Source organism: Kitasatospora sp. NA04385, assembly GCF_013364235.1.
Classification (GTDB): domain Bacteria; phylum Actinomycetota; class Actinomycetes; order Streptomycetales; family Streptomycetaceae; genus Kitasatospora.
Genome location: NZ_CP054919.1, coordinates 7,661,384 through 7,716,086, shown reverse-complemented (window position 1 = coordinate 7,716,086; position 54,703 = coordinate 7,661,384). Strand labels below are relative to the sequence as shown.

The following is a 54,703-nucleotide window of genomic DNA, read 5'->3' as shown; positions in this document are numbered from 1 at the left end:
CGGATGCCGGTGGCGATCGAGGCGAGCATGGGCGGCTGGAACGGGAGCAGCCCGGGGGTTGCGCCGAGGCGGCGGCGGTACTCGCCCAGGTCGATGGTGCGGTGCGGGACGCCGAGCCGGTCCGCGACCCCGGCGGCGGTGACGGGCGGGCCGACCAGGTCGAGGACCCGGCCGCGGTGCGGGGCCGGATCGGCCGCGACGGCCGCCGCGGCCTCGGCGAGGTCCGCCCGGGCGACGGCGGCCAGCGCGCCGTCGCCGAACGGGGACTCCAGGGCGTCGCCGGTCCAGGTCAGCAGGGCGCCGAAGAGTTCGGCGTACAGGCCGTTGCGGAGGATCGTCCAGGGCAGCGAACCGGTGCGCAGCAGGCGTTCGGTGGCGCGGTGGGCGGCGGCGAAGGCGAGGTGGTCGCCGGCCGTGGTGAGGCTGGTGTAGACGACGTGGCCGACGCCGTCGCGGGCGGCCGCGCCGAGGACGGCCGCGTGCCGGGCGATCACCCGGTCGTCCTCGGCGTAGCCCGCGGAGACCAGCACCAGGGTGGCGACGCCGGTGAGGTCCAGGGCGGCGGGGTCGTCGAAGTCGAGGCGGCGGGTGCCCTCCCCCGGGGTGCGGCTGCTCCCGGCCGCCGTGGTGCCGCGCTCCCGCAGGGCCGTGAGGATCGCCGAGCCGAGGTTCCCGTTCGCTCCCGTGACCAGGATCATGCCGATCGCCGCCTTCCGTCGTGCTGGTTCTCTTCGGTAACTAGGCTTGATCCTCGATCGGCAGGGCACGGGCCACAAGGAGGCAGTTCGGTGTCACTCACGCACACGGCGGTAACCACCCCCGCGGACCTCGACCCCTGCGGGCGGCACGACCACCCCGACTGCGGCATCCGGGACGTGCTGGACCGGATCGGCGACAAGTGGTCGGTGCTGGTGGTGGTCGAACTCGCCGGTGGGCCGCGGCGGTTCCGCGAGTTGCAGCGCGCCGTCGAGGGCATCTCGCAGCGGATGCTCACGCTCACCGTCCGCCGGCTCGAACGCGACGGCCTGGTGCGGCGCACCGTGTACCCGACCGTCCCGGCCCGGGTCGACTACCGGCTGACCGAGACGGGGGCCGGGCTGACCCACCTGGTCAAGGCGCTCGCGGACTGGTCGCTCGCGCACCGCGGGGCCATCGCCGAGGCCCGGGCGGCGTACGACCTGGAGCACCCGGGCCACGACGTCCGCTGACGGGCCGTCAGGGGGATCGCGGGAGGTGCCGGTGCGGCTTCCGGAGCACCGGGCGGGTGTTCCGGAAGCCGACGCGGGCCCGCCGGTGGGCGGGCCGGGCCGGTCAGCTCCGCAGGAACTCGCGGTTGAGGCGGGAGATCCCGCTCAGCGGGATGCCCTTGGGGCAGGCGGTGGCGCACTCGCCGGTGTTGGTGCAGCCGCCGAAGCCCTCGTCGTCCATGGTCTCCACCATGTTCCGCACCCGGGAGGCGCGTTCGGGCGCGCCCTGCGGGAGCACGTTGAGGTGGACGACCTTGGCGGCGGTGAACAGCATCGCGGAGCCGTTGGGGCAGGCGGCGACGCAGGCCCCGCAGCCGATGCACTCGGCGTGCTCGAAGGCGAGGTCGGCGGCCTCCTTGGGGACGGGGGTGGCGTGCGCCTCGGGGGCGGAGCCGGTGGGGGCGGTGACGTAGCCGCCGGAGCCGATGATCCGGTCGAGCGCGGAGCGGTCCACCACCAGGTCGCGGACCACGGGGAAGGCGCCGGCCCGCCAGGGTTCGACGTCGATGGTGTCGCCGTCGGTGAAGTGCCGCATGTGCAGCTGGCAGGTGGTGGTGCGTTCGGGGCCGTGGGCCTGGCCGTTGATGACCATGCCGCAGGCGCCGCAGATGCCCTCGCGGCAGTCGTGGTCGAAGGCGACGGGGCGCTCCCCGCGCAGGATGAGTTCCTCGTTGAGGGTGTCGAGCATCTCCAGGAAGGACATGTCCTCGCTGATCCCGGAGACCCGGTACTCGGTCATCTCGCCCGGGGTGTCCGGGCCTTGCTGGCGCCAGATGCGCAGGGTGAGGTTCACGCGTAGCTCCGCTGGGTGGGGTGGACGTGCTCGAAGACGAGCTCTTCCTTGTGCAGGACGGGGGCTTCGCCGGTGCCGGTGAACTCCCAGGCCGCGGCGTAGCCGAACTCCTCGTCGCGGCGGGCGGCTTCGCCCTCGGGCGTGGCGGACTCGGTGCGGAAGTGGCCGCCGCAGGACTCGGCTCGGTGCAGCGCGTCCAGGCACATGAGTTCGGCGAGTTCGAAGTAGTCGACCAGCCGGTTGGCCTTCTCCAGGGCCTGGTTGAGCTCCTCGCCGGTGCCGGGCACCTTGATCCGGCGCCAGAACTCGTCCCGGATCAGCGGGATGCGCTCCAGCGCGCGGCGCAGTCCGGCCTCGTCGCGGGCCATGCCGCACTCCTCCCAGAGGAGTTCGCCGAGTTCGCGGTGGAAGGAGTCGGGGGTGCGGTCGCCGTCGACGGCCAGGATCCGCTTCAGCCGGTCGGCGGACTCGGCCTGGACGGCGGCGAGTTCGGGGTGGTCGGCGGGGACGGCGGCGAGCTTGGTGCGGCCCAGGTAGTCGTTGAGGGTGGGCGGCAGCACGAAGTAGCCGTCGGCCAGGCCCTGCATCAGGGCGCTGGCGCCGAGCCGGTTGGCGCCGTGGTCGGAGAAGTTGGCCTCGCCGATCGCGAACAGGCCGGGGATCGTGGTCTGCAGGTCGTAGTCGACCCAGAGGCCGCCCATCGTGTAGTGGATCGCCGGGTAGATCCGCATCGGGACGGTGTACGGGTCCTCGGCGGTGATCCGCTCGTACATCTCGAACAGGTTGCCGTACTTGGCCTCGACGGCGTCCCGGCCGAGCCGGGCGACGGCGTCGGCGAAGTCCAGGTAGACGCCCTGCCCGCCGGGGCCGACGCCGCGGCCCTCGTCGCAGACCACCTTGGCGGCCCGGGAGGCGATGTCGCGGGGCACCAGGTTGCCGAACGCCGGGTAGATCCGCTCCAGGTAGTAGTCCCGCTCGTCCTCCGGGATCTGCGCCGCCGGGCGGGTGTCGCCCTTGGCCTTCGGCACCCAGATCCGGCCGTCGTTGCGCAGCGACTCGCTCATCAGGGTCAGCTTGGACTGGTGGTCGCCGGAGCGCGGGATGCAGGTGGGGTGGATCTGGGTGAAGCACGGGTTGGCGAAGTGCGCGCCGCGCCGGTGGGCCCGCCAGATCGCGGTGGCGTTGGAGTTCTTGGCGTTGGTGGAGAGGTAGAAGACGTTGCCGTAGCCGCCGGTGGCGAGCACCACGGCGTCCGCGGTGTAGGAGCGGATCTCGCCGGTGACCAGGTCGCGGGCGACGATGCCGCGGGCCCGGCCGTCGACCACCAGCAGGTCGAGCATCTCGGTGCGCGGGTGCATCTCGACGTTCCCGGCGGCGATCTGCCGGGACAGCGCCTGGTAGGCGCCGAGCAGCAGCTGCTGGCCGGTCTGGCCGCGGGCGTAGAAGGTGCGGGAGACCTGGACGCCGCCGAAGGAGCGGGTGTCGAGCAGGCCGCCGTACTCGCGGGCGAACGGGACGCCCTGGGCCACGCACTGGTCGATGATCTCCACCGAGACCTCGGCGAGCCGGTGCACGTTGGACTCGCGGGCCCGGAAGTCGCCGCCCTTGACGGTGTCGTAGAACAGCCGGCGCACCGAGTCGCCGTCGTTGCGGTAGTTCTTGGCGGCGTTGATGCCGCCCTGCGCGGCGATCGAGTGGGCCCGCCGCGGGGAGTCCTGGAAGCAGAACTGGACGACGTGGTAGCCCTGTTCGGCCAGGGTCGCGCCGGCCGCGCCGCCGGCCAGGCCGGTGCCGACCACGATGACGGTGTGCTTGCGGCGGTTGGCCGGGTTGACCAGCTTGGCCTCGAACCGCCGCTGCTCCCAGCGCTGTTCGATCGGCCCGGCCGGGGCGGCGGTGTCGGCGAGCGGCGCGCCGAGGGTGTAGTCGAGGTAGCTCATTGCCGTGCTCCCGGTGGGGTGTGGGGGGTTCATCGGACCAGTCCGGCCATCACGGCCACCGGCACCGACAGGAACCCCGCGGTCAGCAGCAGCGCCAGCCCGTTCGCCGCGAGCTTCAGCGCCCGGTCCCGGCGCGGGTTGTTGACGCCCAGGGTCTGCGCGGCGCTCCAGAAGCCGTGCCGCACGTGCAGGCCGAGCGCCAGCATCGCCAGGCAGTAGATCCCGCCCGAGTACCAGGTGGAGAACGAGGCCACGATGTTCTGGTACGGGTGGCCCTCCTCGGCGGCCGGGTTCACCGTGAGGGTGGTCAGGTCGAGGATGTGCCAGACGATGAACAGCCCGAGGATCACCCCGCCCCAGCGCATCGTCCGGGTCGCGTACGTCGCCCGCTGCCGCTGGTGGACGTACTTCACCGGGCGGGCCCGCAGGTCGCGGCGGGAGAGCTGGTAGGCGGCGGTGCCGTGGGCGACCACGGCCGCCAGCAGGGCCAGCCGGGCCAGCCAGAGGAACCAGCCGTAGTGCAGGAGGGGCTGGCCCAGGGTGCGCAGCCAGTGCGCGTAGCCGTTGATGTCCTGCGGGCCGAAGAACACCTTGAGGTTGCCGAGCATGTGGGCGACCAGGTAGGCCAGCATCACCAGGCCGCTGACCGCCATCACCGCCTTCTTGCCGACGGAGCTGCGCCACAGCGACGCCAGGGAGGACGGGTGCCGGCCGGGGGCAACGGTCCGGGTCGTCCGGTTCGCCCGGTTCGTCCGGGTAGCAGAAGCCATGACCATGACCGTAGGCCGGGCGTGTCGGGGGTGTCCAAGACATGGAAGCGCTGATCGCGATAGGCACTGCCTATGATGGCTGGTGTGCAGTTGCAGCAGCTCGCCTACTTCGTCGCGGTCGCCGACGCCCGGCACTTCACCCGGGCCGCCGAGCTGAGCCACGTCTCGCAGCCCTCGCTGTCCCAGCAGATCCGCTCGCTGGAACGGGAGTTGGGCGCCGAGCTGTTTTACCGCGCGCGCTCCGGGACGACCCTGACCGACGCCGGCGCGGCGCTGCTGCCGCTGGCCCGCCGGATCCTGGCCGACGCGGACAGCGCCCGGCGGGCCGTCGCCGAGACGGTGCAGCTGCGCCGCGGCCGGGTCCGCTTCGGGGCGCCGCCCTCGCTGTGCGCCAGCCTGGTCCCGCAGGTGCTGGGCACCTACCGGGCCCGGTACCCGGGCGTCGACCTGCGGCTGACCGAGGGCGGCTCGCGCGACCTGGTCCGCGACCTGGAGGCCGGACAGCTGGACCTCGCGCTGGTGATCACCCCCGGCTCCGCCCCGCCCGCGCCGCTCGACGTCACCCCGCTGCTGCACGAGGACCTGGTGCTGGTCTCGGCCGACCCGCTCCCCCGCCGCCGAGCCCGGATCACCGACCTGCGCGGCCGGGACCTGGTGATGTTCCGCGAGGGCTACGACGTCCGCGAGACCACCCTGGCGGCCTGCCGGGCGGCCGGGTTCGAGCCCTCGTACGCGGTCGAGGGCGGCGAGATGGACGCCGTCCTGGCCGCCGTCCGGGCCGGTCTCGGGCCCGCGGTCGTACCCGGCATGGTCGCCGCCAGCGCCGCGCTGCCCAGCACCCCCTTCGTCCCGCCGGGCCTCGGCCGCACCATCGCGCTCGCGCACGGCCGCGAACTGCCGCTCACCCGCGCCGCGGCCGCCTTCCGCGAGGCCCTGCTCGCCTACCTCCGGGAGGCCGACCGCACCGACTCGCTGCCGCCGGGCACCCGGCTGCTCCCCGCCCCCTGACCCCGGACGGGCCGCGCGTAGGGTGGGTGCACGGAACATCGGTACGCATCGCGGTACGACGAGAGGTGGTCCGGGTGACCGGGAACGTGGTGGCGGTCAGCAGCAACGGGGAGTACTCGTTCACGAAGCCGAACCGGGAGGGCATCCGGCTGGTCGAGGGCCTCGGGGTCGAGGGGGACGTGCACGCCGGGGTGACGGTGAAGCACCGCTCCCGGGTCGCGCAGGACCCGACCCAGCCGAACCTGCGGCAGGTGCACCTGATGCACGCCGAGCTGTTCGAGGAGCTGGCGGAGTCCGGTTTCACCGTCGGGCCGGGGCAGTTGGGCGAGAACGTCACCACCCGGGGCGTCGACCTGCTGGGGCTGCCCGTCGGGACGCTGCTGCGCTTCGGGGACGCGGACGGCGGCGCGGCGGTGGTCGAGGTGACCGGGCTGCGCAACCCGTGCGCGCAGATCGACGACTTCCAGCACGGGCTGCTCAAGCAGGTGGTGGAGCGGGACGGGAGCGGGGCCGTGGTCCGCAAGGCCGGGATCATGGGCGTGGTCCGCTCCGGCGGCGAGATCCGCCCCGGCGACGGCATCGCCGTCACGCTGCCGCCCGAGCCGCACCGCCCGCTCGACCGGGTCTGAGCGCCTGCGGGGCGGGCGGGGCGGGTGCGGGGGGGAACGGGGATCACCCGCCCGTCGCGTCCACCGCCCGCCCCGCGTCCACCGGGCCGTCCGCCCGGTCGTCCGCTTGGTCGTCCGCTTCCCAGCGGAGCAGGTCGCCCGGCTGGCAGTCGAGCACCTCGCAGAGCGCGGCGAGCGTGGTGAAGCGCACCGCCTTGGCCCGGCCGTTCTTGAGCACCGCCAGGTTGGCGGGCGTGATCCCCACCCGGTCGGCGAGCTCCCCCACGGACATCTTCCGCCGGGCCAGCATCACGTCGACGTCGACGACGATCGGCATCAGACCACCTCGTCCAGCTCCGCCTGCATCCGGGCCGCTTCGACGTCGCGGGCGACGGCCTGGGAGAGCAGCGCCCGCAGCACCAGCACGATGAGCGCGACGCCCAGGACGGCCACCCCGATCCCGCCCATGATCAGGGTGACGCCGGGGTCGTCCCGCTGGCCGGGCGCGTTCAGGGCGGTGACCGTGAACCAGACGAGGGCGGCCGCGACGACCGCGCCGATGATGCCGTCCACGTAGCGGAAGGCGGCGTGGGAGAAGACGGTCCCGCGCCGCACCATCGTCACCAGGCGCCACACGCAGACCAGGGCGACCTGCGCCGCTCCGATGCCCAGGATGGTGACCACCCGCAGCGGGGTGAGCGGGAGCGAACCGTCCTCCGGGTCGTTCCCGCCGACCAGCGCCCACGCCATCATCGTCTGGACGAACACGGTGCCGGTGAGCACCACCACGAGCACGGCACGCAGGGCGCGCACTGTCAGTTTTCCCATGACCCACACTTCCATCGAGAGACGATGGGAATCTATCGATTTTCGATTGATCGGGCAAGGGCTGGGCGGACGGACGGCCGCCCCCGGAGGCGCCGGCCATCGGTCGCGGTGGCGGTGGCGGCCGTCAGTCGCGGTGGCGGGCCAGTTCGGCCCGTCCCCGGACGCCGTACTGGCGGTAGAGGCGGGTCAGGTTGGCCTCGACCGCCTTGACCGAGAGGTGCAGCCGGGCGGCGATCTCGCGGTTGGTGGCGCCGGAGCGGATCAGGGCGAGGATCTGCTGCTGCATGGGCGTGGGGTCGGCCTCCAGCGCGTCGAGCGCGGCGAGGGCGGCGGTGGCGTGCTGCTGCCAGGGCAGGCAGCCAGCGGCGGTGTAGCGGGCGTGGGCCTCCTGGAGCGCGGTGCGGGCGGCGGCGCGGCGGCGGGCGCGGCGTTCCAGGGCGCCCAGCGCGAGGTGGGCGCGGGCGAGTTCGAGCGGGTAGGGGTGGGTGTCGGGGATCAGCGCGCGCAGCGTGTCGGCGGCGCGGCGGGGGTCGGCGGCGGCGGTGAGGTGGGCCTCGGCGCGGTGCAGGCCGAGGGTGAGGACGTCGCGGCCGAGCCGGGCGGCGCGGTCGCGGGCGTCGGCGAGGGTGGCGGCGGCTTCCTCCTGGCGGCCGGAGAGGGCGAGCGCCTCGGCCAGGTCGGCGTCCACCAGGAAGAGCGAGGGGTCGGTGAACTCCATGCGGCGCAGCAGGAGTCGGCACCGGGCGAGGTGGTCGGCGGCGGCCGGGTGGTTGCCGCGCAGGAGTTCGACCCGGCCGCGCAGGCCGTGGGCGTAGGCGAGCCACTCGCGGTCGTGGTCGTCCTCGGCGGCGCGGATCGCGGAGTCGAGGAGGCGGGCGGCGCGGTCGGCGGTGCCGCCGTTGAGTTCGGCGGCGCCGCCGAGGACGCGGGCCGGGCCGGGGCTGGGTTCGATGCGTTCGCGCAGGTCGTGGGCGGCGCGGCCGGCGGCGTACGCCTCGGTGCAGCGTCCGGCGCGTTCGTAGACGGAGGCGGAGATGTAGAGGACGTCGGCGAGGTCCTCGGTGCGGCCGGTGGCCTCGACCTCGGCGCGCAGGGTTTCGACCTCGGCGACGGCGCGGGGCAGGTCGCCGCTGCGCAGGGCGGCGACGGCGAGCCCTTCGCGGCAGAACACGGCGGCGGCGGTGGGGGGCCGTCCGGCGGCGAGGCGGCAGCCGCGTTCGAGTTGGGCCAGGCCCAGGGCGGGGTCGGTGAGCAGGGTCAGCGGGGCGCGCTGGGCGAGGAGTTCGACCAGCAGGTCGGGGTCGTCGGCGTGGTCGGCGTGCTTCTCGGCGGTGGCGAGTTCGGCGAGCCCCTCGGCGCGGTCGCCGCGGTGCAGGGCGCGGACGGCGCGTTCCTGGTGGACGGCTGCGGTGAGGGCGGGGTGGCCGCCGGTGTCCTCGGCGGCGGCGGCGAGCAGCGGTTCGGCGCCGGGGTGGTCGGGGCCGAGCAGGCGGGCGAGCAGCAGCCGGGCGTGCACCCGGACGTCGGCGGCGGGGGCGTTCTCCAGGCGTTCGCCGCAGGCGCGGGCGAGGTCGGGCAGTCCGGCGGCGACGGCGTTGCGGGCGGCGGCGAGCAGGCGGCGGCCCGCGGTGTCGGGGTCGGGGGTGTGGTCGGCGGCGAGGCGGAGCAGTTCGGCGGCGGTGCCGGGGGCGCCGCGGGTGAGGGCGGTGTCGGCGGCCCGGTGCAGCCGGGAGGCGAGGTGCGGGTCCGGGGCGTCGGCGGCGAGCGCCTGGTGGCGGACTTGCTCGACCGGGTCGGCGGCGAGTTCGGCGAGCAGTCGGTGGGCGGCGCGCAGGGCGTCGGGGGTGGCGTCGGCGAGGACCACTTCGGCGACCAGGGGGTGGCTGAACTGGGGTGCGCCGGTGGGGTTCTGCTGGACGATGCCGTGGCGGCGGGCGGCGGCGAGCGGTTCGGTGACGGCGGCGGGCAGGCCGGTGCCGCTGCGGGCGGCGGCCAGGACGGTGAGCGACTGCCGTGCGGCGTGCGGGAGTTCGCCGAGCCGGGCGGAGACCAGGGCGCGCAGCCGGTGCGGGACGTCGAGCGGGCGGGCGGGGTCGGCGGCGAGTGCGCTCTCGCTGCCGCCGACCAGTGCGCGGCCCAACTCCAGGGCGTAGTAGGGGTTTCCGCCGCTGACGGTGTGGACGCGGGTCAGGGTGAGACCGCTCAGCCGCAGGTCGAGCCGTTCGCGCAGCAGGGCGCCGGTGCCGCGTTCGCCGAGCGGTCCGACCGCGATCTCGCGGGCGGCGGGCGGGCAGAGCGCGCCCATCTCGGGTGCGGCGTCGGCGCGTTCGGTGCGTTCGGTGACGGCGAAGCGGACCCGGCGGTCGGCGAGCCGGCGGGCGGTGAAGGCGATGACCTGGCGGCTGGCCTCGTCGAGCCACTGGGTGTCGTCGAGCAGGACGAGGACGGGGGCGCGCTGGGCGAGCCGGCGCAGCGCTTCGAGGACGGCCACCCGGACGGCCAACGGGTCGGTGGGGGCGCCGGGTTGGGGGGCGCGGTGGAGCAGGGCGCACTCCAGGGCCTGGCGCAGGTGGTCGGGCAGGTCCTCGGCGAGGCCGGGGAGGGCTTCGCCGAGGAGGTCGATCAGGGCGAGGTGCGGCAGGTCCGCCTCGGCGGCGGTGGGGCTGCTGCGCAGCACGGTCTCGCCCGCCGGGCCGGCGTCCTGGGCGAGGGCGTCGAGCAGCGCGGTCTTCCCGATGCCGGCCGGTCCGTGCAGCAGGACGCCGCCGGTGGCGGTGAGGGCGGCGCGGATGTCGGCGAGCAGGTGGGCGCGGTCGACGAGTGGGGGCTCGGTCGGGTCCGCCGGGGTGGTGGCGGACCCGGCCGGTCCGGGGAGGATGCCGGTCATGGCGGTCAGTGTGCCGCCTCCGAACCGGCTGCGCGAGGGTGTCGCATGAACACGACACCCTCGCGACCCGCTGTTAAGTCCCTTTTAAGGCTTGATCGTTGGGGACTTCAGGAGGTCCTCCGGTCAGCCGACGCTGACGTCGTCGATCAGGAAGACCGTCGACAGGTAGGCGTCCTCCTGGCCGGCGAACTGCAGGTTGACGGTCTGGCCGCGGAAGGCGCTCAGGTCGACGGTCTTCTGCACGTAGCCGGAGGAGGCGTTGGCGTTGGAGTACGTCGCCAGGGTCTGGCCGTTGGCGCTGACCTTGAGCGTGTCGTAGGCGGTGGAGCCGGACTCCTGGGTGGTGACCTTCAGCCAGAAGGTGAGCTTCGGGCTGCCGGTGGACGGGACGGCGACGTTGTTCTGCGCGAGGGTCTCGCTGGCCGCGGAGCCGTAGCCCATCATCCAGGCGTACCAGGAACCGCCGTGCGCCTGCTGCTGGTTGGAGTTGGTGATGTCGTTGGCGCTCTGCGTCCAGCCGGTGGTGCCCTGCTCGAAGTCGCCGTTGACCAGCGCGTTGCCGCCCGGGTTGGGGTTGCCGGTGGACGAGGAGGACGGCGACGGCGACGGCGTCGGGGACTGGTTGCCGCCCGGGTCGGGCAGCGCGGTGCCGAGCGAGACGGCGGCCCAGGCCTTGGAGACGATGTACCGCTCCTGCGAGTTGGCGCCGTACAGGTCGGCGGCGGCCTGCAGGGTCGCGGTGCGCGCCGAGGAGTAGTTGGTGGTGGAGGTCATGTAGGTGGACAGGGCGCGGTACCAGATCGCCGCGGCCTTGTCCTTGCCGATGCCGCCGAAGCTGTCGCCGTTGCACGGGGTGCCGTTGTGCGGCAGGCCGCCGATGGTCTTGGCGCCGGTGCCCTCGGCGGTCAGGTAGAAGAAGTGGTTGGCGATGCCGGAGGAGTAGTGCACGTCGACCTGGCCGGCCCGGCTGCTGTAGCAGGACAGCGAGGAGCCGTCGGCGGCCGGGTTGTCCATCCGGCGCAGGTAGCCGTTGCCCATGTGGAGCTTCTCGCCGATGTAGTAGTCGCCGGGGTCGGTGCTGTTGCCCGCGTAGAACTCGACCATGGTGCCGAAGATGTCGCTGGTGGCCTCGTTGAGGCCGCCGGACTCGCCGGAGTAGTTGAGGTTGGCGGTGGCGGCGGTGACGCCGTGGCTCATCTCGTGGCCGGAGACGTCCAGGGCGGTGAGCGGGGTGTTGCCGTTCTGCGAGGAGCCGTCGCCGAAGGACATGCAGAAGCAGGAGTCGTCGTAGAAGGCGTTCAGCAGCTGGTTGTCCACGTGCACGTACGCGGGGGCGCCGCGGCCGTCGTTGCGGATGCCGCTGCGGTTGAAGGTGTTCTTGTAGAAGTCCCAGGTCTTGGCGAGGCCGTAGGAGGCGTCGACGGCGGCGCTCTCCCGGCTCGAAGTGGAGCCGTTGCCCCAGGAGTTGGACGACTTGGAGAACGTCCGGGCGTTCTGCGCGGGGTTCGACTGCGGGCTGTTGTACGAGTCGTAGACGACCGTGGAGCCGTGCAGCGCGTCGGTCAGCGTGTAGCCGCTGCCGCCCTGGCTGGTCTCGATGGTGACCTGCCCGACGTTGACGCCGTTGCCGGTGCCGGAGATGGTCTGGTTGACCTCGTACTGGTCGAGGACCGCGCCGCTGGCGGCGTCCACCAGGACGGCCTCGCGGGAGTTGGCGCCCGCCTCACCGGTGCCGGTGACGGTGTTGCGGTAGGCCAGCACCGGGACCTTGCCGACCGCCCAGACCACCAGCTGGCTGGTGTCGAGGCTGGTGGTGCGGGCCTGCTTGACGTGCTTGGCGCTGCGCACGGCGGTGGCCGAGGCGTCCTGGCCGGACAGCTTGGGCGACACGCCCGCCACCTTGATCGCGCCCTCGTGCGCCCAACTGGTCGAGGTGAGCTTGCCGTTCTTGCCGTAGTGCACCACCAGGTCGCCGCCGATCACCGGCAGCCCGCGGTAGGTGCGGTCGTACCGCACGTGCCGGGAACCGTCGTTGTCGACCATCACGTCCTTGGCCAGCAGGCGCTCGTCCGGGCCGAGGCCCAGTGACTTCGCCACCGCGCCGGCGTCCTTCCCGGCCTGCTCCATGACCGCGATGCGGCCCACGGTGGTCATCGCCTGGTACCCGGCGCCGTTCGCGGTGGTGCCGCTGGCCAGCGCGGGGGACTGAGAGCTCGCCACCATCACGGTGCCCATGGTGAGGGCGGCCGCAACAGCTGCCGCCAGAGCGGTCTTGCGGTTCATCGGGTTTCCTCCCACCGAGCCGGGGTTGATGGGGGACGGCCGACGGCGCCGGTGGGGTGTGGCGTCGCGGCCGGTTTCGGCTCGGCGGCAGGACGCTAGGACCGCGGGGCGCCCCCGCGACATGCCCTCGCGGACTCGGCAAGGGCCGGTCAAGGGTGCGTCGCGCCCTCCCCCAGGGAGCCCCTCCGGCGCGGCGCCGGGCGCTCGCCGCATGCTCTCCGGGCACTCGACGGGGGCTCGGCGGGGGCTCGGCGGGGGCTCGGCGGGGGCTCGGCGGGGGCTCGGCGGGGGCTCGGCGGGGGCTCCCCCGACGCTCGACGAGGGCTCCCCGGGTGCTCAACGGGCGACGCGGAAGCCGATGTTGCCGCTGGAGCTGTCGGGGGTGTTCGAGGAGCGGGCGGCCAGGCGGTAGCGGTTGCAGTAGGAGGCGTGGCACATGTGCGAGCCGCCGCGCATCACCCGGGCGGTGCCGGTGGGCGGGCCGAGCGGGTCCCGGCGGGTGGCGGGCGTGTCGGGGCGGTGGTGGTCGGGGCTGAAGTGGTCGGCGCACCACTCCCAGACGTTGCCGAGCACGTTGTACAGGCCGTACCCGTTGGGGCGGTAGGAGCGGACGGGAGCGGTGGAGCGGTGCCGGCCGGTGTTGCGGGTCGGGAAGTCGCCCTGCCAGATGTTGAGCACCTCCCGCCCGTCGGGGGCGAGTTCGTCGCCCCACGGGTAGCGGGTGCCGCTGCGGCCGCCGCGCGCCGCGTACTCCCACTGGGCCTCGGTGGGCAGCCGGGTGCCGGACCACGCGCAGTACGCCTGCGCGTCGTTCCAGGAGACGTGCACCACGGGGTGCTGCTGGCGGGTGGCGAAGTCGCTGCCGGGACCCTCGGGGGCGCGCCAGGTGGCGCCCTCGACGGCCCGCCACCACGGGGTGGCGGCGACCTGCGGGGAGGCCGCGCGCAGCCGGTCGGCGAGGAAGCCCTCGAAGACGAAGCTGGAGCCGAAGCGCTCGGCGTCGGTGACGTGCCCGGTCTCCCGGACGAAGGAGGCGAACTCGGCGTTGGTGACGGTGGTCGCGGCGATCGCGAACGGCGCGAGCCGCACCTCGCGGACGGGCCCCTCGCCGTCGCCGGGGATGCCGTCCGGGTCCTGTCCGCCCATCAGGAACGCCCCGCCGGGCAGCTCCAGCAGCCCGCGGACGGCCCGCAGCGCGGCGGGCGAGGGCGGCTGCGACGGCGACGGCGACGCGGCGGGCGAGGACAGCGTGACGGGCGGGGGCAGCGCGGCGGGCGGGGCCGACGGGCTCAGGGTCAGCACGGACGGACCGAGGTCGGCGGGCTCGTGCCCGGGGGTGCAGCAGGAGAGCATGGCGGCCTCTTCGGTTCGGGAGGGACGAGGTCCGGCCGGTCGCCGGGGAGACGACCGGCCGGGGCTTGCGAGCGGGGCTCGCCGGGCTCGGTCAGGCGGTGCGCTCGGCGTTGAGGGTGGCCGCGAGGGCCGGGATGCCGAGCGCCTGCTCCTGGGCCGGGGTGGCCTGGTACAGCTTGTTGACCAGCTGGTACGGGTCGGCGTCCAGGTCGTAGTACTCCCGGAAGGCGACCTCGCCGGTGCCGACGGGCAGGCCGTTCGCATCGGTGTGCAGCTTGTAGTACTCGGTGTACTGCCGGGTCTTCGACAGGTACGAGGACCAGGTGTGCGGGCTCGCCGCCTGGTGCGGGCCCTGCTCCCACCACTCGACCAGCAGGTGGTCGCGGCTGTACGAGCCGAGCAGCGAGTGGCCGTCGACCGCCCAGTCCGGGGTGATCCCGGCGGCCTGCAGGACGGTGGGGGCGATGTCGATGTTGGCAACGATCCGGTTGTCGGCGGGGCTGCCCGCGCCGAGGCCGCCGGCCGGCCAGGACACGTAGAACGGCACCTCGACCGAGGGCAGGTAGGGCACCGACTTCTTGGACCAGCCGTGGTCGGCCCAGGTGTAGCCGTTGTCGCCGAGGTAGACCACCAGGGTGTTGTTCAGCTGCCCGAGCGCGGCCAGCTTGTCGTGGATCGCCTGCACCGCGTCGTCCACCGAGAGCAGGGTGCGCAGCTGGTTGGTCCGCAGCTGGCGCCCGCTGGCCAGGGTGCCGGTGGAGTTCTGGATCCACTCGGGCTTGTCGCTGCGGTCGGCCTCGTCGACCGACGGGCGGCCGTTCCAGACCGGGACGACCGTGTCGGCGTACTTGGGCTCGGGGGTGTTCGGCGCGTGCGGGGCCTTCGGCGCGACGAACGCGAACCAGGGGCGGGTGTCGGTGGCGGCCTTGTCGAGGAAGGCCAGGGTGCGGTCGCGGATGACCGAGGTGGAGTAGCCCGCGATGGTGTGGACGGTGCCGTTGTCGTTGTACTGCCCGTTGTTGTAGACCACCGGGTCCGACAGCAGCCACTCCTCGAAGTGCGGCGGGTTGTCGGTCGGGTGCCAGGCGTTCAGGTACTTGCCGAACAGACCGGTGCGGTACCCGGCCTGGCTGAGCGCCCGCTGGATCGTGTCGTGCTGGTCGAGGTTGTACGGGTGCCCGTTGTCGCGGACGCCGTGGTGGTGCGCGTACTTCCCGCTGAAGATCGACGAGCGGGACGGCGCGCACAGCGGCGTGGTGACGTGCCCGGCGGTGAACCGCACGCCGTGCCCGACCAGCCAGTCCACCGTCTTGGGGGTGGCCCACTCGGTCTGCTTGGGCTGGTCGTCGGTGAGGATCACCAGGATGTTCGGCCGGCTGCTGCCCGCGGCGGCGGCGCTCCCGGCGCCGAGGCCCAGTGGCAGCGCGGTGGCGGCGGCCACCGAGGCGGCGCCGGCCAGGAAACCGCGACGGCCCAACTTCGGCTCGTCGCGGTGCGGTTCGGGGTTCCGACTCATGGCGTGCGTACCCTTTCGCTGGAATGGCTGCAGGAGTGGCGGCGGGCGGTGCGAGTCGGCGGGCGTCCCCGGCCGGGCGGAACGGATCGTGCGCGGCGCGCTGACGGTGAACCTACGGGCGCGCCGGAGCCCCCCGCAATTGGCAGCGGGCAGACAACGCACGCTGTTCACGGGCCCGTTGCAATGTTTCGTCCCCGGACCGCGGGGACGTCCCGCTCGCGCCGTCAGCGGCGGTTGACGGGGCTCCGGTCGTTGCGGTGGTGGCGGTGGCGGTGGCGGCGAAAACGGGTGTCCGGCACCGGACCCGTCGTCCTAGGGTGACCTTCGTGGACGGAGTGGGCGGAGTGGGTGGAGTGGAAGGCGTGGGTGAAGTGGACGGAGCGGAACTGCTGCCGGACCTGGACGGGACGGAGCCAGGCCTGGTCGTGCTGATGTGCGGGCTGCCCGGTTCGGGCAAGAGCACCTGCGCGAAGGCCCTGGAGCGGCGCGGCTTCGTCCGGCTGTCGATCGACGAGGTGGTGTGGGCCCGGATCGGCCACGACCCGGCGCGGCTCGACCCCGCGGTCTACGAGCGGCTCAAGGCCGAGGCCGAGGAGGAGCTCTGGCAGGAGCTGGTCCGGCTGCTGGAGGCCCGCCGCCCGGTGGTGATCGACTACAGCTTCTGGCGGCGCAGCACCCGGGACCGCTACAAGGCGCTGATCGAACGGCACGGCTGCCGCTGGGAGTTGATCCGCCTGCGGGCCGAACTGCCGGTCCTGCTGCGCCGCCTGGCCGCCCGCAGCCTGCACGGGGGCGCGAACAGCGTGACCGTCCCGGAGGAGGTGCTGCGGCGCTACTACGACGCCTTCGAGGAGCCCGTCGGCGAGGGCGAGCGGGTCGTCGTGCAGCACTGAGGGCCGGCCGTCACCTGGCCAGGTCACGGACCAGGGTGCTGCTCACCTGCGGGAGTTCGCCGTACTCGGGGTCGTCGCAGTCGACCGGGAGCTGGTGGATCACCGCGGCCAGCCGGGGCGGAAGCTTCACGTCCAGGCCCTCGTGGCACAGGGCGAGGATCTCGGCGAGCACCCCGGCCGGGAGCAGCGCGTCGCGGAAGCCGAGCACCCGCTGCGGGGGGCGGGGGGCGCTGGCCAGCGCCTCGGCCTGGCGGCGCCAGACCTCGGCGTCCAGGAACTCGCCGAGGCTGCGGTGCAGCAGGCTCAGGCAGGACGCGGCGGTGTAGGAGCCGCCGCCAGCCGCGAACTGCCACCAGAACTGGGCGCCGTCGCGGTGGTGGGCGGCGTACAGCAGGGCGCCCAGGACGAGCGCCCCCTCGGGGTGGATCCGCCGGTCGTTGACGAGCAGGTCGAGCGAGGCGGCGGCGGTCGGCATCGCGAGCACCAGGGTGGTGGCGAGGTCGAGTTCGTGCGCGGCCTGCAGGTGCTCGGAGGGGAAGGGGCGCGGCGCGGTCAGCAGCCGGTCCCAGGAGACGCCGGTGTCGTCGGGGCGCGGCCCGGGCCGCCGGGTGGACGGGTGGAGGTCGTCGCGTCCGGCGCTCGTCGGGGTTCCCCCGTTCATCCGCGTGTTCATCCGTGCTGCCCGCCCATCGGTGCTCCGCCCCTTCGCCGTCCTCCCCGGTGCCGCCGCCCGTCCAAGGTCCGCCGCCCGTCCGGGGCCCGCCGTGCGCCCGGGGTCCGCCCGCTCACCGCTGCCGCTCGCCGCGGGCACCGAGGGCGGTGGCCAGGCGGTCGAGCGCCTGGCCCGCGGTGGAGCGCACGTTGGCCTCGGTGGTGGCCAGGCAGTCGGCGATCTGGTCGTCCGTCAGGCCGAGCAGGTAGCGGAGCACGACGACGTCGTGGCGCCGCTCGGACAGCCCGCACAGCGCAGCGTACAACTGCTCGTGGCTGCCGCCGGTCTCCGGCAGGTCGTGCGCCCGCTCGGCGGCGGCCCGCAGCACCTGGACCCAGCGCGGGACCAGCCCCGGGGAGGGCGGCGGCTCGCCGTCCATCATCCGTTGCAGCAGGAGCGCGCCGACCTCCTCCTTGAGGATCGTCCAGGCCTGGAACGCCGGGAACTGCTCGCGCAGGATGCGCGGCCACTCCCGCCACACCCGGCTCTTGACGGTCTCCACCGCCTCGCGCGCGGCGCCGTCGTGCAGGCGGGTGCCCGCGAAGCCGGACCACGTCCGGTGGTGCGTGTCGCAGAACGCGTCGAACGTCAGGCGGTGCCGGCCCCCCACCGCCCAGTCACTCTCGTTCACGCACCCAGCTCCTCCCCAGCACGACCGGCCGACGTCCGGACAGCACGCCGCCGCGGGAACTCACGTCCCCTGGAGGAACATTAAGGCGCATGAGGTACCTAGATGGTAATCCGGCACAAGAGGTTTCAAGATCAGACATAAGTCGCCCCAGCTGAAAACCTGCCTAATGGGAATTCCGACCACTCCCGATCACCTGGCGACTGTTTCCGACCGGTTCCGCACGCTGCCGCTCCGGGTGCGCCCCGCGCTCTTGATTGTCCGTTCGTCCGTGTGGGCATAGTGGGGGCGCAGTCACGGACGATCAGGGGGAGCCATGGCAGACGCACGCGGACGGACCGACGAGATCGAGGTCAACCTCGACATCCACCTGCCGCACTCGGCCCGCATGTACGACTTCTACCTGGGCGGCACCACCAACTTCCCCGCCGACCGGGAGGCCGCCGGCCGCGCCCTGGCCGTCTTCCCCTACGCCCGCTCGGCCGCCCGCGCCAACCGCGCCTTCATGCGCCGCACCACCCGCCGGCTCGCCGAGGCCGGCATCCGGCAGTTCCTCGACATCGGCACCGGCATCCCCACCTCCCCGAACCTGCACGAGGTCGCCCAGCAGGTCGTACCCGACGCGGCGGTGGTCTACGCCGACAACGACCCGATCGTCCTGCTGCACGCCCAGGCCCTGCTGCGCGGCACCGAACAGGGCGTCACCGCCTACGTCCAGGCCGACGTGCGCGAGCCCGAGGCGCTGCTGGAGGCCGCCGCCCGCACCCTCGACTTCGACCGGCCGATCGCGCTCAGCATGAACGCGCTGCTGCACTTCGTGCCGGACGAGGCCCACCGGATCACCGAGGGGCTCAAGGCCCGGCTGCCCCGCGGTTCCGCCCTGGTGATGAGCCACCTCACGCCGGACTTCGCCCCGGACGAGACCGCCCGGCTGATCCAGGTCTACACCGCCGCCGGGACCCCCGTCGCGGCCTGCACCAGCGAGGAGTTCGGCCGCTTCTTCACCGGCTGGGACGTCCTCGCCCCCGGCATCGTCGCCACCCCGCGCTGGAACCCCTCCGCCGACGACGACACCGAGCACATCACCGACGCCGGCGCCTCCTGCTACGGGGCCGTCGCCATCCGCCCCTGAGGCCGACGCGGCGCGGCGAACCGGCGCCACCGGCGTGCCGCGACACCGTGGTGGCGCAGCAGCGTGGTGGCGCAGCAGCGCAGTGGCGCATCGCGCCGCCCGCGCCGGACCCGTCCGCGCCGAACCGGCCCGCCGCGCCCGTTCCGACCGACACCGCGTCGGCCGGGGCCGGGCCCCGGCGGGCCGGGTGCGTTCACCCCGCCGCGACGCTCCCCGCACGCCCGGTGTTCTCGGCGCGCTCCCCCGCCGCATCGGACGGCCAGGCCCGCATGGCCAGTTCGGCGATCCGCTCCAGGGTGGCGCGGTCGGCGCCGTCCCGGGCCTGGGTGGACATGCCCTGGATGACGGAGGCGTAGAAGGCCGCCAGGCCGTCCGCCTCCTCCCGGGCCCGGGGCGGGAGCAGGCCGGCCTCGACGTCGGCGACGATCTTGGCCGCGACGGCGCGCTTGGTGCTCTCGCGGCGGGCGCACAGCTCCTCGCGGACCTCCTGGGAGGCGTCGCTGGTGTTGGTCGCGCCGTCGACCACGAAGCAGCCCGGCGGGTGGGCGGGGTCGGTGTACCCGGTGGCGGCCAGCCCGAGCATGGTCTCGACGGCCTCCCGCGCGGTGGGCCGGGCGAGCGCCTGGGCGCCGTAGCTGCCGTGCGTCTCGGCGTAGCGCCCGACGGCCGCGCTGAACAGCTGCCGCTTGTCGCCGAAGGCCGCGTACAGGCTGGGCGGGCTGATGCCCATCGCCCTGGTGAGGCCGGACATCGAGGTCGCCTCGTAGCCGTGGCGCCAGAACTCCATCAGTGCCGCGTCGAGTGCGGCTTCCAGGTCGAAGCCCCGTGGGCGTCCCTTGGGTGTCATGGCGTTAATTCTATAGCGGTCGTTATAGATCGTGCTACGGTTCTTCTGTAGCGACCGCTATGGAATTCGGCGCCCTGCCGCGTCCGGAGGGGAACTCCCATGCCCGCACGCCCGATTGCCCCGCTCACCGCACCCACCCCGCTCGCTCCGCCGACCCCGCCGACCCCGCCGACCCCGCTGGCCCGCACCGTCGTGGGCTCCGGCCCCGGCCTGGTGCTCGCCCACGGCGCCGGGGGCAGCATCGAGGCCAACTACGGGCCGGTCCTGGGCGCGCTGGCCGCCCGGCACACCGTGGTCGGCGTCGACTGGCCCGGCACCGGCGGCTCCCCGCGCGCCGCCCGGCAGTTGGACGCCGACGAGCTGGCCGACCAGTTGGTCGCCGCGGCCGACGCCGAGGGGCTCGACCGCTTCGCCCTGGCCGGGTTCTCGCTCGGCGCCCCGGTCGCGGTCCGCGCCGCCGCCCGGCACCCGGAGCGGGTCAGCGCCCTGGTGCTGACCGCCGCCTTCGCCCACCGGGATGCCCCGCTGGAGCTCGCCGCCCGCCTATGGGCCGAGCTGTACGCCTCCGGCCGACACGATCTGCTCGCCGAGTTTCTGACGCTGGTCGCGTTCAGCACCGGGGCGCTGCGGTCCGCGGAGCCCGCCGCGCTGCGCGGGGCGATCACCGCGCTGGCCGCCACCCTCCCACCCGGCACCCCCGAGCACGTCGACCTGGTCCGCCGAATAGACGTCCGCAGCGATCTGGCCCTGGTCCGGGCGCCCACCCTGGTGATCACCACCACCGCCGACCCGCTGGTCTCGCTGCCTCTGCAACGCGAGCTGGTCGAACGGATACCCGGCGCCCGGGAGGCCGAACTGCCCACCGGCCACCTGCCGTTCGCCGAGCAGCCCGAGCGGTGGCAGGCCCTGATCACCGACTTCCTCGCCGAGCACGCCGCCACCGCCTGACCACGCCCGCCCCCCTGCCCCCTCCTGCCCCCTCCCCCCTTCGCACCTCTTCGCCTTCACCTTCGCCCCCCCAAGGAGCCCTGCCATGCGCGCCGTTTCCCAGTCCGCCGTCGGTGCCCCGTCCGTGCTGCACACGGTCGACCTGCCCCGTCCCGTCCCGCTGCCCACCGAAGTCCTGGTCCGGGTGCACGCCGCCGCCGTCAATCCGGTGGACGCGATGGTCCGGTCCGGTGCCTTCCCGCTGATGGGCGAGCCACCGTTCGTCCTCGGCTGGGACGTCTCGGGCGTGGTGGAGGAGGTGGTGCCCGGGGTGAACCGGTTCGAGGTCGGCGACGAGGTCTACGGGATGCCATTCTTCCCCCGCTTGGGCAACGGGTACGCCGAGTACGTGGCCGTCCCCGCCCGCCAGTTGGCCCGCAAGCCGGCCGGCCTCGACCACGTGCACGCCGCGGCGCTGCCGCTGGCCGGGCTGACGGCCTGGCAGGCGCTGGTCGACACCGCGCGGGTCGGGCCCGGGCAGCGGGTGCTGGTCCACGCGGGCGGCGGCGGGGTCGGCCACCTGGCGGTGCAGATCGCCAAGGCCCGTGGGGCGTACGTGGTCGCCACCGCCAGCGCGGGGAAGGCGGAGTTCGTCCGCGGGCTCGGCGCCGACGAGGTGGTCGACTACCGCAGCACCGACTTCGCCGAGGTCCTCTCCGACCTGGACGTCGTGCTGGACGGCGTCGGCGGCCAGGTCGGCCACCGCTCGATCGGGGTGCTGCGCCCCGGCGGCCTGCTGGTGACGCTGGTCGCCCGCACCGACGCCGCCCTGCGCGAGGAGACCGTCAGGGCCGGGCGGCGCTTCGCCGGCGTCACCGTGGAGCCCGACCACGTCGGCCTGGAGGCCTTGGCCGCCCTGGTCGAGGACGGCCTGCTCCGGCCGCACGTAGAGCACGCGCTCCCGCTGGAGGAGGCGGCGAAGGCCCACGAGCTGATCGAGCGCGGCGACACGCTGGGCAAGATCGTGCTGACGCTCTGAGCCGCGCCGACGACGGGCAGGTATCGGTGAGCAGCGGGCAGCGGGCAGCGGGTCCGGCGGCAGGCACCGGCCAGCGGGTCCGGTGGCGGGCCTCAGTCGGTGGTGGCGACCGCGGCCGCCCGTCCCGGCTCTCCCGCCTCGGTGAGGACGCGTTCGGCCAGTTCGCGCGCGGCGGCGACCGGGTCGGCGCCGGGGCGGGTGGCCGCGGCGGCCATCGCTCCGTCGATCAGCAGCAGCAGTTGACCGGCGGCGTGGTCGGGGCGGGGGTGTCCGAGGGCGCGGAGTTCGTCCGCCAGCAGCCCGGTGACCTGCTCGCGGTACTGGCGGGTGACCTGGTGGCCGGGGTGGTCGGGGTCGGTCAGGGCCAGGTCGGCGGCGAGGTAGCGGCAGCCGCGGAAGCCCGGCGCGGCGACGACGACGGCGAGCCGGTCGAAGACGGCGAGCAGGCGTTCGCGCGGGTCGTCACCGGCGGCGCGCAGGGTGCGCCGGTATTCGGCGGCGTCCTCGGCGGTGCTGCGGCGGAGCACTTCGGCGATCAGGCCGTCCTTCCCGCCGAAGTGCTCGTACAGCGAGCGGCGGGCCACGTTCGCCTCCTTGAGCAGGGCGTCCACGCCGATGCCCGTGCCGTGGCGGTACGTCAGTTCCTGGGCGGCGGCCAGCAGCCGTTCGCGCGGCCCGGGCCCGGCCGTCGCACGGGCACCCGTCCTGCCCGTCGCGGCCCGTGCGGTCGTCGCGCCCGCCACGTCCGCCGTGCTCGTCGTGTCCGCCGCGCCTGCTGTGCCCATGGAGTCAGCCTGCCAGGGGTTGACCGGTAGATCAACCGTTCTATACATTCACCCGCCAGTAGACCGATCATTCTATCCACCTGCTCCATCCACCCGTTCCACCCACCGGAAGGAACAACCCCATGCGCAGCTACCACGTCGACAGCGGTGCCGGGATCGACGGCCTGGCCGTCCGTGAGCACCCCGATCCGGCGCCCGGCCCCGGGCAGGCCCTGGTGGCCGTCCGCGCCGCGTCGTTGAGCTTCCGCGACCTGATGGTGCTGCGCGGCGACTACCTGCTGCCCGTGAAGCCGGACGTGGTGCCGGTCGCCGACGGGGCGGGCCTGGTGGTCGCGGTCGGGTCCGGCGTCACGGCGGTGCGGGTCGGCGACCGAGTGGCGGGGAACGTGTTCCCGAGCTGGCGGGAGGGGCCGTTCGACCTCCAGCACCTGGCGCAGCTCGGCGGTTCGCTGGACGGGATGCTCACCGAACTGGCCCTGCTGGACGCCGACTCCCTGGTGCCGGTGCCCGCGCACCTGTCCTTCGCCGAGGCGGCGACGCTGCCCTGCGCGGCGGTCACCGCGTGGAACGCGCTGACCGGGGACGGCGAGGGCCTGCGCGCGGGGCAGACCCTGCTGACGCTGGGCTCGGGCGGCGTCTCGCTGTTCGCGCTGCAGTTCGGCAAGGCGCTCGGGGCGCGGGTGATCGCCACCACCAGCAGCCCGGACAAGGCCCGCCGACTGCTGGAGCTGGGGGCGGACGAGGTGGTCGACTACCGGGCCGTCCCCGACTGGGCGGGCCGGGTCCGCGAGTTGACGGACGGTCGGGGGGCGGACCGGGTGGTCGACGTGGCGGGCGGGCTGGAGCAGTCGCTGCGCGCGGTGCGGGTCGCGGGCCACGTCGCCTGCGTCGGCTTCGTCGCGGAGAGCGCCCCACCGCTGGACCCGCGGGCGCTGTTCCGCTCCGGCGCCACCGTGCGGGCCGTGGCCGTCGGCAGCCGGGCGCAGTTCCTGGAGGTGAACGCCCTGGTCGAGCGGCACCGGATCCGACCGCTGCTCGACCGCTCCTTCCCGTTCGACCGGGCCGTCGAAGCCTTCCGGCACTACGCGTCGGGGGCGGCGTTCGGCAAGGTGACCATCGACGTCCCGGCCTGAGCACGCCCCGCGCCCGGCGTTCCCCTCCCCGGCGCCCGGCGTTCCCCTCCCCCGCGCCCGGTGCTCCGTGCCCGGTGCCCGGCCGCCCCCGAGGGGGCTGTGGGGCGCAGTCGGGGCCGCTGTAGCGTGCCGGTCATGGTGAACGGCACGGCGGTGGACGGCACGGCGGCGCGGGCGGAGCGGACGGCGGCACCCGGCGCGGCGGCCGTGGTCCTGGCGGCGGCGGCGGCCGGCGGGTGGGGCTTCGGCGCGGCGGCGGACGGGGCGCCGTGGGCGGAGGGGCTGCGCGAGGCGCTGCGCGGCGGCGGGCTGGTGGTGTTCGCCGGGTACGGGGCCGCGGTGCTGGCGGGGAGCCTGCTGCGGACGGCGACGCCGAAGTACCGTGCCCGGTCGGTGGGTGCGGTGTGGGCGGGGGCGGTACTGGCGCTGCTGTTCGGCGCGCTGGTGGCCCTGCTGGCCTGGCCGGTCGCCGGGATCGCTCCCGTCTCGGGCCACGATCCGGCCTCGAACCGCGATCCGGGCTTCCTCTACCCGCTGTGGCTGGCCTCCACCCTGCTCGCGCCCGCGCTGGCCACGGCGGGCGTGCGGATGGGTCTGCCGCTGGCCCCGCAGCGCGCGTCCGCGCCGGACGCCGCCGCGCCCGACGGCTCGGAACCCGGCGCCGCCGCACCCGCGCTCGCCCCCACACCCACACCCGCACCCGAACCCGGCACCGCGTCGTCGCGGCCGTGGCTGCCCGCCGAGGGCACCGTGCGGCGCGGCGTGCTGCGCGGGATGGCCTGGGGTGCGCCCGTGCTCGTGCTGCTGCTGGTGGTTTCGGCGCTCTGATCGGGGCCACGGGCTACGGGCCCGCGGGCCACGGCGGTCGGCCGGGCCCGGTCAGTCGGTGGTGGGTGCGGTCAGGTCGAGGGTGAAGCTGAACCTGTCGCCCCGGTAGAGGGTGCGGACGAGTTCCAGCGGGCGGCCGTCGGCGTCCCGGCTGCGGCGGTGCAACAGCAGCATCGGCAGGGCGGGCGGGGTGCCGATCAGCAGGGCCTCGCGCGGGGTGGCGAGCACCGTCTCGATCCGCTCCTCGGCTCCGGCGAGGTGGACGCCGCGTCCGCGCAGGTAGCCGTAGAGCGAGCCGGCCGGGTCGAACTCGCCCGCCAGTTCCGGGACGCGGGCCACCGGCAGGTAGGTGGACTCCAGGCCGACGCGTTCCTCGTCGGCGCGCAGCACCCGTTCGAGGTGCCAGAGCGGTTCGCCGGGCGGGACGGCGAGGCGGTCGGCCAGGGCGGGGTCGGCGGGCTGCCGGTCCAGGGCGATCAGGGTGCGGCCGGGGCGCAGGCCCTGGCGGGTGACGCCCTCGGTGTAGCTGGCCAGCGACAGCGGCTGTTCGATCTTGGCTCCGGCCACCACCGTCCCGCGCCCCTGGCGGCGCAGTCGGCCTTCGACCAGCAGCTCGCGCAGGGCCTGGCGGACGGTGGCCCGGGCGACGCCGTACCGCTCGGCCAGGTCGGCCTCGGTGGGGAGCCGCCCGCCCGGCCCCAACGCGTCGATCAGCTCCTGGACCTCGGCCTTGACCAGGTAGTACTTGGGCACCCGCCCGTGCTCGGGGACGCCGGACCGGGCGGGGGCGAGGGGCGTGCGGGGGGTGCCGTGGTTCACCGGCCCAGGGTATCGAGCGCGCCGCCGCCCCCTCGTCCGGGTGCCTGCCGGACAGCACCCCCGGCCAGATGGGACGCCAACGAAGCATCACGGAACAGTAACGTGTCTGGACTGAATTTTGACGCTTGTTCATACAAGCGTGGATTCGGCGCGGGCTCGCGCTCGCCCGCCCGGCCCATCCTCGGTTGCCGGTGCAACCGCACCGTCTCGCTTTCCCGTTGGGAGCCCCCGTGCGCAACTCCCGTTCCACCATGGCCCTCTCCCTCTCCGCCGCGGCCGTCGTCGCGGCCGCGCTGGTACCGCTGGGTGGCTCGTCCGCGGTGGCCGCCACCGGCGCGTACAACGGCCTGCCGAACGGCAGCAAGCAGGCCAAGACGCTGGTGATCGGCATCGACGGCACCCGGTACGACAAGATCGCGGCGGCGGACGCGCCGAACCTGAAGGCGCTGATCGCCTCCGGCACCACGGCGACCTCCAACCTGTACGCCAACCCGCTGGCGCCGACGCTCTCCGGGCCGGGCTGGTCGACCATCGCCACCGGCGTGTGGCCGGACAAGCACAAGGTGCTGGACAACAACTTCACCGGTTCGCGCTTCGACCTGTACCCGGACTACGCGAGCCGGCTGGAGGCCGCCGATCCGGCCAACTCGACGCTGGTGATCGGCTCCTGGAACCCGATCACCGCCAACGTCTTCAACGGCACCGCCGACCTGCGGATCCCGGAGAGCGAGAACGACGCGAAGACCGCCTCGGACGCCGCCGACTACCTGGCGCACGGCAACCCGGACTCGGTGTTCCTGCACTTCGACGAGGTGGACGAGGCCGGGCACTCGTACGGCGGCGCGTCCAGCCAGTACCTGGCGGCGATCCACGGCGCGGACACCCTGCTCGGAAAGGTGCTGACCGCGCTCAAGTCCCGGGCCACCTACGCCTCGGAGGACTGGCTGATCGTGGTCACCACCGACCACGGCCACACCGACGCGGGCGGCCACGGCGGCAACAGCGCCAACGAGCGGCAGACCTGGATGGTGCTCGACGGCCGCGGCTACCAGGCCGGGGCGCGCCGCTACGACGTGAAGCCGGTGGACATCGCGCCGACCGTCCTCAAGCACCAGGGCGCGCCGATCGACCCGGCCTGGGGCCTGGACGGCAGGCCGGTCGACGAGATCGTGCCGGACGAGTTCGACGCGCTGCGGCCGAGCCTGCAGACCCGGGTGGACGAGACCGGCATCGGCTCCACCGTCAAGGGCTTCACCCACACCCCGCCGGCCGGCTGGTCGATCGACAACTCGCGGATGCCCACCGGCGGCGTGACCGAGTGGCGCGGCTGGGCGTTCGCCACCGACGAGTTCTGGACGGCGGCGCAGCTGGGCCAGAGCCGGGAGACCAACGTCCGGGCCCGCAACGTGTTCGCGGTCGCGGACTCCGACGAGTGGGACGACAAGTCGCACGGCACCGGCCAGTTCGACTCGACGCTGGTCAGCCCGGCGTACCCGGTGGCGGGCCGCACGCACGGCACGCTGTCCTTCGCCACCGACTACAAGGTGGACGGCCCGCAGACCGGCGACGTGTACGTGTCGTTCGACGGCGGCGCCGCGCAGCTGGTGAAGTCCTACCGGGCCGACCTGAACACGGTGGAGCACCTGGACGTCACCGTCCCGGCGGGGGCGTCGACGGCCCGGTTCCAGTTCCGCTACACGGGCACCAACTCGGCGTTCTGGACGGTCGACCAGGTCGTCTTCGGCTGAACCGGCCCCCTGGTCCGGGCGGGCGACCCCGCCCGCCCGGCACCGTTCAGCGGGTCTTGAGCACCACGCCGACGGCGAAGGCGATCTGCTCGTCCGTCAGGTCGGCCCGGGCGGTCAGCCGCAGGCGCGGAACGCCGTCGGGGACGGACGGGGGCCGGAAGCAGCCGACGGCCAGGCCCTCGTCCCGGCAGGCGGCGGCCCAGCGCACGGCGTGCTCGGGGTCGTCGGCGCGGACGGAGACCACGGCGCCGTCGGGGGCGGAGGCGTCCAGACCGGATTCGCCGAGCCGGTCGGCGAGTTCGCGGGCCACCCGCAGGGCGTCGGCGGCCCGGCCGGGTTCGGCGCGCAGCAGGCGCAGCGCGCCGAGGGCGGCGCCGACCGCGGCGGGGGCGAGGCCGGTGTCGAAGATGAAGGTGCGGGCGGCGGAGACCAGGTGGCGGATCACCCGTTCGGGGCCGAGGACGACGCCGCCCTGCGAGCCGAGCGACTTGGAGAGCGTCGCGGTGGCGACCACGTCGGGCTGTCCGGCGATGCCGGCCGCGGCGCCCGCGCCCGCGCCGCCGGGGCCGAGCACGCCCAGGCCGTGCGCGTCGTCGATGACCAGCGCGGCGCCGTGCCGGCGGGCGGCGGCGAGGTGCGCGGCGAGCGGGGCGGCGTTGCCGTCGACCGAGAACACCGAGTCGGTGACCACCAGGGCACGGGGTTCGGCGCGGGCGGCGAGGGCCTCCCGCACCGAGGCGGGGTCGCAGTGCGCGGCGCGGGCGACCCGGCCCCGGGCGAGGCGGCAGCCGTCGATCAGCGAGGCGTGGTTGTGGGCGTCGGAGACGATCAGGGTGTCCGGTCCGGCGAGGGCGGTGAGCACGGCGAGGTTGGCGGTGTAGCCGGAGGAGAACACCAGGGCGGCCTGGTAGCCGCAGAACTCGGCGAGTTCGCGCTCCAGCGCGGTGTGCGCCTCGGTGGTGCCGGTGACCAGCCGGGAGCTGGTCGCGCCGCCGCCCCAGCGGAGGGCGGCCTCGGCGGCGGCCGCGGTGACGGCCGGGTGCCTGGTCAGCCCGAGGTAGTCATTGGAGGCCAGGTCGAGCACCGGGTCGGCGGCCGGGCGGCTGCGCAGCCGCCTGGTCAGCCCGGCGGCGTCCCGGACGGCCGCGGCCTCGTCCAGCCAGTCGAACACCCGCTCCGGTGCCGTGTTCTCTTCTCCGACCTGCGCCTCTGCCACCATGTCCGGCACTCTGTCACCCGGTCGGCGGCCGGGGCAACGCGCACCTCCCCGATGTGCGGCGTCCCACACCGGGGGCGGCGTCCCCTGCTCCCCCGCTGCTCTCTCCCCCGCTCGTGCCACCGCTCCTCCCGGGCGAAAACCGCTCGCCCGCGCCGGGGACGGGGCGGCACGCTCCCCGGGTGGACACCTCCCCGCTGACGGCCGCTGTCGCGCGCGGCGACGAGTACCTGTTCCTCACCCTGCTCGCCGAGGTGCCCGACGCGGAGCTGTCCGGCCCGGCCGGGACGGCCCTGTTGGAGACCGCGGCCCGGGCCGGCCGGGTGGCGTCGACGGGTGAGCTGGTCGCCCTGCGGGGCGTGGACGCCCTCCTCCCGTGGGCGGGCGGCGTCGACCCGGTCGAGTGGGCGGTGCGGCAGGGCCGGGTGGACCTGCTCCGGGAGCTGCTGCACGGGATCGAGGACCCGGCGGCCCCGCACTCCCCGCACCGCCGCGCGCTGCGGATCGCCGAGGCCGCGAGGTGCTGATGGCCCGCGCCCTGGTGCACGCCGCACCGGGCAGCGGGGACTGGGACGAATCGGTGACCGCCCTGGCCGCGCACGGCTGGACCGGCGACGGCCCGGGCCGTCGCGGACGGGGAGCCGCGGGGCGTCCGGCACCGGCTGGGGAGGAACGCCCCTCCCCAGCCGGGGTGACGCGGGGTCAGTTGCGGTAGCGGAACAGGATGCGGCCCCTGGTCAGGTCGTACGGGCTGAGTTCGACCAGGACGCGGTCGAACGGGAGGATCTTGATGTAGTTCTTGCGGATCTTTCCGCTGATGTGGGCGAGCACGTGGTGGCCGTTCTGCAGTTCCACCTTGAAGGTGGCGTTGCGCAGGCACTCGAGGACGGTGCCCTCCAGTTCCAGGCCTTTTGCTACGCGTGGCAAGGGATCTCGATTCTCTGGTGGGAAAACGGGGGGGCTGTCGGGGGCCCCGACAGGAGTGTCCGTCAGGGGTGGACCAAGTGCAGGAGGTGACCGGTCCGTTCGGCCCCGAAGCCCTCCAGGAGGGTGACGGCGGCGGTGCGGGACTGGTCGACCTCGGCCCGGGCGGTGGTGGTGCCGCTCTCGTGCAGGGCGCGCAGGGCGTGGGCGAGCAGGGAGCGGCCGAGGCCGTGCCGCTGGTGGGCGGCGCGGACCGCGAGCAGGCCGATCCGGGCGGGGCCGCGGCCGCGGGGGCGGACCACCCGGACCAGGCCCGCGTACCGGCCTTCGTGGACGGCGACGGCGTACAGGGAGGGGTCGATGAGAGTGTCCCCCGGCGGGCAGGGTCGAACCTCGGCGGGCATGGTGTGCCAGCCGGAGCCGGCCTCGACCTCGGCGCGGATCTCCCGGTCCAGCAGGCGGAGTTCGGCCTCGTCGGCGGTTCCGGCGGGCAGGACGGTGACGCCCGGGGCGGGCTCGGGGAGGTCGGCGGCGGTGGACAGGAGGTACTCCCACTCCCGCCGTTCGGGGACGAACCCGGCCCGCTCCCAGTGCGCGAGCGGGCCCGTGTCGTCCCCGGCGAGCAGGGTGCGGAGCGGGGTGGGCAGGGCGGCGAGCATCGCGGTGGCCAGCGGCGCGAAGGCCGCGTCGTCCCACACGTCGATGCTGACGAACCGTCGGCCGTCGGGGCGGGCGGAGACATCGCCCCGGCCGACGACGACGTCATCGGCGAGGGCCTGCCATTGGGTCTCGTCGACCCGGGTGATCTGCACGGTGTTCATGGCTTTCGCCTCTCAGGAGTGCTTGCGTTCTCACGCGGGCGCTCCCGACGACACCTGTGTCAGTCGTTACACCGTGGGGGAAGGGGGGAGCACCCACCTCGATCCAGCTCTCATCGGGAACTCACCTCCTCGCTTCCGGTCACGGCGATCCGAACAGTAGCAACCCCTCGCCGCCCGGCCAACCCATTTGTTCTCCGGCCCGCTCAGGGGCGGGCCGGGGGCGGGTCGGGGGCCGGTCACCCGACCTCGACGGTCCGGGTGGAGGTGGCGCCGTCCGGCCCGGTGAGGGTGACGGGGCCGAAGGTGATGATCGTGTGCGAGCGGTCGCCCGGGCCCCGGTAGAACCCGGCGGCCCGGGTGACCCGGACGGCGAGGGCGGCCAGGGCGGCGGCGGCACCGGCGTCGGCGTCCAGCGTCGGGGTGGTGAGCGCCGCGTGCCCCCGCGCCCCGGCCCAGTCGCGGACGGCCCGGGCGTCCCGGCTCAGCCCGGGCAGGATGCTCCCGTTCGCCCAGGACCACATCCAGCTCTCCCCCCGCGGGCTCCAGGTCGCCAGGATCTGCGCGGCCGCGACGGCCGTCCGGTCCGGGAACGTCCAGGTGATCAGCCCGGTCCGCTGGTCCAGCCCCCACCGGTCGGCCGTCCCCAGCCCCCACTGCACGTGCGCCTCGGCGAGCCGGTCGATCCGCTCGAACCCCTCCGCCACCAGCGCCTCCAGCTCGGCCCCGGCACCCCCGTCCGACTCTTCCACCACGTCGATCCGCATGCGGCGCAGTCTCCCACGCCCCGCGTCCGTGCCCCGCATCCCGCATCCCGCATCCCGCATCCCGCATCCCGCATCCCGCATCCCGGGCTAGGCGACGGACAGCCACAGGGCCGCGGCCGCGGCGGCGAGCAGGACGAGGTTGAGGCCGATGCGGCGGTCGCCGCCGGTGAGGTGGACCGGGACGGCGCCGACCTGCAGGAGCAGGAGGCCGGTGGCCGCGGCCGGGGCGGGCCAGGCGAGGAGGGCGGTGGGCACCAGCAGGCCGACGGCGCCGAGCAGTTCGAGGCCGCCCAGGGTGCGCAGGGCGGGCAGCGGGACGCGGTCGACCCAGGCCATCATCGGGCGGAGCCGGTCGGGGCTGCGGAGCACTTTCAGCGCGCCCCCGTAGAGGTAGAGGAGGGCGAGCGGACCGGCGACGATCCAGTAGGCGATTCTCATGGCTCCCGTGGTTCCCGTCCGTGGGCGTCGGTGGCGCGGGCCCGGATCGGCCGCGTCCCGACGAGTCCACCGCCGGGGCCGGTCGGCTGTCCAAGACCCGTTCCGGGCCGCCGATACCGACTGGGTATCGTCGCAGCGTGGAGCTACGGACACTGCGGTACTTCGTGGCGGTCGCCGAGGAACTGCACTTCGGCCGGGCCGCCCGCAGCCTGCACATCAGCCAGCCGCCGCTGAGCCGGGCGGTCCGGCAGCTGGAGGCCGACCTCGGCGCCGCGCTGCTGGTCCGCTCGCCGGCCGGTGTCGCGCTCACCCCGGCGGGCGCGGTGCTGCTGGAGGAGGCGCGGGCGCTGCTCGCCGGGGCCGAGCGGGCCCGGCTGCGGGTGGGTGCGGCGGCCGGGAGCGCGGGCATCACCGTCGGCATCCTGGGCGACGGCACCGACCCCGGCGTGTTCCGGTCGGCGGCCGCCTTCCGCCGCGACCGTCCGGACGTCGACGTCCGGGTGCGGGAGACCGACCTGACCGACCCGACCTGCGGGCTGCGCGCCGGGCTGGTGGACGTCGCGCTCACCCGGGCGCCGTTCGACGGGACCGGCCTGGAGGTGCGCGTGCTGCGGGCCGATCCGGTGGGGGCGGTGGTGCGCGCGGACGATCCGCTGGCCCGCCGCGAGCGGCTGCGGCTGGCCGAGCTGGCCGACCGGCGCTGGTTCAGGTTCCCGCCGGGTACCGACCCGCTCTGGCAGGCGTACTGGCACGGCGGCGTCCCGCGGGCCGGTGGTGCGCGGCGTCCAGGAGTGCCTGCAGTCGGTCCTGTGGAACGGCACGGTCGGTCTGGCGCCGCTCGGGCACGAGCTGCCCGCCGAGCTGGCGGTGGTGCCGCTGGTCGACCTGGAGCCGAGCCGGGTGGTGGTGGCGTGGGACGCGGGCCGCGGCGACCCGCTGGTCCGCGCCTTCGTCGAGACGGCGACGGCCGCGTACCGCGCCTGAGCCCCGGCGCGTGACGCCGGGCCGCCGGCGCCCGCCCCCCGTCACGCGGAGCCCGGCCGCCGGTGCTCACTGCCGGGCGCCGCGCAGGCGGGCGAGGCCGGTGTCCAGGGCGGCCTCCAGGTGGGTGGTGGCCCCCGTGGCCATCAGGATCAGCACGCCGCCCTGGAGCCCGGCCAGCAGTGCGGCGGCCTCCCGGTCGGCGTCCAGGCCGGGGGCGGTCTCGCCGTCGGCCTGCAGGTGGCGGATGCCCGCGGCGAGCTGGCCCTGCCACCGGGTGAGCAGTTCGCAGGTCACCGCCCGGGTGGCGTCGGTGGCCCCGCCGAGCTGGGCGAGCGCCGTGTGCAGCGGGCAGTTGACGCCCTGGGCGCGGTAGCGGGCGAGGACCTTGTCGCGCCACCGCCGCCAGGCCTCCCAGGAGGTGAGGGAGCCCAGTTCGGGCTGCTGGTCCTCGATCACCCGGTCCGCCTCGTGCCGGGCCACGGCGAGCAGCAGGTCGTCCTTCCCGCCGGGGAAGTAGTGGAAGAGCTGGCTCTTGCTGGTCGCGGTGCGGGCCATCACGTCCTCCAGCCGCACCGCGAACACCCCGTGCTCGCGGATCTGTTCGGCGGCGCCCTCGACGATGCGCCGCCGGGTGGCGGCGCCCTTGCTGGTCAGCGGCACGGTTCTCCTCCAACGGGGACGGCGGAACGGCGGAACGGCAGAACGGCGGGACGGTCAGGGCAGCAGGACCAGCTTGCCGGTGGTGCGGCGCGATTCCAGGTCGGCGTGCGCGCGGGCGGCCTCGGCGAGCGGGTACCGGCCGGTGACCTGCTGGACCAGCCGCCCGTCCAGGACCAGGTCGAACACCTCGGCGGAGCGCCGCAGCAGGGCCTCGCGGGTGGCGACGTGGTGGTGCACGACCGGGTAGCTGAGCAGGATGCTGTTGGGCAGGTCGGTGGGCCGCAGCGTCGGGACGCCCATGAACGGGCCGTAGTAGGCGTGCACGCCGTGCGGGCGCAGCGACAGCTGGGAGGAGCGGAAGGTGTCCGCGCCGCCGCCGTCGTAGACCACGTCCGCCCCGCGCCCGCCGGTGAGTTCCCGGATGCGCTCCTCGAACCCGGCCCCGGAGTGCACCAGGACGTGGTCGGCCCCGGCCTCCCGCGCCGCGGCCGTCTTCTCCTCCCGGGAGACCAGGCCGATCACGCTGCCGCCGCGGGCCTTCACCAGCTGGGTGAGCAGCCGGCCCACCCCGCCGGCCGCCGCGTGCACCACGGCGGTGCTGCCCGGGGCGACGGGGTACGTCTCGGTGGTCAGGTGGTTGGCGGTCAGCGCCTGCATCAGCAGGCCGCCCGCGACCTCGTCCGGCACCCCGTCGGGCACCTTGACCAGCGCGTCCGCCGGGACGGCCAGCAGTTCGGCGTAGCTGCCCGGGTGGTAGAACCAGGCCACCCGGTCCCCGACGGCCAGGCCGGTGACGCCCGCGCCGAGCCCGGTGACGTACCCCATCCCCTCGGCACCCAGCACGGTCGGCGCCGCCCAGCCCGGGCCGCCCGAGGTGCGTGCGCCGACGTCCATGTAGTTGACCCCGGCCGCACCCAGCCGCACCAGCGCCTCCCCGGGCCCCGGTACGGGGTCGGGCAGTTCGGTCCAGCGCATGGTCTCGGGGCCGCCGTGCTCCTCGATCCTGATCGCGTGCATGGGACAGCCTTCCCGCTCGTTCCTGCTCGTCACCGTTCGAACCCGGTTCCGTCCGGGTACGTCCAGCACGCTAGGCCGCAGAAAATGGACCAGCAAGTCCAGAAAAGCCCGCTCAGCTGCGGACGGCGGGCACCGCTTGCCCCGCCCCCCGGCCTGCTCGGCGTCCTGCGCGCGGAGGAACGTCCGGCCCGCCGGGTGCAGGGTGGTGTGACCGTGGCACGGGCCCGGACGGCCGGTGGGCCCGGCGCTCCACAGCAGGTAACCGCCCCAGACCGTGACCGGCGGCTCGCTCGGGGCGCCCGGGGCTCCTCCGGGCAGTGGCCGAGCACCGCGCCGACGACTCCCGCAGCGCCCGGACGGTCTCGACCGCCTCCGCCTCGCTCCCCACAGCGCCCGCCGGGCGGAGCAACCCCGCCACCGCACTCCGGTAATGGGTCGGAGCGTCCTCAGGCGCAGGCGGCGGAGATGGCGGCCGTGCCCTCCTGCTCCACCTGCTCGGCCAGGGCGGTGGCGGCCCGGATCATCGCCTGCTCGTCCCGGCCGCGCCGCACGGCGATCGGCTTGCCGGCTGCTCCGACGGCGGCGACGACGGCCCAGCGCGGGGTGCGCCGGAGCTCCAGCAGGAGCCAGCACGCGACCCGGTAGAGGCCGAACAGCAGCATGAGCGGGATGGCGAAGAGGATGCCCTCCCCGCCCGCGGCGAAGTTCGTGGACAGCTTCGGCTCGAAGGCTCTGGCGACGCTGTGGGGACGGCCCAGCCAGACCACCGCGATCCGGACGGGTTCGCCGTCCGGCCCGGTGACCTGGGAGAACTCGCCGATTCCGCCGCGCTGCCCGTCCGCCCAGGACTCCCGCTCCGCCTTCCGGGCCTCGGCCCGCTGGCGTTCGCGCTCCACTTCGTCCCGGGCCTGGATCCGCTTCTCCAGCGCCTCGGTCCACTCCCGCTCCCGCCGCAACCGCTCTTCGCGCGCGGCGCGCGTCTCCCCCGTGCCCACCATGTCATCAGATTACCCACCGCGGCGACCTTCCGCTCCTGGCTGCCGGGTTCCGTCCGGGGGGTGTATCCAGCACCACCGAAAAGACGGTGGAGGGCTTCAGAGACAGGGCTTTCCCGATCGGCGAACCTTGGGATCGACGATGCCGCACCGGTCCGACCACCGGTTCAGCCGGTCGACATGACGCTACGTCACGTCAGGAAGTGGAGGAGCCGATGATGGACGTTCGCTCGATGCTCGGCAGGCCCGGGGCCCGGGGGCCGGCCGACAGGCTCTCACGCGCCGGTCGGGTAGCGGATCTCCGCGACGTCCTCGGCCAGGTCGGCGAGGTCCAGCTCCGGATTCAGCGCGCGCACGACCTCCCGGGTGAGCGGCCGCAGGGCGTACACGTGGCGGACGGCGTCGAGGTCGACCTCCGTCTCGTAGTACTCCTCGGCGAAGCCCCGGTACGCCTCGGGGGCGCCGTCCAGCAGCAGGGCGAACAGCCGGACGGCGCCGCCGTCCTCCTCGCCGCCGTCCTCGTCACCGCCGTCCGGCGGGAGTTCGGGGGCGCCCGTCCGCCAGGCGGTGTCGGCCGCCTCGCGCCAGAAGCACACCGTGGCCTCCAACCGCCCGTCCCCGTCGGAGAACGCGGGCTCCTCGACCTGCGCCCGGAAGGCCTCCGGCACCCCGTCGAGCAGCCCGGGCCACGGCCCCGGCACGCCCCGCCCGGCCGGGCTCAGCGGGGACTCGTGGTCGAATCCGCGGGCGAAGGCGCCCGCCGCCGTGAAGACGATCGAGTACGCGTTCCCGCAGCCGTCCCGCATCGAGGCCATCACCTCCCCCGGCGCCCACCCGGAGTCGCAGGAGTAGTACCGGTCGGCCCAGATCGGGCTCAGGACGGCGTCGAGCATCGCCAGGGCCCGGCAGCGCTCCAGGACGACCGGCATTCCGGGCAGGCCGCTGATCAGTTCGGTCAGACGCATCCGCCCATTCGAACACCCCGCGCGGACAGCGCCGGCCACGGTGCCCACCGCCTCCGGACGGCGGCCCGGAGGCGGTTCCGCGGCACCGGTCCGGCCCCCGGCCCGGCTGGTAGATTCCCGGACAGACCGGCCCGCACGCCCCGTGTCCCGCCGCGGCGCGCCCCGGTCGGGAAGACCGGGGAGGCACTCTTGGCCGCAGCACGGATGCTCGCCGCGCGCTACCGACTGGACGAGCCGATCGGGCGCGGCGGCATGGGAGAGGTCTGGCACGGGTGGGACGTGGCGCTGGAGCGCCGGGTGGCCGTCAAACTGCTGCACCCCGATCCGTACCAGCCGCGCGGCACCGAGCTGTTCCTCAACGAGGCCCGGCTCGCGGCCCGTCTCACCCACTCCGGCATCGTCACCGTCCACGACCTCGGTCAAGAACCCGACGGGACGGCCTACCTGGTGATGGAGCTGCTCACCGGCACCGATCTGGCGGACCGGCTCCGGGCCCAGGGGCCGCCGCAGGTCGTCGAGGCGGTGGACTGGACGCTCCAACTCTGCGACGCGCTCGCGTTCGCGCACGCCGAGCGAGTGGTCCACCGGGACTTGAAGCCCGCCAACCTGTTCCTGGCCTGGAACGGCAAGCTGAAGATCCTCGACTTCGGCATCGCCAAGTACCGCGAGGGCCACTCCGCCTCGCACAGCCAGGTGATGGGCAGCGTGGCGTACATGCCGCCGGAGCGCTTCCACGGCCGCTCCGGTGACCACCGGAGCGACTTGTACGCGCTCGGCTGCGTCCTGTTCGAGTTCCTCACCGGCCGACCGCCGTTCGGCATCGGCAACCCCGTCCAACTGATGCTGCGCCACGTCTCCGAACCGGCCCGCCCACCCGGCCCCGAGGCGCCCCGCCCGCTCCCCCCGGAGCTCGACCGCCTGGTCCTCGACCTGCTCGCCAAGGAACCGGACGACCGCCCCCGGTCCGCCGCCGAGGTCATCGAGCGGATCCGCCACCTCCCCGCCGAGACCTCCGGGCTGACGCACCGGTGGGTGGAGGAGTCGGGCACCATTCGGCTGAGGCCGCTGGTCATCCCGCCGACCGCCGTGACCGTCCCACTGCCCGCACCGGCACCCGCACCAACCGCCCAGGCCACGACCCCTAGCCCGTCCCCGTCCCCGACCCCGACAGAGCAGGCGACCGCAACCGCGCCCGTCCCCGCACCAACGCTCCGGGCTGACACCACGGCGGCCACAGTCCCCGCCACGGCGGTGGCCACCGCCCCGCTCCCACCCCAACCCGAGGCCCAGCCCCAACCACACCCCCAGCCCCAACCCCACCAACCGGCGGACACCGTCCCGGGCCCCGGGCTGCACGCCGAGGAGTCGGTGTACGTCGACTGGATCCGCACCCTGCACGCCGTCGGCCAACTCCCGCCACCGGAACGGATGCTGGCTCGGTACGGTCGCGGCTACCAGTCCAACGCCTGGGCCGTCGCGGTGGCCCGGGCCTGGCCGGCCGCCGGTCTCGGCGCGCTGCTCGCCACCTACGAGAACGCCCGGCTGCCGCGTCTCGCCAACGAGATCGTCCGCAGCATCCCGGCCCATCGGGAGAGCTCCGAGATCCCGGCCGTCCTGGCCGGGCTGCGCGACGCCGGTCAGCACCTCCGGATCACCGTGCTGGCCGCCGCGATCGAGGCCGGTGGCGGCACCGTCCAGGAGCCGTCGGCCTCGGTCGCGCCAATCCGGCTCGCCCCGTCGGCCGTTCCCATCAGCGCGGCCAGAGCAGCGCTGTTCGCCCAGTTCGCCCACCGGGTGCGCGCCGTCGTGGCCCGCCGCTCGGCACCGGTGCCGGAGCGGCGGGGAGCGCCACCGTTCGCGGCGGTCGCCGGGGCGGTGGCCGCGGTCACCTGGGCGGGGTCGGCGGACGAGTCCTCGTTCCTCGACTGGATCCGCTCACAGCCCTCGGACGAGGGGCGGTTCCGCGCGGAGTGGCTGCCGACGCTGCACCAGGTCCAGCATCAGGGGATCTCCCCGGACGACCTGCTGTCGGCGGTCGCCCGGGCCTGGCCGGCTGCGGAGCTCGGCGCGGTGGTGAAGTCCTTCCACACCGCCGGACAGTTCCAGGTCGCCGATCGGCTGGTCTGCCTGGCCCCGGCGGCGCGGACTCCCCCGGAATTCCCTGCGCTGGCCGCCGGGTTCCGGCAGGCCGGTCAGCACGGCCGGCTGGAGGTCCTGCTGTGGGAGGCGGGCCAACTGCCCCAGGCGTTCGTCGCGTCGGTCGCCACCGCCCTCTTATCCGTCGGCGACTCCGACGCCGCCGGGGCGGTCCTGCGTCCCCGGCCGATGAACCTGGCGCAGCGTCGGAACCTGCTGCTCAACCGCGTCCCACTCCGCTGACCGCACCGCCCCGCACTCGCCCGCCCCGTCTCCCCCACCTCCCCCGTTCCACCCCACCGCACCCCGTCCCCATCAAGCGAGTGCCCCCTACCGGCGCTGCTGCTGATGCTGCTGCGCGGTGTCGTCCAGCGCGGCCCGCGCGCGGTCGAGGAGGCCGACGAACTCGGCGGTCGGGAGTTCAACGGTGAAGACCCGGCCGGCGTGTTCGGGGTGGCGCAGCAGGTGGTCCTCCCGCCAGAACTGGAAGGTGAGCGTCAGGTGGTCCCCGTCGCGGAACAGTGCGGCGATCAGGTTGTCCGTGGTGGGGCCCCAGTCCAGGGCCCGGTGGTGGTCGGGGCTGCCGGCGGCCTCGCCGTCGGGTGTCGCAGTGCCGCCCGGCAGGCGGCGGTGGTTGGCCTCCGGCGACAGGTCCGGCCAGGGAGGGGGCGGCCCACCGCCGGTCCGCAGCCAGTCGGCCTCCCGGGCCAGCGCGAACCGGAACTGCGCGACGAAGGCCGCGTTGTCGTCGCAGGTCAGCCACTGCCCGGCCGCCCACAGGTCGACCCGGCGCAGGTGCCCGTTCGGGTCGTACCCGTCCCGGTCGCCGATCTCGATGGCGAAGCCGTCCCTGTTCCCCAGCACGATCGTCACCGGGAGACCGTGCCAGCGCGCCCGTCCCGGCCGCAACCGGGGTCCCCATCGGGGCGGTGCGCACGGCTGCGCACACGGCGGGGCACACGGCGGGTGGTCAGGAGCCGTCCGAGGTGCCCTGTTCGTAGGCGCCCGTGGTGCGGACGGACAGGGCGCATTCGTCGGCGGTGCGCAGCAGCAGGTCGGGGAACCCCTCGGCCGCCTCCACGATCACCAGCGTGCCGCGGCTCCCGGGCCGGACGGCGTGCACGGCGCCCGCGGCGACCACGTACAGCTCGCCCGCGCGCACCGAGACCGGTTCGCCCTGCACCTCCAGTTCCAGTCGGCCGTCGAGCACGAGCAGCGCCTCGTCCGCGTCGTGGCGCTCCGCCGCCACCGGCAGCGCGTCCATCCGGAGCACCTTCACCTCGGCCGTCCCCACCCGGCCCAGGACGTGCGAGCTCCACGCCCGCGGCAGTTCGGCGGCGGCCCCCACCAAGTCGAACACGCTCACGGCACACTCCTCCCCGCGAGGCTCCGGGGCCCCGCGCACCAGGTTTCGACGGATGTTCGGAAGCTATCCGGCCGGGCGCCCGAAGTGGTCGACCGTTTGGTAAAAACCCGCCGGGGCCGCCGCGCCCGCACGCCCGGCCGTTCCGCACACGTCCTTCGACTCCTGTACGCAGAGGGGTTGACGTGGTCGCGCAGACGCCCATAACTTCACGTCTTGAAAAAGGTCCAGACCAAAGCCGGCAGGGCTGCTGGCCACCACCACTGATCCCCCGTCAGGGGGATGTTCCGCCCTGCCCGGACCACTCCGGACGCTCCCTCAGGCATCGCTTCGCGTTCACTTCATGAACGAGTGAACGTTCTCCCCCACGAGGAGCCGCCTTGATCCGCACCCGTTCCCGCTCCGGCCTGCGCCCCCGCCCCCGCCTCCGCGCCGCGGCGGCAGCCGTCGCGCTGCCCGCCACCGTGGCCGGCCTGCTGGTGGCCGGCGCCGGCCCGGCCTCGGCCGCCGCCAACGCCGGGCCGGGCTTCCCGGCGCACTACGCGGCGCCGTACCTGGAGACCTGGAACTCGCCGAACACCCTGGCGAACGCCCGCACCGGCGGCGGGCTGAAGTACGTCACCCTCGCCTTCGTGATCAGCGACGGCAGCTGCAACGCCACGTTCAACGGCAACACCTCCATCACGGACGCCGGTTGGACCAGCGCGATCAACGCGCACCGGGCGGCCGGCGGCGACGTGATCGCCAGCTTCGGCGGCGCCTCCGGCACCGAGCTGGGCCAGGCCTGCACCAGCGTCTCCAGCCTCCAGGCCCAGTACAAGCGGGTGGTGGACGCGCTCAACCTCACCCGCATCGACCTGGACATCGAGGGCGGCGCGCTGAACGACACCGCCGCCAACGACCGCCGCAACCAAGCGCTGGCCCAGCTCCAGCAGGCCCAGGCGGCCGCGGGCAAGCGCCTCGACGTCAACTACACGCTGCCGGTGAGTCCTTCGGGTCTCGAATCCAACTCGATCAGCCTGCTGAACAACGCCAAGAGCCGCGGGCTGACCGTCAACGCGGTCAACATCATGACGATGGACTACGGCTCGCCGATGGACATGGGCCAGGCCGCGATCAGCGCCGCCAACGGCCTGCACACCCAGCTGGGCCAGATCTGGACGTCCAAGACCTCCGAGCAGCTGTGGGCGATGGAGGGCAACACCCCGATGATCGGGGTCAACGACACCACCTCCGAGGTGTTCTCCACCGCCAACGCGCAGACCCTGGAGACCTTCGCCGCGTCCAAGGGCATCCAGCTGCTCGCCTTCTGGGCGATCGGCCGCGACAAGGCCTGCGCCACCAACGGCACGCTGTCCGACAGTTGCAGCGGCACCCCGCAGTCGGCGTACCAGTTCTCGAAGACCTTCAACGCGCTCACCGGCGGCTCCACCACCCCGCCGCCGAGCGGCGGCCGCACCGGCCAGATCTCCGGCTACGGCGGCAAGTGCGTGGACGTGGCGGCGGCCAGCTCGGCCAACGGCACCGCCGTGCAGCTCTACGACTGCAACGGCACCACCGCCCAGCAGTGGACGGTGGGCACCGACGGCACCGTCCGGGCGCTCGGCAAGTGCCTCGACCTGACCTCGGGCGGCACCGCCAACGGCACCCAGGCGCAGCTGTACGACTGCAACGGCACCGGGGCCCAGCAGTGGCAGGCCCAGTCGAACAAGACCCTGGTGAACCCGGCCTCCGGCCGCTGCCTGGACGCCACCGGGCCGTCCTCCGCGAACGGCACCCGGCTGCAGATCTGGGACTGCTTCGCCGGTGCCAACCAGCAGTGGAACCTGCCCGCCTGATGCCCGTCGGCCCCCGGCCCGAGAAAGGAACACCTCCCTTGCGCAGCAAACGACTCCTCCCGCTGACCGCCACGGCCGGCCTGCTGGCCTCCTCCGCGGCGCTGCTGGCCCCCGCCCCGTCCGCGCTGGCCGCCGTCCCGACCGGGGCGACCACCCTGGTCGCGCAGAACTCCGGCAAGTGCGTGGACGCCGCCGCGGCGGCCACCGCCAACGGCACCGCCGTCCAGCAGTACGCCTGCAACGGCACCACCGCCCAGCAGTGGCAGCTCCAGGACCTCGGCAACGGGTACGTCCGGATCAACAACCAGAACGACACCTCGAAGGCGCTGGACGTCACCGACGTCTCCACCGCCGACGCGGCCAAGATCCAGCTGTGGACGTACAGCGGCGGCCTGAACCAGCAGTGGCAGGCGGTCGCCGAGGCCGGCGGCGCCTACCACTTCGTCAACCGCAACAGCGGCAAGTGCCTGGACGTGCCGAGCGCCTCCACCGCGGACGCGGTGCAGTTGCAGCAGTACACCTGCAACGGCACCGCCGCGCAGTCCTTCACCTTCGGGAGCACCGTCACGAACCCGCCCGGCACGCCCGACTTCGGGCCGAACGTGGCCGTCTTCGACCCGTCGACGCCCGCCGCGACCATCCAGGCCAAGCTGAACGCGGTCTTCTCCCAGCAGGAGTCCAACCAGTTCGGCACCCAGCGCCAGGCCCTGCTGTTCAAGCCGGGCAGCTACAACGTGGACGCCAACGTCGGCTTCTACACGCAGGTGGCGGGCCTCGGCCTGTCCCCCGACGACGTCACCATCAACGGCGCGGTGCACGCCGAGGCCGACTGGTTCCAGGGCAACGCGACGCAGAACTTCTGGCGCTCCGCCGAGAACCTGTCGGTCAACCCGACCGGCGGCACCGACCGCTGGGCGGTCTCCCAGGCGGCGCCGTACCGCCGGATGCACGTGCGGGGCAACCTGCAGCTGGACGACGGCGGCTGGTCCTCGGGCGGCTTCATCGCCGACTCGAAGATCGACGGCCAGGTCCGCTCCGGCTCCCAGCAGCAGTGGCTCTCGCGCAACGCGCAGTGGGGCAGCTGGACGGGCTCCAACTGGAACATGGTGTTCGTCGGCGACGTCAACGCGCCCGCCAACTCCTTCCCCAACCCGCCCTACACCACGGTCAACCAGACCCCGGTGGTGCGCGAGAAGCCCTTCCTGTACGTCGACTCGGCGGGCGCCTACAAGGTGTTCGTCCCGGCGCTGCGCTCCAACACCTCCGGCACCAGCTGGGCGGGCGGCGCGCAGCAGGGCAGCTCGCTGCCGATCGACCAGTTCTTCATCGTGAAGCCGGGCGCGACCGCGTCCGACATCAACGCGGCGCTGGCCCAGGGCAAGAACCTGCTGTTCACGCCGGGCGTCTACCACCTGAACCAGACCCTGAACGTCAACCGCGCCGACACCGTGGTGCTCGGCCTGGGCCTGGCCACCCTCGTCCCGGACAACGGCGTCACGGCCGTGAACGTCGCGGACGTGAACGGCGTGAAGCTGGCCGGCCTGCTGATCGACGCCGGGACGACCAACTCCCCGGTGCTGATGCAGATCGGCGCGGCGGGCTCCTCCGCCGACCACTCGGCGGACCCGACCTCGCTGCACGACGTGTTCTTCCGGATCGGCGGCGCGGGCGTCGGCAAGGCCACCCAGTCGCTGGTGGTCAACTCCAACAACGTGATCGGCGACCACATGTGGCTGTGGCGCGCGGACCACGGCAGCGGGGTCGGCTGGACCAGCAACACCGCCGCCAACGGGCTGGTCGTCAACGGCAACAACGTCACCATGTACGGGCTGTTCGTCGAGCACTACCAGCAGACCCAGGTGATCTGGAACGGCAACAACGGCCGCACCTACTTCTTCCAGAACGAGCTGCCGTACGACCCGCCGAACCAGGCGGCCTGGATGAACGGCTCGACCCGCGGCTACCCGGCCTACAAGGTCGCCGACTCGGTGACCGCCCACGAGGCCTGGGGCCTGGGCTCCTACGCCTACTTCAACGTCAACCCGGCCGTGGTCGAGGAGCACTCCTTCGAGGTCCCGAACCGCTCCGGCGTCCGCTTCCACGACATGGTGACCGTCTCGCTCGGCGGCACCGGCACCATCGCCCACGTCATCAACTCGACCGGCGGGCCGTCCAACTCCAGCACCAACGTGGCCAACCTGGTCGCGTACCCGTAACACCCACCGACCCGGCCCCCACCGGAAGGACGGCCGCCCCCTCCGTGCGGGAGGGGGCGGCCGTGCGTTCACCCCCGCTGCGGCGGAGGCGGGCACGGATGCCCATGTCGACATGTCCACCGGCGGCCGTCAATCACCGCCGGTCGCCGCGGCCCGCTCCGCCGCGCTGCGCAGCACGCAGAACTCGTTGCCCTCCGGGTCGGCCAGCACCGCCCAGCCCGTGCCGTCCGCGTGGCGGTGGTCGCCGACCAGGGTCGCGCCGAGCGCCAGCAGCCGGTCCACCTCCGCGTCGCGCGCGGTGCCGTCCGGGCGCAGGCAGAGGTGGACCCGGTTCTTGACCGTCTTGGCCTCGGGCACCCGGTTGAAGTACAGCACCAGCCCGTCGCCCAGGGTCACCTGCGTCTCCCGGTCGCCGGGCCGGCACTCCGGGTCGACCGGACGGCCCGTCACCCCGCTCCAGAACCGCGCCAGTCCATAGGCGTCCGCACAGTCGATCGCCACGTTCTGCACCACCGAGACCATGCCCGCGAGTCTCCCCCACGGGCGCACCGGAGGGCCAGCGGGGCACGCCGGGCCGAACGGGCGCGCGGACGGCGGTCGGACGGCGGTCGGACAGCGGTCGGACCGCGGCCGGACCTGCATGGGAGCGCGGCCACCGGGTATCCGGCGCAGGCACGGAAACCGGTGGCGGGATCGGACGCGTGAAGGGGAGGACCTTCGACCATGGGCGGCGGACGGACGGCGGACGCGGGACGGGGAAGACCGGGCACGGAGGAGCGGGGGGCCGCAGGCGCCTCCCGGTGGCAGTGGAAGCGCTGGCGGACCGGGCGGCCGACCGGGCCGGAGCCCGTCCCCGAAGCACCCGAAGCATCCGGGGCGAAGCGGGCCGGGCAGCCGTTCCTGCACCGGCGCGGGCCGCTGTCGTCCGCCGTCCGGTGGCTGGTGCTGCTGGCCGGGCTGGTGCTGACGGTGGTGTTCGCGGTCGGGCTGGCCCGGGTGACGCTGGTGCCGGTGCCCGGCGCGCGGAACCTGGTGCACCCCAACTTCCACCTCGGCGCCTCGCTCCGGGGCTACCTGGACCAGCCCGCCGTCCGGGCCGCGGCCCAGCAGGTCGGCGGGAACGTCCTGCTGGGCATGCCGTTCGGCGTGCTGCTGCCGGTGCTGTTCCCCCGGCTGCGCAGCGTGCTGGCCGCGACGGCGCTGACCGCGCTGGTGATGGTCACCGTCGAGGCGGCGCAGGGCCTCCTGGTGGAGGGCCGGGCCTTCGATGTGGACGACGTGCTGCTCAACACTTTCGGCGCCCTGCTGGCCCACCTCCTGGTGGGCCGCCGGATCGGCCGCGCCCTGTACGCCCGGCCCTGACCCCCGCGCGGCGGGCGGTCCAGCGGCGGGCGGTCCAGCAGCGGGCGGTTCAGCGGCGGGCCGCCCAGACCTGGCGCTCGGTGCGCACCGCGAGGTCGGGGCGCAGGGCGACGCTGCCGGGGCCGTCGGCGTCGAGCAGGCGGTCCAGGGCCGCGAGGTCGGCGGGGTCGAGGTGCTCGGCGGCGGCGGTACGGATGCGGCGCAGGGTGGCCAGGGCGTAGCGGCCGACCGAGGGGTGCTCGGTGGCGGCGATGTCGACGGCGACGGTGCGCTCGCCGGTGACGGTGAGGCCGGCGGCGGTCAGCAGCGGCCCCCAGTCGGCGCCCCGGTGCGGCACGTGCTCGGCGTGCAGGTGGTCGGTCGCGGCGTGGCAGCGCTCCTCCAGGCCGGGGCGGTCGGCGGGGGCGTCGGCGGGCAGGAAGCGCGGGAACCCGGCCAGTTCGACCAGGGCGAACACGCCGTCCGGGGCGAGCAGGGCGCGGATGGCGCGCAGGGCCCGTCCGGGGTCGGCCAGGTGGTGCAGGGAGGCGGACGCCCACACCAGGTCGGGGGCGCCGAGGTCGGGCCAGTCGGCGGCGTCCAGGTCGGCCTGCACGGTGGTGATCCGGTCGTCCAGGCCCAGCGCGCCGGCCTTCTCGCGCAGGCGCAGCAGGTGTCCGGGCGAGGCGTCGACGGCGGTGACCTCGGCGTCGGGGAAGCGGCGCAGCAGGGCGAAGGCGCCCGCGCCGGTGCCGGCGCCGAGGTCGACGATCCGCCGCGGCTCGGCGTCCAGCGGCAGCCAGTCGGTGATCGCGGCGAGGTGCCCGGCCAGCACCTCGGCATCCAGGTCGAGGACCTCGGCCTGCGCGGCGTCGTCCTCGGCCGGGTGCTGGTGCTGAGGCTGGTGCCCGTGCTGGTGCCCGTGCTGGGGCTGGTGCTGGTGCCCCTGCTGGTGCCGGTGCTCGTGGTGGGCGGGTCCGTGGGAGTGCGGGTGGCTCATGGGGCCACCGTACGACCGTCATGCGTCTGCGGCACGCATCCTCCCGGAACGCGCAAGAAGGCGGCGTTCCGGCATGCCGCGGGCGCAAGGGCTCAGCAGTCGCGCGGCCCCGGGTCGGGCTGGTGGCCGCGGCGGGCGTCGCGGTCGAAGATGCCGAGGACCTCGCACGGTCCGCCCTCCGCCCCGATGGCGTGCGGCATCATCGTGGGGAACTCGGCGGCCTGGTGGGTGGCGAGGCGGATGCGGCGGTGACCGAGCATCAGGACCGCGGTGCCGGAGAGCACCACCAGCCACTCCCGCCCGGGGTGGGCCCGCATCCGGGCCGGGTTGTCGGGCGGCGGTTCGGTCATCCGCTGGCGCACCACGCTGATCCCGGGGTCGCCCTTGACCGGCCAGCGCATGGTGCCGTGCCGGGCGTCGACGGTCGGGCTGATCACCACGTCCTCGGCGGCGGTCTCCACCAGCTGGTCCAGCGTGGTGTCCAGCGCCTTCGCCAGGGTGACGAGCTGATCGAGCGCGAGGCGGCGCTGCCCGTTCTCGATCCGGCTCAGCGAGGACTGGCTCAGGTTGGCCCGGGCCGCCAGCTCCTCCAGCGACCAGCCCTGCGCGAGCCGCAGCGCCCGGATCCGCTTGCGGACCAGCCCGTCCAGGTCACCGGTGTCCTCCGTCATACCCGGCATCGTAGGCCGCGCGCGGACGCTCAGCGGCAACGGCGGTCAGCGGCAGCGGCGGTCAGCGGCAGCGGCGCTCAGCGGCGGCGGTCGAGCAGGTGCCGCACGTCCGGCTTGCGCGGCCCCCGCCATCGCAGCCGGTTCGCCAGGCCGATGCCGATCGCCATGACCGCGCACCCGGCCAGGATCAGCGGCAGGCTGCCCAGCCGGATTCCGATGCCCAACGGCACCAGCCCGGCCGGTCCCAGGTACTCCCAGCGCGATCCCGACCCGCGCAGCACGATCTCCGCGCACATCAGGAGCGCCAGCACGGTCAGCACCAGGAGGCCCACCACCGGTACGCCCTCCGGGTGCGGCAACGCGATCGGCATCCGGGTCACCCCCCTCCGGGAGCCATGCTACCCGTGGTCGTAGACCGTGACGGGCACGCCCCGGTCGGTGAGGCGGGCGGCGACCAGGGGCTCGACGCGTTCCCACTTGCCGCCGGCCAGGCCGCAGCCGATCCGGGGCATGTGGACGGAGGCGCCCAGGCGGCGGGCCTCGGGGGCGAGGGCGGCCAGGGCGGTGTCGATCGCCTCGTAGCGGACGGGGACGCCGGTGGAGCGGCCGGTGCGGGTGCCGCGCTGGCCGACCAGGTTGGCGACCCACAACTGCGGCCCGACCTGGACGAGTTGCAGGGCGCCGAGGCCGAAGTCGTTGCGGGCCCGCTCGCGGTGCCAGCGGCGGTAGGCGGCTTCGGGCTCGGGCCAGCGGCGGGAGAGCGCGAGGACGAAGCCCTTGCCCCAGCCCCCGAGGTCGTTGCAGACGTGGGCGATGATCCGCGGGCCCTTGCCCTGGGGCGCGGTGGCGTCCCCGCGCAGGTAGGTGATCGTCTCCGTCATGGCGGCATCCTCGCAGCCGCCACCGACAGCACCCGAAGGGGTGCCACGGCTCGACGCAACGGGCGAGGAGGGCGGACGGACTGACGGTTCGTCAGGCAAACGAAGGTGGAGAGAAGGAAGCCCGTCCATGGCCTCGACCACACCGCACGCTAGCACCCGCCCCGCCCCCGGTCACCCGAATTCCCGGTCCCCCGAATTCCCGGCCGCACGACGACACGAGCCGGAGCGCCACGGAAGGGCGCCCCGGCTCGGGGTCGACGGCGAGGAGGGCGAACGGGCTGGTATCGAATCCGCCCATGGGGCAAACGGTGGAAGAAGGAAGCCCGCTCATGGCCTCGCCTGCCCGGCAGGCTAGCACCCGCCTCCGCCCCCGGTCACCCGGATTCCCCGCCCCGCCCGGACCGGACCGGACCGCCCGGACCGGACCGGGCCCCGCCCTCAGGCCGGGATCAGTTCGCGCAGGTTCTCCGGGGTGATCACCCGGGAGCCCTCGGGCAGACCCTCGGGGCGGGCCAGGCCGAGGTAGGTGACCGGGCCGTCCGGAACGGGGGCGTCCCAGGGGAGGAGCCGGGCGCCGTTGGCGGTCATCAGGCCGACCAGGTGGCGGACCGTCAGGTGCTCGCGGCCGACGGCGGCCCGCAGGAGGTCGGCGACGGTGGTCCGGTTGGTCTCGACCCGGTTGGCGGCGGGCTCGCCGCGCAGGTGGACGTGCAGCCAGCGGGCGTACCACGCGCCGTCCGCCCGCCGTTCGAAGACCAGCGGGAGGGCGACCCGTCCGGCGCCGCGCAGGTCGGACTTCATCCGCACGGTGCGCGGTTCGAAGGGGCGGCCCTGCTGCTCGTCCTCGCGCAGCATCCAGCCGAAGAACGACTCCTCGACCTCCTGGAAGCCCTCGCCCGCGTACACGTTGACCTGCGGCACGATGTACGCGCCGGGCACCTTCGACAGCCGCAGGTTGATGAACTCCGAGGCGCCCTCGGGCGCTTCGACGATGTCGCCGGAGTGCTCGCCCGCGACGGAGCTGAGCTCGGTGTACGACAGCCAGGTCGGGTTGTCGTACGACTCGTCCAGCATCAGTGCGGACAGGTCGAAGTCGGTGGTGCGCCGGTGCTGCTTCCAGTACACGAAGAAGCGCAGCAACTCCCCCCGGACGGGCTGGACCGAGCCGCGCGGCAGCACGCCGATCCCGGTGGCGCTCGCGTTGCCGCTCAGCGGGAGGGCGACGTCGAGGATCTCGGGGTCGACCAGCAGGCACGGCGGGTCGGCGGGCAGGCGGCGGGCGGTCTCGGCGTCCAGCGCGGCGGCCAGGCGGTCGCGTTCGGCGGCGGGCAGCGGCGGGCGCAGGTCGTCGGTGACGTGGCTGCGGGCGTCCCGGTTGACGAAGACCCGCCGGTCGCGGCCGGTGCGGGCCCGGTCGGCCAGGTGCTCGCGCAGCGAGAGCAGCAGGCGGCCGGACGCGGCGGGCAGCGCGCGTTCGGCGGCGGCGAGGACGGCGGCCCGGTCCGGTTCGGCGGCGGCGCGCAGCAGCCGGTCGAAGGCGCGCAGCAGCTTGCCGGGCGCGGCGGCGGCCAGCAGGTCGGCGGCGGCTCCGGCCTCCCCGGCGGCGAGGAGTTCCTCGACCCGGCCGTCCAGGCCGCGGACCGGCTGCTCGCCGCGGGCGACGGCGAACACCTGGGCGGCGTGCGGCCACTTCGGGTACTCGTGCGGGTGCAGGCGCTCGCCGAGCCGCTTGAACCGCTCGCGGTGGCGCAGCACGTCGGCGAGCTTGCCGGGCACGGCGGCGACCACCTCGTCCAGCGCGGCCAGCAGGGCGCGGCGGACCGGGCGGGGCAGCGGGCCGAACCTGGTCGGGGCGGCGAGCGTGACGTCGCCGTCGAAGAGCGCGCAGGCGGTGCGCAGCACGTCGGTGACGGTGTCCGCGAGCAGGCCCGAACCGGCGTGCAGGCGGGCGGCGTTGACGGTGGCCCGGTTCTCCCGGACGGGTATCGCGGCGGGCTGCGGGCCGTCGGCGCAGTGCCGGGCGAGGGTCGCCAGGTCGCGCAGCGCCTCCTCGCCGAGCGGGGTGGTGCTGCCCGCGAGCGCCAGGTAGAGCGCCCGGGCCTCCTGCTCGGGGGTGTCGCCGAGGTGCAGCACCGTCACCCGGCCGCCCGCCCCGGCGATCAACTCCTCGTGCGCGGCCAGCAGTTCGGCGTACCCGTGCCGGTAGGTGCCGTACCCGGGGAGCGCCAGCAGGTCGATCCCGGAGCCGTTCGCGAGGTCGGCGGCGCTCCGGCCCGGGTGGAGGGCCTCGGCGAGCAGGCCGAGCCAGAACTCCCCGGTGTCCGGCACGTTCCGCGGGAAGTCGACGAAGTAGGCGTTGTGCCGCACGTGGTCGCCCACCAGCTCCCGGACGGCCGCCAGCCCGTCCTCGGCCAGCTCCCCGACCCGCCGTTCCGGCAGCTCGGACAGCCGCGCCAGCAGCTCCCCGGACAGCTTGAACCCGGCCGACATCAGCGCGGCGTCGAACTGCCGTGCCAGCACCGCGCCTTGACCGACGGGGCCGACCGGGCCGGCGGGGCCGGCGGGCCCGGGCTCCTCGGCGGGAACGGGCAGGCGGCGGGTGTGGCGGACGAGCAGGGCGACGAGATCACGCGACATGCCCCGCATGCTCGCAGAGCGCCTCCGCCGGCCGCACCCCGGTTTCCCGCCCGGCCCCCGACGACGGCGCCGCCGCTGCCCCAAAAAGCATGTTGTTTGGCATGCAAGTACGTGACAGCATGCATATCCGAACCCGCACGGCACCGTGCCGCGCGGTCCGAACACCGACCCACGGGGGTTCCCATGACCGTCCTCGTCACCGGCGCGCGCGGCCGCGTCGGCCGCGCCGTCCTCGACCGGCTGCACGCCGCCGGCCTGCCGGTCCGCGCCGCCAGTGCCCGTCCCGGCGAGTTCACCGGCCCGCCCGGGGTGGCGGGCGTCGAGCTGGTGCTGAACCGGCCCGACACCTTCCCGGCCGCGCTGGAGGGGGTGCGCCAGGTGTTCCTGTACCCGGACCCGGCGGGCGTCGAGGCGTTCGCGGCGGCCGCGCTGGCGGCGGGGGTGGAGCACGTGGTGCTGCTGTCCTCGGCCTCGGTGCTGGCGCCCGACGCCGAGAGCGACCCGCTGGGCGCGCACAACCTGCTGGTCGAACGGGCGCTGACGGCCGCCGGGCTGCCCGCCACCTTCCTGCGGGCGGACTCCTTCGCCAGCAACGCGCTCGGCTGGGCCCGGCCGATCGGCGCCGGCCTGCCCGTCGAACTGCCCTACCCGGAGGCGCACCTGGCCCCGGTCCACCCGGCGGACGTCGCCGACGTGGCGGCCGCCGCGCTGACCGGCCCCGACCTGCGCGGGCGCGCCGTCACGCTCACCGGCGGGCAGTCGCTGACCCTGCGCGAGCAGGTCGGGGTGCTGGCCGGGGTGCTGGGGCGGGAGGTGCGGGTCGAGACGATCAGCCGGGCCGAGGCCGAGCGCCAGATGTCCCGCTTCATGCCCGCCCCGCTGGCCGGCTCCCTGCTGTCCTTCTGGTCAGCCGCCACCGCGGGGCCCGCCACCATCGGCGACACCACCCGCAGCCTGCTCGGCACCCCGGAGCGCACCTTCCGCCAGTGGGCGGAGGAGAACGCGGCCGCGTTCGGCGCGGCCTGACGCCCGCCCGGCGCGGCCTGACGCCCGGTCGGCGCGGGTGGGCTCAGGCCAGTGCCGGGATGACCTCGGCCCCGTACGCGTCGATGGTCGCCTCCCGGGCGTCGTGCATGGCGTAGACCGCGAACTGGTCGACGCCCAGCTCCCGCAGGGTGCGCAGCTTGTCGACGTGCGCGGCGGCCGGGCCGAGCAGGCAGAAGCGGTCGACGATCTCGTCGGGCACGAAGGCGGTGTCCGGGTTGTCGGCCCGCCCGTGGTGGGAGTAGTCGTAGCCCTGGCGGTCCTTGACGTAGTCGGTCAGCTCGTCGGGGACCACGCCGGAGTGCTCGCCGTAGCGCGCCACCAGGTCGGCGACGTGGTTGCCGACCATGCCGCCGAACCAGCGGCACTGCTCGCGGGCGTGGTCGAGGTCGTCGCCGACGTAGGCGGGGGCGGCGACGCAGACGGTGACGGCGGCGGGGTCGCGGCCGGCCTCCTCGGCGGCCCGGCGGACGGACTTGACCATCCACTCGGTGAGGTAGGGGTCGGCGAGCTGGAGGATGAACCCGTCGGCCTTCCGCCCGGCGAGGGCGAGCGCCTTGGGGCCGTAGGCGGCCATCCAGACCGGCAGTCGGCCGTCCTTGACCCAGGGGATCCGGACCGGGCTGCCGTCCACCTCGGCCTCCCGGCCCTCGGCGAGGTCGCGGATGGCGTCGATGGCGGCGCCGAGCCGGGCGAGCGTGTTGGGGCGGCGCCCGGCCACCCGCATCGCGGAGTCGCCGCGGCCGATGCCGCACACCGTCCGGTTGCCGTACATGTCGTTGAGGGTGGCGAAGGTGGAGGCGGTGACCTCCCAGGTGCGGGTGCCGGGGTTGGTGACCATCGGGCCGACGCGGAGGCGTTCGGTGTGCTCCAGGATGCGGCTGTGGATGACGAAGGGCTCCTGCCAGAGGACGGCGGAGTCGAAGGTCCAGCCGTGGCTGAAGCCGACCCGTTCGGCGCGGCGCATCAGTTCGACGACCTTCGAGGCCGGCGGGTCGGTCTGCAGGACGAGTCCGAAGTCCACTGCGGGGGCTCCTCGCGGAAGAGGGGTGTCAGAGGTACTGGCAGGTGGAGCGGGGCAGGAAGGTGCCGTGCCCGGGGCGGCCGAGGTAGTCGCCGCGGTCGAGCAGCACCTCGCCCCGGGAGAGCACCGTCTCGACCCGGCCGGTGACGGTGCGGCCCTCGTACGCCGAGTAGTCGACGTCCATGTGGTGGGTGGCGGCGGAGAGGGTCTGCACGGCGTGCGGGTCGTAGATCACCAGGTCGGCGTCGGAGCCGGGGGCGATGGTGCCCTTGCGCGGGTGGAGGCCGAACATCCGGGCGGGGGCGGCGCAGGCGAGCTCGATCCAGCGGGTGCGGCTGATCCGGCCCTCGACCACGCCCTGGTGGAGCAGGTCCATCCGGTGCTCGACGCCGGGCAGGCCGTTGGGGATCTTCGAGAAGTCGCCGCGGCCGAGCTCCTTCTGCCCCTTGAAGCAGAACGGGCAGTGGTCGGTGGAGACCACCTGGAGGTCGTCGGTGCGCAGGCCGCGCCAGAGCGCCGTCTGGTGCTCCCGGGGGCGCAGCGGGGTGGAGCAGACGTACTTGGCGCCCTCGAAGTCGGGCTCGGCCAGGTTGTCGGTGGACAGGAACAGGTACTGCGGGCAGGTCTCGCCGAAGACGGGCAGTCCGAGGTCGCGGGCGGCGGCGAGCTCGGCGAGCGCCTCGCGGGCGGAGACGTGCACCACGTACAGCGGTGCCTCGGCGACCCGGGCGAGCTGGATCGCGCGGTGGGTGGCCTCGGCCTCCAGCAGCGCCCTGCGCACCTCGCCGTGGTACCGCGGGTCGGTCTCCCCCCGGGCCAGGGCCTGTTCGACCAGGACGTCGATGGCGGGGCCGTTCTCGGCGTGCATCATGGTGAGCGCGCCGAGGTCGGCGGCCTGCTGCATGGCGCGCAGGATCCGCCCGTCGTCGGAGTAGAAGACGCCGGGATAGGCCATGAACAGCTTGAACGAGGTGACGCCCTCGCCGACCAGGCCCGGCATCTCGCGCAGCACCGACTCGTTGACGTCCGAGACGATCATGTGGAAGGCGTAATCGACCGCGCAGTTGCCGTCGGCCTTGGCGTGCCAGTCGTCGAGCCCGGCGCGCAGCGAGCTGCCCCGGCCCTGGATGGCGAAGTCGACGATGGTGGTGGTGCCGCCCCAGGCGGCGGCCCGGGTGCCGGTGGCGAAGCTGTCGGAGGCGCGGGTGCCGCCGAACGGCATCTCCATGTGGGTGTGCGCGTCGACGCCGCCGGGGACGACGTACTTCCCGTCGGCGTCGAACAGCCGGTCGGCGCTCCAGTGCTGGCTGCCCGGCAGGGCGAGCGCGGCCACCCGGCCGTCCTCGACCAGCACGTCGGCGTGTGTCTCCCCGGCGGCGGTGATCACCAGCCCGCCGGTGATCAGGGTGCGGGCCATCGCGCTCAGCCCTCGGTCAGCGGGCCGTAGGCGTCCGGGCGCCGGTCCCGGTAGAACGCCCACTGCTGGCGGACCTCGTCGATCAGCCCGAGGTCGAGGTCGCGGACGACGAGTTCCTCGGTCTTGTCGGAGGCGACCTCGCCGACGAACTGCCCGCGCGGGTCGACGAAGTAGCTGGTGCCGTAGAAGTCGTCGTCGCCGTACTCCTCGACGCCGACCCGGTTGATCGCGGCGACGAAGTACTCGTTGGCGACGGCGGCGGCGGGCTGCTCCAGCTGCCACAGGTACGCGGACAGGCCGCGGCTGGTCGCCGACGGGTTGTAGACGATCTCGGCACCGGCCAGGCCGAGCGCCCGCCAGCCCTCCGGGAAGTGCCGGTCGTAGCAGATGTACACGCCGACCTTTCCGACGGCCGTGTCGAACACCGGCCAGCCGAGGTTTCCGGGCTTGAAGTAGTACTTCTCCCAGAATCCGCGCACCTGCGGGATGTGGTGCTTCCGGTACTTGCCGAGGTAGCTGCCGTCGGCGTCGATCACGGCGGCGGTGTTGTAGTAGAAACCGGGCCGCTCGATCTCGTACACCGGCGCGACGACCACGATGCCCAGTTCCTTCGCCAGCGCCTGCATCCGCCGCACCGTGGGCCCGTCCGGGACGGGCTCGGCCCAGGCGTAGTGCTCGGGTTCCTGCACCTGGCAGAAGTACGGGGCGTTGAACACCTCCTGGAACCCGATGATCCGGGCGCCCTGCCCGGCGGCGTCCCGCGCGGCGCGTTCGGCGGCGGCGAGCATGGTCTCCTTGTCGCCCGTCCACGCGGTCTGGAACAGGGCCGCCCTGACGACACGGCTCATGGGCACGACTCCTCGGTTCGACGGCGCGCGGGCGCGGCGGGAAACGGCGCGGTAGCGCTGTAGAGCGTCGAGACTAGGAGCTTTGCGGCGAATGGGTGGGTGCCACGCGGGAAGAGCCGGAAATTGGCTTTCCCGCGCATTCCTCTGATTTTCCGCCGGTCATTCGATCTTCCCGGACCGGAGTTTCCGGTCCGGCCACACCGGTTCTGGATTCCCGGCCCGGTTTTCCGGTGCGAGATTTCCGGTTCAGGATTCCCGGTTCAGGATTCCCGATGCGGGATTCCCGATGCGGGATTCCCGGCTCAGCGCGCGGCGGCGTCCGCGAGGGCCCGCAGGAGCAGGGCGGCGGAGGTCGCGCCCGGGTCCTGGTGGCCGGTGCTGCGCGGGCCGAGGTAGGAGGCGCGGCCCCGACGGGCCTGCAGCGGGGTGGTGTCGCGGGCGCCGCGCTCGGCGGCGTCGGCGGCCGCGGCGGTGGCCCTGGCGAGGGTCGCGCCCGCTTCGGCGGCGGCGCGGAGGGCGTCGACGGCGGGGGCGAGCGCGTCGACCAGTGTCTTGTCACCGGGTTCGGCCCCGCCCAGGGCCCGGACGGCGGCGAGCCCCGCCGCCAGGGCGTCCGCGCAGGCCACCGGACCGGCGTCCGGCGGCAGTTCGGCCCCGGCCACCCGGAACGCCTGCCCGTACAGCGGGCCCGAGGCACCCCCGACCTTGGCCAGCAGCGTGCTCCCGACCGTGCGCAGCAGTGCGCCCGGGCCGTCGAAGCCCCCGCCGGGCGGGCTGTC

Annotated in this window: 51 protein-coding genes and 2 pseudogenes (2 of these 53 cut by a window edge); 17 read left to right on the top strand and 36 right to left on the bottom strand. The window is 74.4% G+C overall.

What is annotated here, in order from left to right; translation table 11 throughout:
• Window positions 1-698 carry the 5' portion of an NAD(P)H-binding protein gene (locus tag HUT16_RS34115; protein ID WP_176191863.1) on the bottom strand. 124 nt of this gene lie to the left of the window's left edge, so 698 of the gene's 822 nt are visible here — the first part of the coding sequence; the start codon lies at window positions 696-698; the stop codon falls past the left edge of the window.
• A 90-nt stretch (window positions 699-788) separates the two neighbouring features.
• Here HUT16_RS34115 and HUT16_RS34110 point away from each other — a divergent pair, with 90 nt between their 5' ends.
• Window positions 789-1,208 carry a helix-turn-helix domain-containing protein gene (locus HUT16_RS34110; RefSeq protein WP_176191862.1) on the top strand — a complete coding sequence of 140 codons (420 nt, stop codon included), beginning with the start codon at window positions 789-791 and terminating at the stop codon, window positions 1,206-1,208.
• Window positions 1,209-1,311: 103 nt separating this feature from the next.
• On the opposite strand, the gene HUT16_RS34105 is transcribed toward HUT16_RS34110, so the two are convergent.
• From HUT16_RS34105 to HUT16_RS34095, 3 genes are read right to left on the bottom strand one after another with little or no spacing between them, the layout of a single operon-like run.
• Window positions 1,312-2,040 (bottom strand): succinate dehydrogenase/fumarate reductase iron-sulfur subunit, encoded by a 729-nt coding sequence (locus HUT16_RS34105; RefSeq protein ID WP_176191861.1) that lies wholly within the window; start codon window positions 2,038-2,040, stop codon window positions 1,312-1,314.
• A complete protein-coding gene (locus tag HUT16_RS34100; protein WP_176191860.1) occupies window positions 2,037-3,980 on the bottom strand; it encodes a fumarate reductase/succinate dehydrogenase flavoprotein subunit in 1,944 nt (647 codons plus the stop codon). The genes HUT16_RS34105 and HUT16_RS34100 overlap by 4 nt, the downstream gene beginning before the upstream one ends.
• A 29-nt stretch (window positions 3,981-4,009) precedes the next feature.
• The gene (locus HUT16_RS34095; protein ID WP_176191859.1) at window positions 4,010-4,750 is read right to left on the bottom strand and encodes a succinate dehydrogenase cytochrome b subunit; all 741 of its coding nucleotides are present in this window, start codon (window positions 4,748-4,750) and stop codon (window positions 4,010-4,012) included.
• 84 nt (window positions 4,751-4,834) lie between these two features.
• On the opposite strand from HUT16_RS34095, the gene HUT16_RS34090 reads away from it, so the two are divergent.
• A complete protein-coding gene (locus tag HUT16_RS34090; RefSeq protein ID WP_176191858.1) occupies window positions 4,835-5,758 on the top strand; it encodes a LysR family transcriptional regulator in 924 nt (307 codons plus the stop codon).
• Between the two features lie 74 nt (window positions 5,759-5,832).
• Entirely contained in the window at window positions 5,833-6,387 is a 555-nt protein-coding gene (locus tag HUT16_RS34085; protein ID WP_176191857.1) for an MOSC domain-containing protein, read from the top strand.
• 43 nt (window positions 6,388-6,430) lie between these two features.
• Here HUT16_RS34085 and HUT16_RS34080 read toward each other — a convergent pair whose 3' ends face one another.
• From HUT16_RS34080 to HUT16_RS34055, 6 genes are all read right to left on the bottom strand, one after another.
• Complete coding sequence (locus tag HUT16_RS34080) at window positions 6,431-6,703, bottom strand: helix-turn-helix transcriptional regulator (RefSeq protein WP_176191856.1); 273 nt, start codon at window positions 6,701-6,703, stop codon at window positions 6,431-6,433.
• Window positions 6,703-7,194, bottom strand: coding sequence for a DUF2975 domain-containing protein (locus HUT16_RS34075; RefSeq protein ID WP_176191855.1), 492 nt, complete (start codon window positions 7,192-7,194; stop codon window positions 6,703-6,705). The genes HUT16_RS34080 and HUT16_RS34075 overlap by 1 nt, the downstream gene beginning before the upstream one ends.
• Before the next feature lie 124 nt (window positions 7,195-7,318).
• Window positions 7,319-10,081: a LuxR family transcriptional regulator gene (locus HUT16_RS39515; protein WP_176191854.1), complete on the bottom strand. Its 2,763-nt coding sequence runs from the start codon at window positions 10,079-10,081 to the stop codon at window positions 7,319-7,321.
• Window positions 10,082-10,204: 123 nt separating this feature from the next.
• Window positions 10,205-12,364: a M4 family metallopeptidase gene (locus HUT16_RS34065; RefSeq protein WP_176191853.1), complete on the bottom strand. Its 2,160-nt coding sequence runs from the start codon at window positions 12,362-12,364 to the stop codon at window positions 10,205-10,207.
• A 336-nt stretch (window positions 12,365-12,700) separates the two neighbouring features.
• Window positions 12,701-13,717 (bottom strand): formylglycine-generating enzyme family protein, encoded by a 1,017-nt coding sequence (locus HUT16_RS34060; protein WP_176191852.1) that lies wholly within the window; start codon window positions 13,715-13,717, stop codon window positions 12,701-12,703.
• Window positions 13,718-13,808: 91 nt separating this feature from the next.
• Complete coding sequence (locus HUT16_RS34055; protein ID WP_176191851.1) at window positions 13,809-15,233, bottom strand: sulfatase; 1,425 nt, start codon at window positions 15,231-15,233, stop codon at window positions 13,809-13,811.
• A gap of 362 nt (window positions 15,234-15,595) precedes the next feature.
• Between HUT16_RS34055 and HUT16_RS34050 the strand changes: the two genes are divergently transcribed.
• Window positions 15,596-16,126: an ATP-binding protein gene (locus HUT16_RS34050; protein WP_217712133.1), complete on the top strand. Its 531-nt coding sequence runs from the start codon at window positions 15,596-15,598 to the stop codon at window positions 16,124-16,126.
• 10 nt (window positions 16,127-16,136) lie between these two features.
• Here HUT16_RS34050 and HUT16_RS34045 read toward each other — a convergent pair whose 3' ends face one another.
• Complete coding sequence (locus HUT16_RS34045; protein WP_254898126.1) at window positions 16,137-16,787, bottom strand: hypothetical protein; 651 nt, start codon at window positions 16,785-16,787, stop codon at window positions 16,137-16,139.
• Window positions 16,788-16,911: 124 nt separating this feature from the next.
• Complete coding sequence (locus tag HUT16_RS34040) at window positions 16,912-17,469, bottom strand: RNA polymerase sigma factor (protein ID WP_176191850.1); 558 nt, start codon at window positions 17,467-17,469, stop codon at window positions 16,912-16,914.
• A gap of 313 nt (window positions 17,470-17,782) precedes the next feature.
• On the opposite strand from HUT16_RS34040, the gene HUT16_RS34035 reads away from it, so the two are divergent.
• Complete coding sequence (locus HUT16_RS34035; protein WP_176191849.1) at window positions 17,783-18,598, top strand: SAM-dependent methyltransferase; 816 nt, start codon at window positions 17,783-17,785, stop codon at window positions 18,596-18,598.
• A 193-nt stretch (window positions 18,599-18,791) separates the two neighbouring features.
• Here HUT16_RS34035 and HUT16_RS34030 read toward each other — a convergent pair whose 3' ends face one another.
• Complete coding sequence (locus HUT16_RS34030; RefSeq protein WP_176191848.1) at window positions 18,792-19,445, bottom strand: TetR/AcrR family transcriptional regulator; 654 nt, start codon at window positions 19,443-19,445, stop codon at window positions 18,792-18,794.
• Window positions 19,446-19,544: 99 nt separating this feature from the next.
• On the opposite strand from HUT16_RS34030, the gene HUT16_RS34025 reads away from it, so the two are divergent.
• A complete protein-coding gene (locus HUT16_RS34025; RefSeq protein WP_176191847.1) occupies window positions 19,545-20,393 on the top strand; it encodes an alpha/beta fold hydrolase in 849 nt (282 codons plus the stop codon).
• A gap of 85 nt (window positions 20,394-20,478) precedes the next feature.
• Window positions 20,479-21,411 (top strand): NADP-dependent oxidoreductase, encoded by a 933-nt coding sequence (locus HUT16_RS34020; protein ID WP_176191846.1) that lies wholly within the window; start codon window positions 20,479-20,481, stop codon window positions 21,409-21,411.
• Window positions 21,412-21,503: 92 nt separating this feature from the next.
• On the opposite strand, the gene HUT16_RS34015 is transcribed toward HUT16_RS34020, so the two are convergent.
• Entirely contained in the window at window positions 21,504-22,196 is a 693-nt protein-coding gene (locus HUT16_RS34015; RefSeq protein ID WP_176191845.1) for a TetR/AcrR family transcriptional regulator, read from the bottom strand.
• Window positions 22,197-22,318: 122 nt separating this feature from the next.
• Here HUT16_RS34015 and HUT16_RS34010 point away from each other — a divergent pair, with 122 nt between their 5' ends.
• Both HUT16_RS34010 and HUT16_RS34005 read left to right on the top strand, forming a co-directional pair.
• Complete coding sequence (locus HUT16_RS34010; RefSeq protein WP_176191844.1) at window positions 22,319-23,329, top strand: NAD(P)-dependent alcohol dehydrogenase; 1,011 nt, start codon at window positions 22,319-22,321, stop codon at window positions 23,327-23,329.
• A 135-nt stretch (window positions 23,330-23,464) separates the two neighbouring features.
• Window positions 23,465-24,157 (top strand): hypothetical protein, encoded by a 693-nt coding sequence (locus tag HUT16_RS34005; protein ID WP_176191843.1) that lies wholly within the window; start codon window positions 23,465-23,467, stop codon window positions 24,155-24,157.
• A gap of 51 nt (window positions 24,158-24,208) precedes the next feature.
• Here HUT16_RS34005 and HUT16_RS34000 read toward each other — a convergent pair whose 3' ends face one another.
• Window positions 24,209-24,976 (bottom strand): GntR family transcriptional regulator, encoded by a 768-nt coding sequence (locus HUT16_RS34000; RefSeq protein WP_176191842.1) that lies wholly within the window; start codon window positions 24,974-24,976, stop codon window positions 24,209-24,211.
• Window positions 24,977-25,206: 230 nt separating this feature from the next.
• On the opposite strand from HUT16_RS34000, the gene HUT16_RS33995 reads away from it, so the two are divergent.
• Window positions 25,207-26,724 (top strand): alkaline phosphatase family protein, encoded by a 1,518-nt coding sequence (locus HUT16_RS33995; protein WP_368662722.1) that lies wholly within the window; start codon window positions 25,207-25,209, stop codon window positions 26,722-26,724.
• A gap of 46 nt (window positions 26,725-26,770) precedes the next feature.
• Here the strand turns inward: HUT16_RS33995 and HUT16_RS33990 are convergent, their stop codons facing one another.
• Window positions 26,771-27,943: an 8-amino-7-oxononanoate synthase gene (locus HUT16_RS33990; RefSeq protein ID WP_176191841.1), complete on the bottom strand. Its 1,173-nt coding sequence runs from the start codon at window positions 27,941-27,943 to the stop codon at window positions 26,771-26,773.
• A gap of 179 nt (window positions 27,944-28,122) precedes the next feature.
• Between HUT16_RS33990 and HUT16_RS33985 the strand changes: the two genes are divergently transcribed.
• Window positions 28,123-28,467, top strand: coding sequence for a hypothetical protein (locus tag HUT16_RS33985; protein ID WP_176191840.1), 345 nt, complete (start codon window positions 28,123-28,125; stop codon window positions 28,465-28,467).
• Between the two features lie 175 nt (window positions 28,468-28,642).
• On the opposite strand, the gene infA is transcribed toward HUT16_RS33985, so the two are convergent.
• The 4 genes from infA to HUT16_RS33965 all read right to left on the bottom strand — a co-directional run bounded on the left by infA (window position 28,643) and on the right by HUT16_RS33965 (window position 30,887).
• Window positions 28,643-28,867 (bottom strand): translation initiation factor IF-1, encoded by a 225-nt coding sequence (gene infA, locus HUT16_RS33980; RefSeq protein ID WP_030463886.1) that lies wholly within the window; start codon window positions 28,865-28,867, stop codon window positions 28,643-28,645.
• Between the two features lie 62 nt (window positions 28,868-28,929).
• Entirely contained in the window at window positions 28,930-29,685 is a 756-nt protein-coding gene (locus tag HUT16_RS33975; RefSeq protein WP_176191839.1) for an N-acetyltransferase, read from the bottom strand.
• A gap of 236 nt (window positions 29,686-29,921) precedes the next feature.
• On the bottom strand, window positions 29,922-30,449 hold the full coding sequence (locus HUT16_RS33970) for a DUF6882 domain-containing protein (RefSeq protein ID WP_176191838.1): 528 nt from the start codon (window positions 30,447-30,449) through the stop codon (window positions 29,922-29,924).
• A gap of 87 nt (window positions 30,450-30,536) precedes the next feature.
• Window positions 30,537-30,887: a DoxX family protein gene (locus HUT16_RS33965; protein ID WP_176191837.1), complete on the bottom strand. Its 351-nt coding sequence runs from the start codon at window positions 30,885-30,887 to the stop codon at window positions 30,537-30,539.
• A gap of 137 nt (window positions 30,888-31,024) precedes the next feature.
• Between HUT16_RS33965 and HUT16_RS33960 the strand changes: the two are divergent.
• Window positions 31,025-31,871, top strand: a pseudogene (locus HUT16_RS33960) (LysR family transcriptional regulator).
• A gap of 66 nt (window positions 31,872-31,937) precedes the next feature.
• On the opposite strand, the gene HUT16_RS33955 reads toward HUT16_RS33960, so the two are convergent.
• From HUT16_RS33955 to HUT16_RS33940, 4 genes are all read right to left on the bottom strand, one after another.
• Entirely contained in the window at window positions 31,938-32,531 is a 594-nt protein-coding gene (locus HUT16_RS33955; RefSeq protein ID WP_176191836.1) for a TetR/AcrR family transcriptional regulator, read from the bottom strand.
• A gap of 54 nt (window positions 32,532-32,585) precedes the next feature.
• Window positions 32,586-33,548: a quinone oxidoreductase gene (locus HUT16_RS33950; protein WP_176191835.1), complete on the bottom strand. Its 963-nt coding sequence runs from the start codon at window positions 33,546-33,548 to the stop codon at window positions 32,586-32,588.
• 446 nt (window positions 33,549-33,994) lie between these two features.
• Complete coding sequence (locus HUT16_RS33945) at window positions 33,995-34,546, bottom strand: hypothetical protein (RefSeq protein WP_176191834.1); 552 nt, start codon at window positions 34,544-34,546, stop codon at window positions 33,995-33,997.
• 272 nt (window positions 34,547-34,818) lie between these two features.
• Window positions 34,819-35,508, bottom strand: coding sequence for a hypothetical protein (locus HUT16_RS33940; protein WP_176191833.1), 690 nt, complete (start codon window positions 35,506-35,508; stop codon window positions 34,819-34,821).
• 189 nt (window positions 35,509-35,697) lie between these two features.
• Here HUT16_RS33940 and HUT16_RS33935 point away from each other — a divergent pair, with 189 nt between their 5' ends.
• A complete protein-coding gene (locus HUT16_RS33935; protein ID WP_176191832.1) occupies window positions 35,698-37,887 on the top strand; it encodes a serine/threonine-protein kinase in 2,190 nt (729 codons plus the stop codon).
• An 87-nt stretch (window positions 37,888-37,974) separates the two neighbouring features.
• Here the strand turns inward: HUT16_RS33935 and HUT16_RS33930 are convergent, their stop codons facing one another.
• Together HUT16_RS33930 and HUT16_RS33925 are read right to left on the bottom strand one after the other, a co-directional pair.
• Window positions 37,975-38,517, bottom strand: coding sequence for a hypothetical protein (locus tag HUT16_RS33930; RefSeq protein ID WP_176191831.1), 543 nt, complete (start codon window positions 38,515-38,517; stop codon window positions 37,975-37,977).
• Between the two features lie 199 nt (window positions 38,518-38,716).
• Window positions 38,717-39,010 (bottom strand): annotated as a pseudogene (locus tag HUT16_RS33925) (cupin domain-containing protein); the annotation flags it as partial.
• Between the two features lie 377 nt (window positions 39,011-39,387).
• Between HUT16_RS33925 and HUT16_RS33920 the strand changes: the two are divergent.
• Entirely contained in the window at window positions 39,388-40,845 is a 1,458-nt protein-coding gene (locus HUT16_RS33920; protein WP_254898125.1) for a ricin-type beta-trefoil lectin domain protein, read from the top strand.
• A complete protein-coding gene (locus HUT16_RS33915) occupies window positions 40,845-43,061 on the top strand; it encodes an RICIN domain-containing protein (protein ID WP_254898124.1) in 2,217 nt (738 codons plus the stop codon). Before HUT16_RS33920 ends, HUT16_RS33915 begins: the two co-directional genes overlap by 1 nt.
• 129 nt (window positions 43,062-43,190) lie before the next feature.
• Here HUT16_RS33915 and HUT16_RS33910 read toward each other — a convergent pair whose 3' ends face one another.
• On the bottom strand, window positions 43,191-43,583 hold the full coding sequence (locus tag HUT16_RS33910) for a VOC family protein (protein ID WP_176191828.1): 393 nt from the start codon (window positions 43,581-43,583) through the stop codon (window positions 43,191-43,193).
• Between the two features lie 201 nt (window positions 43,584-43,784).
• On the opposite strand from HUT16_RS33910, the gene HUT16_RS33905 reads away from it, so the two are divergent.
• Window positions 43,785-44,423 (top strand): VanZ family protein, encoded by a 639-nt coding sequence (locus tag HUT16_RS33905; protein WP_254898123.1) that lies wholly within the window; start codon window positions 43,785-43,787, stop codon window positions 44,421-44,423.
• Window positions 44,424-44,472: 49 nt separating this feature from the next.
• On the opposite strand, the gene HUT16_RS33900 is transcribed toward HUT16_RS33905, so the two are convergent.
• From HUT16_RS33900 to HUT16_RS33880, 5 genes are all read right to left on the bottom strand, one after another.
• Window positions 44,473-45,402: a class I SAM-dependent methyltransferase gene (locus HUT16_RS33900; protein ID WP_176191827.1), complete on the bottom strand. Its 930-nt coding sequence runs from the start codon at window positions 45,400-45,402 to the stop codon at window positions 44,473-44,475.
• Window positions 45,403-45,494: 92 nt separating this feature from the next.
• On the bottom strand, window positions 45,495-46,073 hold the full coding sequence (locus HUT16_RS33895) for a helix-turn-helix domain-containing protein (protein WP_176191826.1): 579 nt from the start codon (window positions 46,071-46,073) through the stop codon (window positions 45,495-45,497).
• Between the two features lie 77 nt (window positions 46,074-46,150).
• Window positions 46,151-46,444, bottom strand: coding sequence for a hypothetical protein (locus HUT16_RS33890; protein ID WP_176191825.1), 294 nt, complete (start codon window positions 46,442-46,444; stop codon window positions 46,151-46,153).
• Window positions 46,445-46,471: 27 nt separating this feature from the next.
• Window positions 46,472-46,954, bottom strand: coding sequence for a macro domain-containing protein (locus HUT16_RS33885; protein WP_176191824.1), 483 nt, complete (start codon window positions 46,952-46,954; stop codon window positions 46,472-46,474).
• Between the two features lie 438 nt (window positions 46,955-47,392).
• Window positions 47,393-49,591, bottom strand: a complete 2,199-nt coding sequence (locus tag HUT16_RS33880; protein ID WP_176191823.1) for a TerD family protein — start codon at window positions 49,589-49,591, stop codon at window positions 47,393-47,395.
• 183 nt (window positions 49,592-49,774) lie between these two features.
• Between HUT16_RS33880 and HUT16_RS33875 the strand changes: the two genes are divergently transcribed.
• Window positions 49,775-50,617, top strand: a complete 843-nt coding sequence (locus HUT16_RS33875) for an SDR family oxidoreductase (RefSeq protein WP_176191822.1) — start codon at window positions 49,775-49,777, stop codon at window positions 50,615-50,617.
• Between the two features lie 43 nt (window positions 50,618-50,660).
• On the opposite strand, the gene HUT16_RS33870 is transcribed toward HUT16_RS33875, so the two are convergent.
• The 4 genes from HUT16_RS33870 to dhaL all read right to left on the bottom strand — a co-directional run.
• On the bottom strand, window positions 50,661-51,659 hold the full coding sequence (locus tag HUT16_RS33870) for a TIGR03842 family LLM class F420-dependent oxidoreductase (protein WP_176191821.1): 999 nt from the start codon (window positions 51,657-51,659) through the stop codon (window positions 50,661-50,663).
• 28 nt (window positions 51,660-51,687) lie between these two features.
• Window positions 51,688-53,076, bottom strand: a complete 1,389-nt coding sequence (hydA, locus tag HUT16_RS33865) for a dihydropyrimidinase (RefSeq protein ID WP_176191820.1) — start codon at window positions 53,074-53,076, stop codon at window positions 51,688-51,690.
• Between the two features lie 5 nt (window positions 53,077-53,081).
• Complete coding sequence (locus HUT16_RS33860) at window positions 53,082-53,924, bottom strand: nitrilase-related carbon-nitrogen hydrolase (RefSeq protein ID WP_176191819.1); 843 nt, start codon at window positions 53,922-53,924, stop codon at window positions 53,082-53,084.
• Between the two features lie 302 nt (window positions 53,925-54,226).
• Window positions 54,227-54,703, bottom strand: the 3' portion of a protein-coding gene (dhaL, locus tag HUT16_RS33855) for a dihydroxyacetone kinase subunit DhaL (RefSeq protein ID WP_176191818.1). 168 nt of this gene lie beyond the right edge of the window; only the last 477 of its 645 coding nucleotides appear in the window; its start codon lies off the right edge, out of view — the gene reads right to left on this strand; the stop codon is at window positions 54,227-54,229.

What these genes read in the sequence shown, in the direction of transcription:
- HUT16_RS34100 (WP_176191860.1), bottom strand. Translation starts at nt 3,980, where the DNA reads ATGAGCTACCTCGACTACACCCTCGGCGCGCCGCTCGCCGACACCGCC.
- HUT16_RS34095 (WP_176191859.1), bottom strand. Translation starts at nt 4,750, where the DNA reads ATGGCTTCTGCTACCCGGACGAACCGGGCGAACCGGACGACCCGGACC.
- HUT16_RS34080 (WP_176191856.1), bottom strand. Translation starts at nt 6,703, where the DNA reads ATGCCGATCGTCGTCGACGTCGACGTGATGCTGGCCCGGCGGAAGATG.
- HUT16_RS34075 (WP_176191855.1), bottom strand. Translation starts at nt 7,194, where the DNA reads ATGGGAAAACTGACAGTGCGCGCCCTGCGTGCCGTGCTCGTGGTGGTG.
- HUT16_RS39515 (WP_176191854.1), bottom strand. Translation starts at nt 10,081, where the DNA reads ATGACCGGCATCCTCCCCGGACCGGCCGGGTCCGCCACCACCCCGGCG.
- HUT16_RS34065 (WP_176191853.1), bottom strand. Translation starts at nt 12,364, where the DNA reads ATGAACCGCAAGACCGCTCTGGCGGCAGCTGTTGCGGCCGCCCTCACC.
- HUT16_RS34060 (WP_176191852.1), bottom strand. Translation starts at nt 13,717, where the DNA reads ATGCTCTCCTGCTGCACCCCCGGGCACGAGCCCGCCGACCTCGGTCCG.
- HUT16_RS34055 (WP_176191851.1), bottom strand. Translation starts at nt 15,233, where the DNA reads ATGAGTCGGAACCCCGAACCGCACCGCGACGAGCCGAAGTTGGGCCGT.
- HUT16_RS34045 (WP_254898126.1), bottom strand. Translation starts at nt 16,787, where the DNA reads ATGAACGGGGGAACCCCGACGAGCGCCGGACGCGACGACCTCCACCCG.
- HUT16_RS34035 (WP_176191849.1), top strand. Translation starts at nt 17,783, where the DNA reads ATGGCAGACGCACGCGGACGGACCGACGAGATCGAGGTCAACCTCGAC.
- HUT16_RS34030 (WP_176191848.1), bottom strand. Translation starts at nt 19,445, where the DNA reads ATGACACCCAAGGGACGCCCACGGGGCTTCGACCTGGAAGCCGCACTC.
- HUT16_RS34025 (WP_176191847.1), top strand. Translation starts at nt 19,545, where the DNA reads ATGCCCGCACGCCCGATTGCCCCGCTCACCGCACCCACCCCGCTCGCT.
- HUT16_RS34020 (WP_176191846.1), top strand. Translation starts at nt 20,479, where the DNA reads ATGCGCGCCGTTTCCCAGTCCGCCGTCGGTGCCCCGTCCGTGCTGCAC.
- HUT16_RS34015 (WP_176191845.1), bottom strand. Translation starts at nt 22,196, where the DNA reads ATGGGCACAGCAGGCGCGGCGGACACGACGAGCACGGCGGACGTGGCG.
- HUT16_RS34010 (WP_176191844.1), top strand. Translation starts at nt 22,319, where the DNA reads ATGCGCAGCTACCACGTCGACAGCGGTGCCGGGATCGACGGCCTGGCC.
- HUT16_RS34005 (WP_176191843.1), top strand. Translation starts at nt 23,465, where the DNA reads ATGGTGAACGGCACGGCGGTGGACGGCACGGCGGCGCGGGCGGAGCGG.
- HUT16_RS33990 (WP_176191841.1), bottom strand. Translation starts at nt 27,943, where the DNA reads ATGGTGGCAGAGGCGCAGGTCGGAGAAGAGAACACGGCACCGGAGCGG.
- HUT16_RS33975 (WP_176191839.1), bottom strand. Translation starts at nt 29,685, where the DNA reads ATGAACACCGTGCAGATCACCCGGGTCGACGAGACCCAATGGCAGGCC.
- HUT16_RS33970 (WP_176191838.1), bottom strand. Translation starts at nt 30,449, where the DNA reads ATGCGGATCGACGTGGTGGAAGAGTCGGACGGGGGTGCCGGGGCCGAG.
- HUT16_RS33965 (WP_176191837.1), bottom strand. Translation starts at nt 30,887, where the DNA reads ATGAGAATCGCCTACTGGATCGTCGCCGGTCCGCTCGCCCTCCTCTAC.
- HUT16_RS33950 (WP_176191835.1), bottom strand. Translation starts at nt 33,548, where the DNA reads ATGCACGCGATCAGGATCGAGGAGCACGGCGGCCCCGAGACCATGCGC.
- HUT16_RS33945 (WP_176191834.1), bottom strand. Translation starts at nt 34,546, where the DNA reads ATGGTGGGCACGGGGGAGACGCGCGCCGCGCGCGAAGAGCGGTTGCGG.
- HUT16_RS33940 (WP_176191833.1), bottom strand. Translation starts at nt 35,508, where the DNA reads ATGCGTCTGACCGAACTGATCAGCGGCCTGCCCGGAATGCCGGTCGTC.
- HUT16_RS33915 (WP_254898124.1), top strand. Translation starts at nt 40,845, where the DNA reads ATGCCCGTCGGCCCCCGGCCCGAGAAAGGAACACCTCCCTTGCGCAGC.
- HUT16_RS33910 (WP_176191828.1), bottom strand. Translation starts at nt 43,583, where the DNA reads ATGGTCTCGGTGGTGCAGAACGTGGCGATCGACTGTGCGGACGCCTAT.
- HUT16_RS33905 (WP_254898123.1), top strand. Translation starts at nt 43,785, where the DNA reads ATGGGCGGCGGACGGACGGCGGACGCGGGACGGGGAAGACCGGGCACG.
- HUT16_RS33900 (WP_176191827.1), bottom strand. Translation starts at nt 45,402, where the DNA reads ATGAGCCACCCGCACTCCCACGGACCCGCCCACCACGAGCACCGGCAC.
- HUT16_RS33895 (WP_176191826.1), bottom strand. Translation starts at nt 46,073, where the DNA reads ATGACGGAGGACACCGGTGACCTGGACGGGCTGGTCCGCAAGCGGATC.
- HUT16_RS33890 (WP_176191825.1), bottom strand. Translation starts at nt 46,444, where the DNA reads ATGCCGATCGCGTTGCCGCACCCGGAGGGCGTACCGGTGGTGGGCCTC.
- HUT16_RS33885 (WP_176191824.1), bottom strand. Translation starts at nt 46,954, where the DNA reads ATGACGGAGACGATCACCTACCTGCGCGGGGACGCCACCGCGCCCCAG.
- HUT16_RS33880 (WP_176191823.1), bottom strand. Translation starts at nt 49,591, where the DNA reads ATGTCGCGTGATCTCGTCGCCCTGCTCGTCCGCCACACCCGCCGCCTG.
- HUT16_RS33875 (WP_176191822.1), top strand. Translation starts at nt 49,775, where the DNA reads ATGACCGTCCTCGTCACCGGCGCGCGCGGCCGCGTCGGCCGCGCCGTC.
- hydA (WP_176191820.1), bottom strand. Translation starts at nt 53,076, where the DNA reads ATGGCCCGCACCCTGATCACCGGCGGGCTGGTGATCACCGCCGCCGGG.
- HUT16_RS33860 (WP_176191819.1), bottom strand. Translation starts at nt 53,924, where the DNA reads ATGAGCCGTGTCGTCAGGGCGGCCCTGTTCCAGACCGCGTGGACGGGC.